The sequence below is a fragment of the Variovorax boronicumulans NBRC 103145 genome, assembly GCF_001591345.1.
Classification (GTDB): domain Bacteria; phylum Pseudomonadota; class Gammaproteobacteria; order Burkholderiales; family Burkholderiaceae_C; genus Variovorax; species Variovorax boronicumulans.
In genome coordinates this window covers 1-57,137 of sequence record NZ_BCUS01000033.1, presented here as the reverse complement: position 1 = coordinate 57,137, position 57,137 = coordinate 1, and the positions used below count along the sequence as shown (strand labels likewise).

Genomic DNA, 57,137 nt, shown 5'->3' with positions numbered 1-57,137 from the left:
GCGGGGCAGGGCGCGCACGCGCCGGTTCGGGCTCGATCGCCGCCAGGGCGTCGGCCCAGGGTTCGGGGCGCGTGCTGCCCTTGTGCTTGCCCTTGCGTTTTTTCTCTTCGGCGCGCCGCGAGGCCGAGCTGCCGCGCGGCGGGTCGCGCTCGATGCCGCGGCCGTGGTAGATGCCCAGGCCCAGGCCCCACAGCACCACACCCAGCAGGCCCCAGCCCTCGGGCGTGACGTGGCCGCCGCGCGTCAGGCTGGTGACTTTCTCTTCGTCGGGTGCGGCGGCGTGGTCCACGGCGATCTGCTGCGACTCGGGCGCGACGACGCCCACCTCGCCGTCGAGCAGCCGCGCGAGCGCGCCCACGGCCGCCTGCACGCCGCCGGCGAAGTCGCCCTCGCGAAAGCGCGGCGCCATCTCGCGGTCGATGATGCGGGCCGCCTGGATGTCGGTCACCGTGCCTTCGAGCCCGGTGCCGACCTCGATGCGCATGCGGCGGTCTTTCTGCGCCACGAGCAGCAGGATGCCGTCGTCGGCGTCGCTGCGGCCCAGCCGCCACTTCGTGAAGACGCGCGTGGCGTAGTTCTCGATGGTGTCCTCGCCCGTGGTCGGCACGATGAGCACGGCGAGCTGGGCCTGGGTGCGGCTCTGGATGTCGGCGATCTGCGCGCGCAGCGCTTCGGCCTCGCCGGCCGGCAGCGCCTGCGCGAGGTCGACCACGCGCGAACTCATCGGCGGCACCGGCACGGGCTTGGCCTGCGCGGCGCGCGGGCCGGCCAGGCACAGCACGAGCAGCAGGCCCAGGCACAGCGACAGCCAGCGGGGCATCGACAGCGGCACGCGCATCGGCGCGTTCATCGGCGCGCGCCCTTGGCCGCCACCACGCCCGCGCCGCGCACCTCCACCCGGCGCTGGTCGACCACCTTGCCGCTGGCGTCCACCAGCTCGATCAGGTGCCGCCCGGGCCACGGCAGCCACTGCGCGCTGTTGCCGCGCGCGTGGAACTTGCCGTCGATGCGCCACTGCACGCCGCGCCCTTCGGATTCGAAGCGCACGCGCTGGCGCTGCGGCGGAATGTCGGGGTCGAGCGCCAGGATCGTGCCGTCGGCCGGCGCCGTGATGCGCGCCGAGGCGGCGTCGCTCGCCATGCCGGTGTCGAGCGCGAACAGCGGCTGCTCAGTGCCCTGCAAGAACCATTCGCTGCGCGCCGCTTCGAGTGGGCTGCCGTCGGCGCCCGGGCCGAAGCTCACGCGCGCCTCGACCAGCCCGGCGGGCGGCGCGGGCGCGCGGCTGGGTTCGCGCGCGTGCAGGAAGCGCATCACCTCGGCCCACACGGGCGCGGCGCCGCTGGTGCCGCTCACGTCCCACATCGAGGCACCGCTGGCGTTGCCGATCCACACGCCGACCGTGTAGCGCTGCGACCAGCCCACGGCCCAGTTGTCGCGCATGTCCTTGCTGGTGCCGGTCTTCACGGCGGTCCAGAAGCGGGTGGACAGGATGCTGTCCAGGCCGAAGGTGCGCGTGCGCGCGTTCGGGTCGGAAAGGATGTCGCTGACGATGAAGGCGGCGCGCGGGTCGAGCAGCGGCGCGGCCTCGGCAGGCTTCGCCTTGCCGGCCGGCGCAGGCGGGCGCGGCGTGAGCGTGGTCGCCCCGAAGCGCCCGCCGTTGGCCATCATGCGGTAGGCATTGGCCAGCGACAGCAGCGACACCTCGGCGCTGCCCAGCGCCAGGCTGTAGCCGTAGTAGTCGCCGCTCTCGCGCAGCGGCAGGCCGGCGGCGCGCAGCTCGCGCGCGAAGGCTTCGGGCGACACCATCACCAGCGTGCGCACGGCCGGCACGTTGAGCGAGGCGGCCAGCGCGGTGCGCGCCGACACCGGGCCCTTGAAGCGGCGGTCGTAGTTCTGCGGAATGTAGAGGCCGCTGGCGGTGCTGATCTGCGCCGACGAGTCCTCGATCAGCGAGGCCGCCGTGATGCGCTTCTCGGCCAGGGCCTGCGCGTACAGCAGCGGCTTGAGCGTGGAGCCGGGCTGGCGCAGCGCGGTCACGCCGTCGACCTCGGCGGCCTGGCTCAGCGGGCCCGAGGAGCCGACCCAGGCCAGCACCTCGCCGCTCGCGTTGTCGAGCACCACGAGCGCGCCGTCTTCCACGTGGCGGTCGCGCAGTTCGCGCAGGTGGCGCTGCAGGCTGTCGAGCGCGTAGCGCTGCAGCGGTGCGCGCAGCGTGGTGCGCACGTTGGTGGGGGCGGTGGCCTTGTCGTTCCCTGCATCGCGCAGTTCACGCAGCACCCGCCGCGCGGCATGCGGCGCGATGCCCTCGTTGGGCTCGAACGCACGCCGCTGCACCACGGCGCTGGTGAACATGTCGAGCGCCTCGCAATCGGTCTTGGCGCCGGGCTCCATCACGCGCAGTACCTCGCAGGCGCGCTGCGCTACCAGCGCGGGGCGGGCGTTGGGCGCGCGCACCAGCGCAGCGGCCACGGCGGCCTCGCGTGCGTCGAGCCCGCTCGGGGCCTTGCTGAAGAGCGTGCGCGAGAGCGCGTCGATGCCGACGATCTCGCCGCGGAAGGGCACCGTGTTCAGGTAGGCCTCGAGGATCTGGTCCTTGCGCCAGCGGCGCTCCAGCTGCGTGGCGGCCACGGTCTGGCCGATCTTCTGCGTGAAGCTGCGCCCGCCCGCCGCGCGGCGCAGGTCGTCGTCGAGCAGGCCTGCCAGCTGCATGGTGATGGTCGAGGCGCCGCGCGTGCGCGTGTTCCACAGGTTGCCCCAGGCGGCGGCCGAGGCGGCGCGCCAGTCGACGCCGCTGTGTTCGTAGAAGCGCTTGTCCTCGCTCAGCAGCATGGCCGCGCGCAGCGCGGGCGACACGTCGGCCAGCGCGGTCCACTGGCCGCGCCGCACCGTGGGGTCGGTGCGCACGCGCTGCAGCAGCTCGCCCTGGCGGTCGAGCACGGCGGTCTCGGAGGAACGGAAGTCGCGCTTCACTTCTTCGAAGCTGGCCAGCGCCCAGGCCGAGGGTGCGGCGGCTGCCGTCAGCAGGACCACGGCCAGGGTGCGCCGGGCGGTGGAAGAAAACGAGAACGCAAGAGGCATCGCAGCAGACGGGGCCGCGGGGCGGCAGGCAAAGCGGAGACGGCCCATTCTCCGCCATGCCTTCCGGGACGCGTCAGGTGCCCACGTACGCCGCGAGATGCTGTCCTGTGAGCGTGGCGCGCTGGGCGACCAGGTCGGCCGGCGTGCCCTCGAAGACCACGCGCCCGCCGTCGTGGCCGGCGCCGGGGCCCAGGTCGATGATCCAGTCGGCGTGCGCCATCACCGCCTGGTGGTGCTCGATGACGATGACCGACTTGCCCGCATCCACCAGCCGGTCGAGCAGGGCCAGCAGCTGCGCCACATCGGCCAGGTGCAGGCCGGTGGTCGGCTCGTCGAGCACGTACACGCCGCCCTTCTCGGCCATGTGCGTGGCCAGCTTGAGCCGCTGGCGCTCGCCGCCCGACAACGTGGTGAGCGGCTGGCCCAGGCTCAGGTAGCCCAGGCCCACGTCGGCCAGCCGTTGCAGGATGGCGTGCGCCGCCGGCGTGCGCGCCGGGCCTTCGCCGAAGAAGGCCGTGGCCTCGGTCACCGGCATCGCCAGCACCTCGCTGATGTCGCGCCCGCCGAAATGGTGTTCGAGCACCGAGGCGTGGAAGCGCTTGCCCTCGCACTCTTCGCAGACGGTGGCCACGCCGGCCATCATCGCCAGGTCGGTGTAGATCACGCCCGCGCCGTTGCAGGTGGGACAGGCGCCCTCGGAGTTGGCGCTGAACAGCGCCGGCTTCACGCCGTTGGCCTTGGCGAAGGCGTTGCGGATCGGGTCGAGCAGGCCGGTGTAGGTGGCCGGGTTGCTGCGCCGCGAGCCGCGGATCGCGCCCTGGTCGACCGCCACCACGCCCGCGCCGGCGGGGATCGAGCCGTGCACCAGCGAGCTCTTGCCCGAGCCCGCCACGCCGGTCACGACCACCAGCACGCCCAGCGGAATGTCGACATCGACATTGCGCAGGTTGTGCGCCTTGGCGCCGCGGATCGGCAGCGCGCCGGTGGGTTGGCGCAGCTTCTTCTTGAGCGCGGCCCGGTCGTCCAGGTGCCGGCCCGTGAGCGTGCCGCTGGTGCGCAGCGCTGCCACGCTGCCCTCGAAGCAGACCGTGCCGCCCGCCGATCCCGCGCCGGGGCCGAGGTCGACGACGTGGTCGGCGATGGCGATGGCCTCGGGCTTGTGCTCCACCACCAGCACCGTGTTGCCCTTGTCGCGCAGCCGCAGCAGCAGCTCGTTCATGCGCTGGATGTCGTGCGGGTGCAGGCCGATGGTCGGTTCGTCGAAGACGTAGGTCACGTCGGTGAGCGAGGAGCCGAGGTGGCGGATCATCTTCACGCGCTGCGCTTCGCCGCCCGAGAGCGTGCCCGAGGGACGGTCCAGGCTGAGGTACCCGAGGCCGATTTCCACGAAGGAATCGAGCGTGTGCGCCAGCTTGGCCAGCAGCGGCGCCACCGAGGGCTCGTTCAGGCCGCCGACCCAGGTGGCGAGGTCGCTGATCTGCATCGCGCAGGCCTCGGCGATGTTGAGCTTCTTGATGCGCGACGAACGCGCCGCCTCGCTCAGCCGCGTGCCCTCGCATTCGGGGCAGGTGGTGAAGGTCACGGCCCGTTCCACGAAGGCGCGGATGTGCGGCTGCATCGCCTCGACGTCCTTGGCCAGGAACGACTTCTGCACCTGCGGGATGAGGCCCTGGTAGGTGAGGTTGATGCCGTCGATCTTGATCTTGGTCGGCTCCTTGTGGAGCAAGGCCTCGAGCTCCTTCTTGGTGAACTTGCGGATCGGCTTGTCGGGGTCGAAGAAGCCGCAGCCGTTGAAGATGCGCCCGTACCAGCCTTCCATGCTGAAGCCCGGGATGGTGAGCGCGCCTTCGTTGAGCGACTTGCTGTCGTCGTAGAACGCGCTCAGGTCGAAGTCGGTGACCGCGCCCCGGCCCTCGCAGCGCGGGCACATGCCGCCGGTGCGGCTGAAGGTCTGCTTCACCGTCTTGCTGGCGCCGCGCTCCACCGTGATGGCGCCGGTGGCCTTCACCGACGGTACGTTGAACGCGAAGGCGCTGGGCGAGCCGATGTGCGGCTTGCCCAGGCGGCTGAACAGAATGCGCAGCATCGCGTTGGCGTCGGTCGCGGTGCCGACGGTGGAGCGCGGGTCGCCGCCCATGCGCTCCTGGTCCACGATGATCGCGGTCGTCAGGCCGTCGAACACGTCGACCTCGGGCCGCGCCAGCGTTGGCATGAAGCCCTGCACGAAGGCGCTGTAGGTCTCGTTGATGAGCCGCTGCGACTCGGCCGCGATGGTGCCGAACACCAGCGAGCTCTTGCCCGAGCCCGAGACGCCCGTGAACACCGTGAGCCGCCGCTTGGGCAGCTCGACGCTGATGTCCTTCAGGTTGTTCACGCGCGCGCCCTGCACGCGGATGAGGTCGTGGTGGTCGGCGGCGTGCCCGCCGTTCGCGTCCTTCGCGCGCGTTGCGCTCTTTGCTTCCTTCTTCGGGGCCTTGCTGCTCATCGGGTCTTTCTCTGGAAGGGACACGGGGCCGCGACGGCGGCGGCGCCCGTGCAGGAGGTCAGGGGGCTGCGGCGCCGGCGGGCCGGCTCAGCGCGTCTGCTGGATGCGGATCAGGTTGCCCGCCGGGTCGCGCACCGCGCAGTCGCGCACCCCGTAGGGCTGGTCGGTGGGCTCCTGCACGATCTCGGTGCTGCGCGCCTGCAGGCGCTCGAAGGTGCCTTCGAGGTCGGGCGTGGCCAGCAGCAGCGAGGCGAAGGTGCCCTTGGCCATCATCTCGGCGATGGTGCGGCGTTCGTCGTCGGTGAGCCCGGGCGTGGCGGCCGGCGGGTACAGCACGATGGAGGTGGCGGGCTGGCCGGCCGGGCCGACCGTGATCCAGTGCATGCCGCCATAGGCGACGTCGTTGCGCACCTCGAAGCCGAGGGTGTCGCGGTAGAAGGCCAGCGAGGCCTGCGGGTCGGTGTGCGGAAGAAAGCTCGAGTGGATGCTGAGGTTCATGGTGACGAGGGGCCGAAGTGTGTACGGGCCGTCATGCTAGGTGCGACTCGGGGTTTCGCGCTTCTCGATTCCTGATCGGGCGCGTCACTTGTTTGGCGACGCACGCCGGCATGCCCGCCGTCGCCTGCGCCGCCTCGCGCCGGTAGACGCCGGGCGACACGCCCACCAGCTCGGTGAAGCGCGTGGTGAAGGTGCCCAGCGAGGCGCAGCCGACCTCGAAGCAGACCTCGGTCACGCTCAGGTCGCCCCGGCGCAGCAGCGCCATCGCGCGCTCGATGCGCCGCGTCATCAGGTAGGCGTAGGGCGACTCGCCATAGGCCAGGCGGAACTGGCGACTGAGGTGGCCGGCCGACATGTTCGCGTCGCGCGCGAGCGCTTCCACGTCCAGCGGCTGCGCGTGCTCGCGGTCGATGCGGTCGCGCACGCGGCGCAGCCGTGCGAGGTCGGACAGGGAGGGCTGGGGCTGCGTGGCGGTCATCGGCGGGATCGTGCCACGTCGCTACGGCGTGCTCAAGCGCAGGCAAAGGTTCCACATCCGGTAACGAACTTCACACAAGCACCTGCATCTGGACACCCGATGCGCACGCGGCGGGGCTTCAATACGGTACGGGCTCGCAGGAGGCGCGCCCGACCGTACAGCCCCACCCAAGGAGAACTCCGCATGACGAAAACACTCGCGCTTCTGCTGGCCGCCTCGGCCATCCTGGCTGGTTGCGTGGTCGCCCCCTACGACCGGGGCCCGCCCCCGCGCGGCCACGGCTACGACCGCGACCGTGACGGCGTGCCCAACCGCTACGACCGCGACCGCGACAACGACGGCGTGCCCAATCGCTACGACCGCCGGCCGAACAACCCCTACCGCTACTGACACCGGGGCCGAAGGCCCCCAAAGAAAAAGACCGCGAGGCGCGCAGCCCCGCGGTCTTTTTTCTTGTGCGCGTGTGGATGTGCTCAGGCAGCGCGACGCGCCATCAGCGCCCACAGGCCGGCCGCGCTCAACAGCGAGCCGCCCGCCAGGTGGAAGCGCCGCTGCGCGCGCGGCGAGGCGAGCAGCCGGCCCGCCGAGCTGGCGAACACCGCATAGAGCGTGGCGTTGAGCGTGGCCAACGCCACGAAGGTCAGGGCCAGCACCCACATCTGATGCGACACGTCGGCGCCCGGGCTGATGAACTGCGGCAGGAAGGCCACGAAGAACACGATGCCCTTGGGGTTCAATGCCGTCACCAGGTAGGTGTTGGCGAACAGGCGCCAGCGCGAGGCCGGTGCCGCCGGCGCGGCGGTCTCGGTGGACGAGATGCCGGCGCGCAGCAGCTTGATGCCCAGGTACAGCAGGTACAGGCCGCCCACCCACTTCACCACCGTGAACCAGAAGGCCGAGGTGGCCAGCAGCGCGCCCAGGCCCAGCAGCGACACCACGAGCGCGGTCGAATCGCCCAGCGCCACGGCGGCCACCAGCGGCACGTTGGCGCGGCGGCCGTGCGACATCGAATAGCTGATCACCGTGAGGATGGTCGGCCCCGGAATGATCAGCAGCAGCGCGGATGCGGCGACGAAGGCGAGCCAGAGTTCGATGGGCATGGGGATGGATGCTCCTGGTGGTGTGGGAAGGGCGGTGCGCCGTTCAGCGCGGGAACGAAGTCTTTTTCATGCGTCCGAGGTCGAAGCAGGTGCGCCGAAACGCAGCGCGGACCGCGCCTTGGCACGCTCGGCCTCGATGACCCGGTCACGCGGCTCGGCTGTGGTCACCAGCGAGTCGATCAGCCGCGTGGCCGTGGCGGCCACCTCGTCCACGGCGCGCTCGAAGGCCTGCTCGTTGGCGCGCGAGGGCACGCTGAAGCCGCTGAGCTTGCGCACGAACTGCAGGGCGGCGGCGCGGATCTCCTGCTCGGTGGCAGGGGGCTCGAAGTTGTAGAGGGTCTTGATGCTGCGGCACATGGCGAATGCTCCGGTCAGGCGCGGCGCAGGGGCCGCGCGGCCAGTCTAGCGAAACAGCGCCTGGTTGCGCAGCACCCGCCGGGCAAAGGCTACTTCAGGCTCAGGACACCCAGCCCCAGCCCGATCACCCCCAGCACGAAGCTCACGAGGCTGATCTGCAGCGGGATGCGGTAGGCGGGATCGGGGTGATCCCAGTGCGCGCGCAGCACCTCGAGCGCGGTGGCCCGGCGGATTTCCATCGCGCAGCCGTGAAAGCCCTGCATGTTGATGCTGCTCTTGGGAATCTGCAGCGCGAGCCGGGTTTCGTAGTCGATCTCGATGCCGTCTTCGGGGAAGCCCGGGTCGCGGCCGATGCCCCGGATCATTCGGCAGCAGCGCTTGCCGGCGTTCGTCTTCAGCACCACCCAGGCGTTGCGCCCGCCCAGCGGCGCGAGCCGCTGGTTGTGCACGCGAATCAGCGAGAAAGCCTCGTAGTCCGCCGGGTTGGTGAACGAGCGTTGTTGCGTGACGTGGAGTCCTGTGACCATGATTTCCTCCCTCTGTGAATGAACGCCGGTGCGCCTGCCGGACAGCCCGTGCAGGCGTCGGTTTCGACGTTAGTTCAGAAGGCGGGAGGTGCCCATTGGCGTTGCCATGGAGAGAACGATTCAATCGTCAACAATGGTGAAGCAGACGGGCGATCCGGTCGCGGCGCGCGCCTGCCCGGGCTCAGTCGCCGTCGTAGAAGAACTCTTCGCGCACGATCTTGCCGTCCTTGACGGTGTACAGCGCCATCTCTTCCATCGTGAAGCGCTGGCCCGTGGGCTTCATGGTCACGTCGAAGCGAAAGCCCACGATGAAGCGGTCGTCGTGCGGCCAGGGGCCGGCCACCTGGAACGAATGCACCTCGTGGTTGGCCACCCACCATTCACCCTTGGCGCGGATGGCCGACAGGCCCACCGACTCGCGCGACATGCCGGGCGGCGCGCTGGCCTCGACGCTGACGGCCTCGGGCGCGTAGAGCGCCTGGGCTTCATCGAATGTCCCTGCTTTGCACAGCGCCACGAGCTTGGCGGCGATTTCCTGGGTGTTCATGCGTTTCTCCAGTGAGTTGGGGGGATGACGGGAGGCGCAGTGTAGGCCCGCGCACCGTGCGTCGTCGACAGATGTTCAACGCGCTGGTTCGTTGAGCGCGCGCAGGCTGTCGACGCCCTCCGGCGAGAGCCACAGCAGTGTGTTCAGGTAGGTCTCGATGCGGTCGACCAGCGCGCTGCGCGGGCCCTCGCGCCATTCGGTGGAGCCATAGAACGCCGCCTGCTCGGCCTCCAACGCCTCGCGACTCGCGTAGGCGCGCACGAGGTGGTAGCTCTCTTCCTCGTGGTCCGACCGGCCGTAGCTCACCACGTCCATGCCCTTGCTGCGCAGCATGGGCACCGCGCGCTCATGCATCGCGCGGTGGAAGTCGTCGAGGGTGCCGGGCTTGAGGCGGTAGGTACGGATTTCGAGCAGGCGCTTCATGGGAATGGACGGCAGCGTTCATGCGGGAATGCGCGGTGCTTCGACGTCGTGCAGCCGCGCGCTGAAGTCGTACTTGTATTCGCAGTCGCCCGCGTAGGCCAGCGCGATTTTTCCGGTCCACGTGATGTCGAAGCGGTCGGTGCCCGCGATGCGGTCGAAGCGGATGCGGTGGTGGGCCGCAGCGTCGTGTCCGAGCAGGTAGATGTGAAAGACGTTGTCTTCCATGTCTTCGGGCGGCGGCAGGTCGATGCTGACCTCGAGCCCGTCGAGTCGCGCCAGGCTGAAGTCCTGCAGTGCGCAGACCGCGAAGCCGCCGCCGTCGCCCCAGGCGGTCGACGACAGCGTGCAGCGGTGGTAGTTGGTCCAGACCCCGGGCGCGTCCCAGTCGGACGGGTAATCGATGTCCTCGTCTTCGGGCTCGTCGATCTCGCGCTCGGCGTCGTAGTCTTCGCTGCGCAGGTGCAGGTCGAACCACACCTCGTTGTTCCTCACGGACGCTGTCCAGCGGAACTCCTTGATGGGATGGCCTTCGGGCCAGGGGTTGCCGGCGAAGTGAATGCGGTTTGGAGGCGTCATGGGGCGGGTGTCGTGCGTGTTCGTTGCGCTGTCGTGTGTGCGGGCATGGGCGCTGTCGTCCGCGACCGCGATGCAGCGCTCCAGCAGGGCGGCCTCGCGCACCTCTTCGGTGGTGTCCACCTGGAACACGTTCTTGCCGCAGTCGCTGCAATACCGGACGCCGGGTGTGGCGGTGGCTTCGAGTGCGTCCCAGGGCTTGGGGCACGAGAGCGATCCGTCGTGCCCGCCTTGCGACGGCGCCTGCGGATCGACCGGTGCGCGGCCGATGCGGATCGACTTCTTCATGGGGGCGGTGGGCGGTGGGTGCCGAGGATGTACTGCGCGACCCATTCCGCCTGCTCCGGTGTGTCGGGCATGTCGACGCCCCGCGAGCGGCTCAGCAGGTGGAAGATGTTCTGGCGCGGAACGCCGAGCCCGTGCAGCAGGCTGCCCGCGATGAGGCCCGTGCGGCCGATGCCTGCGCGGCAGTGGATGGCGATGGCCTTTCCGCTCACCAGCTCGGCGCCCAGTTCGGCAATGAAGGCCGCCGCGTCCCGCTGCGATGCCGGCAGGCCTCGGTCCGGAATCGGGAAATGCCGGAACGCGATGCCATGTTCGGCGCACAGCGCAGGCTCTTCCCGGAGTTCAAGTGCCCTGATTTCCTGCGCCTCGAGCAGGGAGACCACCATGTCCAGCGATGCACGCTGCCAGGACGCCACCTCGGCGCGCAGCAGCTCACCGCCGCGCGGACGTGCCATCAGGCCCAGCCGATGCGGCGGTATGTCGCGGACCCAGTGGATGGTGGTCTCGAACATGGTCTGCGGACCTTACAGCCGATCGATCAGCCGCATCGCCTTCAGGTGAAAACGATCGCCGTCTTGTGCGCGATGCTCAGCCGGGCCGATTCGTACAGCAGCAGCCACGATTCGATTTCCCGGTAGAGGCCTTCGTCCTCGCCTATGCTGTCGCCGAGTCGCGCGGCTTCCTCGTCCGACAGCTCGCCGTCCGAAAGCGTGATGCCGAGCGCGGGCGCCACCAGCACCAGTTCTTCGAGCAGGCGGTACGACGAGCCGAGCATGCCGCCGGGCAGGTCGGTCTCGTCTTCCCCGGCAAAGATCACTTCTTCGAAGTCGACCGGCAGGTAGAAGCCTTCCGCGTCGGAGTGGCACAGCAGGTGGCTTTCGAACATGCCGGCCACGTCTTCGAGCGTCTCGTCTTCCGTAGGATCGGTGTCCTCCGGCAGGGGCGTGGCGATCCAGCCGGGCGTCGTCACGCGGTGCGCGTAGGCGCGGCGCAGGTAGTGGATGAACGAGTAGGGCAGGCCGTCGAGCGGCGCGCGGGATTCGAGTGGCGGCAGCGTGCGAGGCTCCACGTGCGGCGGCAGGCCGGCTTCGGCGAGCTTGCGGTTCGCGGCGGCGAAATCTGCCTCGAAGTGTTCGGCGCTCTCGGGATCGTTTTCGATCAGGTCGGCGAGGATGCCGACGCAAATGGCCAGGCCCATGGGGTTCTCCAGGTTGTGGGTTCGTCGCGATGGTGCCGAGGCGCGGTGAAGGCGGGATGACGGCCCGCCTTCACCATGACCGCGTTACTTCGCCGCCTCCACCTTCACCCGCGCATTCGGCGTCTCGCCGAACATCTCGGGCGCGTACATCGCTTCCACGCGGCTGGGCGGCAGCGCGAAGTCGCCGACGTTGTTCAGGCGCACGGTGTATTCCATCTTCACGACGCCCTTGGGCAGGTACTCGTAGTAGCTGCGGAAGGCCTCGAAGCTGCGCTCCTCGAACGCCGGCCAGCCGGCGCCGCTCTTCTTCTCGCCCTGCGTGGCGATCTGCGAGTCGCGGCCCAGGCCGCTGCCCAGGATGGTGGCGCCGCCCGGGACCGGGTCGGTGATCACGACCCAGGTCATGTCGGTGCTGGCGTTGACCTCGATGCTCACGCGCAGCACGTCGCCGCGCGTGTACTTGCCGGCCACGGCCTGCTCGACCGGCGTGATGGTCTTCTTCAGCGCGTAGCCCGCCGCGAACGGCGCCTTCAGCTGCACGGCGGCCAGCGACTGCAGCGTGAGCCACGGCTTGCCGGTGCCTTGCTGCGTCACCAGCAGCGTGTCGCGCACCGGTGCACCCGTGGGCGATGCGGACCAGGGCAGGAACATCGTGTTGTTGCGCAGGTTGCCCGGCGAGGCGGGCGCGCCGAACATCGTGGTCTGGTTCGGGGCGCCGGTTGCGTCGCTGGCCTTCACGCGCTCCACCTTGCTCCAGTCGACCTGCGCCTTCACCGCGCCCAGCGTGGCGGCGGTGACGCCGGCCACCGGCGTGCTCTCGAACACCTTGCTGAACTTCTCCAGCGCCAGCCCGCCCCACAGGTTGGCGGTGGTGGTGTGCCAGGCGCCGTTCTGCTGGCGGCCGATGAAGCCGTTGGCGAGCTTGCCGATGTCGTCCTTCCAGGCCGGGTCGTCCATCACCGTGAGCAGCAGGCGCGCGGTGTTGACGTCGCCGTTGGTCATGAGCCACCACCAGTAGTCGTCCTGCTCGGTGCTGAAGATGAGCTTGGTGCCCTGGTACGAGAGGCGCGCCTTCAGCACGTTGTTGGCCTCGTCCAGGCGCTGCTGGCGCTGCGGCACGTCGTTCACGCGCTTCAGGATGTTGACCCAGTCGATCACCGCGCTGGTGGGCCACTGGTTCGGCGCGATGGTGATGCTGCCGAGCATGCTGCCCTTGGCCTTGCCGTAGCGTGACAAGGCTTCGAGCGCGGCGAGCTTGCGCACGTCCAGGTCCTTGCGCGGGCTCCAGAACTCGCGCGTGACGCGGCCTTCGACGAACGCGATCAGGCCCGACTCCATCGGTGCGCGCGCGTCGTCGGCGAGCGCGAAGGCCGGGTTGAGCTGCGCCGCTTCGTGCGTGGCCGCGAGCAGGTACGACGTGAGGATGTCGCTGCCGCGGTTGGCTTCGCCGTCGCGCGGCGGGAAGTAGCTGGCCAGGCCGTCGCTGTCGAGGTAGGTGGGCAGCGTGGCCAGCACGCCCTGCCACATCTTCGCGTCGCGCAGGCCGACCGCCTTGCTGGTCTTCTGCTCGAGGCAGCTGAAGGGGTAGTTGGCGAACCAGTCGCGCACGCCCGGCAGGCCTTCGGCCAGCTTGGGCTGCAGCGACATCTTCAGGCCGCCGCGGCCGGGCAGGGCGTCGGCGGGCGGTGCCACGTCGAGCGTGAACGGCCCGTCGACCTGCACCAGCGTGGCCTGCTGCACCGTGAGCGGCACGGCGGGCACGATGCGCTGGCGCACCTTGAGCGCGTCGCGCGCGCCACCGACGGTGTCCTTGGCCTCGATCTCCCACAGGATGGCTTCGGCGCGCGTCTGCGCGAGCTGCGCGGGCGCGGTCACGTTCCAGGCCACCTCGCGCGATTCGCCGGCCGGGATGTCGACGGTCTGCGTCTCGAGCGTGAGCAGCGTGGCGCGCGGCGTGGCTTCCACCTTCATCGGCTTCTGCGTGGTGTTGCGCAAGGTGATCTGCGCGCGGAACTGGTCGTCCTCGCGCACCAGCGGCGGCAGGCCGCTGATGATCTGCAAATCTTGCGTGGCCTGGATGCTGGCCTGGCCGGTGCCGAACAGGCTGGTGCCCGCATCGGCCACGGCCACTATCTTGAAGGTGGTGAGCGCGTCGTTCAGCGGCACGGTCACCACGGCCTGGCCGTTGGCGTCGAGCACGATCTTCGGGTTCCACACGAGCAGGGTGTCGAGCAGTTCGCGCGTCTGGCCCTTGCCGCCGCCGCCGCCCGCGGGCACGGCCTTGCGCCCGTAGTGGCGCCGGCCGACGATTTCCATCTGCGCGGTGGAGGTGCTCACGCCCCAGCTGCGCCGCTGCAGCATCGCGTTGAGCAGGTTCCAGCTGTCGTTGGGCATGAGCTCGAGCAGGGCCTGGTCGACCGCGGCCAGCGCCACTTCGGCGCCGGCGGCCGGCTTGCCGTCGGGCAGCTTGGCGGTGATGGTGACCTGCGCCTTGCTGCGGATCGGGTAGCTGGGCTTGTCGCTGGTCACGGTCACGTCGAGCTGGTGCGCGCGCGTGCCGACGCGGATCTCGGCCATGCCCAGGCGGTAGGCGGGCTTGCTCAGGTCGACCATGGCCGTGGGCGCGACGTATTCCTTGCCCTCGTACCAGAAGGCGGTCCACCACTCGCGCGGCGCCTTGAAACCCCAGGTGAAGAAGCTGTACCACGGCACTTCGCGCAGGCGCCCGCGCAGCGCGAGCACGCTCACGTAGGCGTTCGGGCCCCACTCGGGCTTGACCTGCAGGCTGACCGTCGGGTCCTTGCCGTCCAGCTGCACCACGTGCGTCTCGATGATGCCTTCGCGTTCCACGGCCACCAGCGCGGTCGCAAAGCGGAACGGGCTGCGCACCTGGAACTTGGCGACCTCGCCGGGCTGGTAGCTCTTCTTTTCGGGCAGCACGTCGATGCGGTCGTTGTCCTCGCCGCCGAACCACAGTTCGCCCTGCTTGGTCACGTAGACCGAGCTCACGGCGCTGGCGCTGCGGCCGTCGCTGTCGGTGGCGCTGGCCACCAGCTCGACCTCGCCGGCCTCCTTCAGCTCCGACTCGCACAGCAGCAGGCCGCGCGAATCGCTCTTGCCGGAGCAGACGGTGCCGATGTCCTTGGTCTCGGTCTTGTTGTCGTAGGTGTAGAAGCCGCCCACCATGCGCTTGCGGCTGGTGGTGGTGATGCGGGCCACGGCGCGCACGTTGAGCGTCACGCCGGCCTGGGGCTTGCCCGTGAGGTCGAGCGCGAGCGCCTGGAACTTGAGCTTCTGGCTGGTCGAGACCCAGCCCTCGGTCTTGATGCCGGCGATGACCGACGCGGGCCACAGCGTCTGCGTGCTGCGGATCGTCTGCACCTCGCCGTTCGGGTCGGCGTAGGTGGCTTCGAGCAGCAGCTCGCGCGCCGCCTTCACTTTGGGCACCTTGTCGATCGTGACCTTGCCGGCGCCGTCCTTGTTCAACGTGAGCGGCAGCTTGTCGGCGATCACGCGGGTGTCGTTCACGCTGTTGAGGTCTTCCTCGCCGGCGCTGGTGTCGGCGGCGGTGGCGGCTTCGCTGCCGTCGCCGGCGGCGCGCGGCGGGTTGAAGCTGAAGGCGTCGTAGTCGGAAAAGCTCAGGCCCTTGCTGCGCACCATGGCCGACACGCGCACCGGCAGGTTGGCGGCGCCGCCGCCGGCCACGTAGTTGATCTGCACGTCGGTGGGCACGCTCGTGGCGGCCACCAGCGGCTTCTTCTCGGTGGGCGCGATGCGGCCTTCGAGCACGGGCAGTCGGAATTCCTCGACGCGGAAGATGCCGGTCGAGTAGGTGCGGTTGTTGCCTTCGTCGCTGGTGCCGTCGCCGCTGCGCAGCTCGACCTGGTACACGCCGAGCTTGGCGGCCGGCGGAATGGCAAAGCTGTTCTCGGCGCTCAGGCCGCTGGTGGCGGTCTTGCGCCAGGCCAGCGGCTGGGTGAAGCGCTGGCCGCTGCCCATGTGGGTCACGACCAGCGTGTCGGGCCGGTTCTCGGGCAGGCCGAAGCCCTTGCTGGTCTGGGTGCGCAGCAGGCTCTTCATCGACACCGTCTCGCCGGCGCGCAGCAGCGTGCGGTCGAAGATGGTGTGGGCGATGCCGTCGGGGCGCACGTCCAGGCTGGTGGGCACGTTGAAGCGCCAGGGCTCGATGCCGCGCTGCCAGTCGCTCCAGGTGAAGGCGAGGTCTTCCACGCCCTTGTCGTCCTTGGCGCGCGCGCTCACGAACCAGGCGCTGGTCTCGTACTCGTTCGGGCCGTTGCAGCTGGGTGCATCGGGCGACACGCCGTTGAGCATCACGATGCCGCTGGCGTCGGTGGTGCCGGTGGCCACGGCCTTGCCGTCGCAGCTGGACACGCGCACCTCGGCGCCCGCCACCACCTTGCCCTTGTCGAGCGTGGTGACCCAGGCCATGGAGTTCTCGCGGCCCAGCTTGAAGTGCACGGCCAGGTTGGTGGCCAGCGCGGTGGTGCGCACGTACATCGTGCGCCCGGCGTTGTAGCGCTCGTCGAGCAGGGCTTCGCCGAGTTTCTGCGAAGCGATTTCGAGCACGTGGAAGCCCGGCGTGAGCGGGATGCCGACGACTTCGAAGGGGCGCGGGTCGCCGCTCTCGGCCTTGGGCATGTCCAGGGCCTTCACGCCCGGCTGGCCGCCGAGCAGCGACACCATGCGCGTCTGCACGTGCGAGCGTTCGTTCTTGTCGATCACCGGGGGCAGGGCGCCCTTCACGTCGCGGCGCGCGGTGTCGCGGCTGACCGTGTAGTTGTCGTAGCGGCGCACCTTGCGGTACCACGCGATGATCTCGGCGTCGGTCTTGGGGTTGAGGTCGCTCACCTTGCCGGGCGTGAGCGCCTGCACCATGAGTTGCGGCTCCACGCGGCGCACGGTGACCGGCATCATGGCCGGGGTGCCGGGCTCGGCCAGGCGCTCGATCACGCCGAAGGGCGAGGCCGCGAACTTGGCCAGCGGCGGCATCGCGCCGGTCGCCACCTTCAGCGGAAAGCTGCCGGGCGTGCCCAGCGCGCGGCCCGAGGCGTCCTGGAAGCCGGAAGGCAGCTCGATGCTGAACTGCGTGCTCTCGGCCAGCGGCGGGCCGAAGCTCGCGCTGTTGACCACGTCGTCGTCGTTCTGCGAGCCGCCGCCGCTCTCGAGCGTGGCCTTGATCGTCTTGCCGTCGCCCTTGAGCACGATCTGCGACGCCACCTTGCGCGTCACCGGCGCGTTGAACTGCAGCTGCATCGGGCGCAGCGGCAGGCAGGCGGCCTGCGCGTTCTCGCGCTCGCAGGTGAAGGACACGGCGAAGGGCTCGCGCACCTGGTAGTCGAAACGGCGTTCCACGTTGTTGGCGACGCCCGACGGCGTGGCCACGCCTTTGCCGTAGACGACCTGCACCTTGGCACCCGGCGTGAGCGTGCGGTTGCACTGCATCGTGATGAAGCGCAGCGGGTCTTTCGCGGCTTCCTTCTCACGGTGGAAGGCCTTGAGCAGCTCGGTGCGCGCCTCGCCCTCGAGCAGCTTGGCCGGAATGCGTTCGCCGACGCCGTCGGCCGCGCACCAGACGTTCTGGCGCACGCTGTCGATGGTGGCCGCGCCGTTGAGCTCGAGCACGAACATCTGCTGCTCGTCGATGCGGGCGTAGGTGCCCGGCATGTAGTTGCGCACGAACGGGCCGCCGCTATTGAATTGATAGCGCTCGGGGCCGGTCAGCTCGCCGCCGCCGGCCGGCTTGAAGGTGGGAACGCGGGTGACCGAGCAGCGCACGCCGGGCGGCAGGTCGTTCTCGAAGTCGTAGACCCAGGCCTTGGCGTCGGTCCAGCGGCCGGTGCCCTTGCCGGCCTGCGCGTCGGAGCAGCTCACGGTGAGCGGCGCGGGCGCCTTGGGGTCGCCGAAGTTGACCGCCGCCTGATCGAATTTGGCGACGACCTGGCGCACGCGCGCCACTTCGCCCTGCGGGGTCAGGCTGGTGATCTGAAGTGCATGGCCCGGGCCCGCCGCGAGCGCGCCGGCGGCCAGTAGCAATGTCGGAATGAAACGGTTCACGGAGTTCTCCACCTTGAGGCAGCGCGCAGCGTAGCCGATTTGCATGGCGCTCCGGGAGTGCCAAGCGTCATAGGCCGTCCGTGTTTGAAGCGCGCATTCTGTCGACGTACGCCGGTCTTCTTACAATCGCTGACGTCGTGCGTGCGCTGCGCAGACCGCCACCAAGACCTCGCCGCCGACCGAATGAAACGCTACTGGGAAATAGACGCCTTGCGCGGGCTGATGCTCGTGCTGATGACCGTCACCCACCTGCCCACGCGGCTGACCGATCCACTGGGTCAGCCTTTCGGCTTCGTGTCGGCCGCCGAGGGCTTCGTGCTGCTGTCGGCCTTCGTGGCGGGGCTGGTCTACAGCCGCATCGGCCATGTGCGCGGCGTCGACTCGATGCGCCAGGCTTTCTGGCGGCGCGTGCTCAAGGTCTACCTGTGCCAGGCGGCGATCCTGCTGTTCCTGTTCACCGTGATCGCGGCGCTGGGCGTGCACATCGACCAGCCGGCGGTCAAGAACCTCGTGTCGTACTACCTGGCCGAGCCGCGCGACGGCTTCCTGTTCGGGCTGCTGCTGATCTACGAGCCGCCGCTGCTGGACATTCTGCCGATGTACATCTTCTTCATGCTCATGAGCCCCTGGGTGCTGGCCTTTGCCATGCGCCACGGCTGGACGCTCGTGATGGTGGCCAGCGCCACGGTCTGGGCGATGGCGCAGTTCGGGCTCAGCGAATGGGTCTACGGGCTGGCGGTGCGTTACCTCGGCGTGCCGGTGCCGTTCCACGAGATGGGCGCCTTCAACACCTACGCCTGGCAGTTCCTGTGGTTCGCCGGCCTGTGCCTGGGCGCCAGCCGCAACGCGCCCGAGGCCCGGCCGCTGCGCTTTCCGGCCTGGCTGCTGGTGCTGGCGGCGGGCATCGCGCTCTACGGCTTCTACTGGCGCCACACCGGCATCAACGGCCAGGCGCCGTTCGGCGGCGATGTGGAAATGAACCTGCTGTTCGACAAGTGGCAGCTCGGCCCGCTGCGGATCGTGAACCTGGTGGCGCTGGGCATCCTGGCGGTGCGCTTCGGGCCCTGGCTCATGCGCAAGATCCCGCGCCTGCACTGGCTCGAGGCGATGGGCTCGGCCTCGCTGCCGGTGTTCTGCGCGCACCTCGTGGCGGTGCTGCTGGTGCTGGCCTTCTACGGCGACAACCAGATGGCGCGGCCCTGGTGGGGCGACGGCCTGCTGCTGGCGGCGGTGTTCGCGGGGATGTACTTCGTGGCACGCTTCACGCGCGGCGCCGACGTGCCGCCGCCGGCGGACGATGTGCCTTCGGAGCCTGCGCCGGCGTAGGTGTCTGCAGGGAGCGCCGCTCGTTTTTTTGAGAAGAGGGGGAGGGCGATGATCGATTCCGTGCTTTGGAGACGTGCACTGGCGGCCTGCGTGTTGGCGTGGGGTGCGGCGGCGCAGGCGGTCTTGCCGCAAGCAGCGCTACAGGACGTGCAACGGCGGCTGGATTGCTACGGCGCCGCCAACCCATCGGCCTGCGAAATCACGCTGGCCGACAGCGGCACCCCGTTCGGCCGCGTGTTCCGCGGCTCGGCGCTCATGATGGGCGTGGAGGTCGATACCGCAACCCGCGCCCGCGCGATGGAAGACCTTCGCTCGGCGGCGGAGGAAGGCTATACGCCGGCCTATGAATCTCTCGCGGTCTTTCTCAGGCGCGGTGCCGGTCGAAGCGAAAGCCTGCAATGGCGCTGGCTGGCCGCTGAGCACGGCCACGCCGCTGCGGCGAAACATCTGGGCGGAAGCATCGACTTCGACGGGACAGACCGCCAATCGGCGGCCGACCGGATGTTCCTGTCGTGGGTCCACTGCCACCCGGCCTCCTTCGACAGCGACGGTCCCGTGATGAGCGAATTGAACACGGCGCGCAAGGCCTCACCGGGCACGGACCTGACGCAGGTGATCGCCCAGGTCCACGCGAAACGGCTCAACGAAGCCAAGGCCAAGGCCGAGAACTTCCTGCACGGCTGCGTGCCGGGCGCCTACTACCTGTCCAGCCTCTCGCCCGACGACCAGGCCTGGGTGCGCAAGACCGTGCGCGCGCGCATGGCGCAGACGCTGAAGAACCTCAAGGAGGCGGTGCGCAAGTTCCCCGACCTGGAGCTGCTCACGCTCCCCGAATACCAGGACCTGCTGCCGCCGCCCTGATCAGGGCGCGTTGGAGGGCGAGGCCGGCACCGAAGGCGGCTGTGGCAGGTGCGGCGCCACCACCGACTGCCACAGCCGGTAGCCCTCGTCCGTCAGGTGCAGCCGGTCGCCGCGGAACAGTTCGGGGCGTGGCCGTCCATCCGCGCCGAGCATCGGCGTGTGGATGTCGATGTACTCGCTGTTGGGCAGCAGGTTCAGGTAGGCCGAGATCACGTGGTTGGTCTCGCGGATCTGCGGCATGAGCTGCTCGCGCGACGGGCTGGGCTTGACCGAGATGAAGCTGATGCGCGCGTCGGGCAGCTCGGCGCGCACCGTGTTGGCAAAGCGCGCGAAGCTGTCCAGCACCTGCAGCGGCGTGCGGCCTTCGGCCAGGTCGTTGTCGCCCGCATAGAGCACCACCTGCCGGGGCTTGTAGCGCACCACGAGGTCGCGCGCGAACAGGGCGCAGTCGGCCAGCGTCGAGCCGCCGAAGCCGCGGTTGACGATGCCGCCCGGCACGCGGGAAAAATCCTGCGACAGGCGCGTCCACATGCGCACCGTGGAGCTGCCCACGAACACCACGCCGCCCGGCGCCGGAAAGCGCTCCTGGTCGGCGCGCGCGAAGGCGGCCAGTTCGTTGTGCCAGCGGGCCTTGGCGGCGAGGTAGGCGGAGGCGGTGTCGGCGGCCGTGGCGCCGTCGGCTTCGTAGGGGAAGGCGGCGGCCGCGGTCTGGGCCTGGGCGGTGAAGGTGGCGGTTGCCAGCAGCAGGGCGGCGGTGGCCGCCAGCGCGGATTTCATCGAAGGCATCGGAAAGAGAACGGAAGCGGAGAAATTCAGGACAGGGTCAGAGCGTTTTTTCGATCAGCGGGCCATGGAACAGCACCGGCCCGGTCGGGCCGCCCGCGCTCGGGACGCCGCCCTTGGGCTCCAGGCTGATCGCCAGCGCCGGCACGCGCACATCGGATTCCGAGGCGGCCAGCCGCAGCGCCGGTGCATTGTCCAGCACGCCGAGCGAGCGCGGCGCGCCGCCGGGCGGCAGGGCCCACAGCTGCAGCGACTTGTCGGCGCCTTCGCGGAAGCTGCCCACGCGCTGCAGCACGAGCTGCTTCTTCTTCGGGTCGAAGGTCACGAGCATGGAGGCGGCGGCCTTGTTGTCGGACAGCACGGCCACGTACTGCACGGCGGGCGCGTTGATCAGCTGCTCGCGCAGGTTCAGGCCCACGCCCACGGCCAGCACGGCCACGAGCGCGCCGGCTGCGGCGGCGCCGCGCCACAGCGCAAGGCTGCGCAGCCAGCCGCCGGTCGATGCAGACGCAATGGGCGCGGCGTTGTCGCGCTGCCGCGCGAGGGCCTGTTGCGCCTGCTCGGCGTCGATCAGGTTGCGGATGCGGGTCCAGACGGCCGGGTCGGGCGCGACGGGCTGCTGCAGCTCGGTCATGCCGGCCAGCCGGCCCTGCCAGACCAGCGCGGCGGCGCGCACGGGCGCCTGCTCGCGCGCCAGGGTTTCGAAGCGGCGGCGGGCGCCGCCGCGCAGCGTGCCCAGCGCATGGCTGGCGGCCAGCAGTTCGAGCAGTTCGGGGTGGGCAAGGAGGTTCATGGGGCGGGTCTCGTGGTCAGGCGAAGCGGCCCATGCAGGTGCGCAGCTTCTCGAGCCCGCGCCGGATCCAGGTCTTCACGGTGCCCAGCGGCAGCTTGAGCTGTTCGGCCAGTTCGCCGTGGCTCATCTCGCGCAGGTAGGCCAGGCTGACCACCTCGCGCTGGCGGCCCTCGAGCTGGCTCAGGCACTGGTGCAGCGCCCAGGCCTGCTCGCTCGCATCGGCCATGTCGGCCGGGTTGGGCGTGTCGGATTCGAAGGTGTCTGCCATCAGCTCGTCGAACTCCTGCGTGAGCTGGGCGCGGTCGGCGGTGCGGCGGCGCAGCAGGTCGAGCGAGCGGCTGCGCACGATGAGCCCCAGCCAGGCCAGCGGCGGACTCAGCGAGGCACGGTAGTCGCCGGCCACGCGCCAGATGGTGAGGAAGGACTCCTGCAGCACGTCTTCGGCCCACTCGCGCTGGCGCACCACCCGCATCGCCAGCCCCATGAGGCGGGGCGCGGTGCGGTCGTACAGCTGTCGCAGGGCGGCTTCGTCGCGATGGCCGATCCGGTCGATCAGCGCCATCAGTTCGGCGTCGGGGCTGGGTGCGGTCATCGGCGGATTGTGGGGCATCGGTGCGCATGTCCGAGGTACGGCCCGGCGGTGCGGGCGGATTCAGCGCGACCGGTCTGAATCCAACAGCCCTCGGGCTGCGTACAGGGGGCAGGGGGGCGTCGACATGCAGAACTCCAGACGGCGGCTCTTTCTTTTTCACCACCGATCAGACACCAAGGAAACGACCATGCACATCCGCACCCTGACCGTCCTGGCTTCCACCACCGCAGCGGCGCTTGGCCTGGCCGCCTGTTCCGGCATGGGCGCCAAGCCCATGCCGGTGTTTTCGCAGGCCAGCCTGCCCGACGCCGTGAAGGTGCCCGCCGGCCACCGCGTGGCCATGGAAACCGTGGGCGCGGGCGACATCACCTACGAATGCCGCGCCAAGGCCAACACGCCGGGTGCGCACGAGTGGGTCTTCGTCGGCCCCGACGCCAAGCTGATGGACCGCGCCGGCAAGCAGGTCGGCAAGTACTACGGCCCGCCCGCCACCTGGGAGAACGCAGACGGCTCGAAGGTCACGGCCACGCAGGTGGCGGTGGCGCCGAACGGCACCGGCAACATTCCCCACCAATTGGTGAAGGCCAACCCCGCCACCGGCATGGGCGCCATGCAGGGCGTGAGCTACATCCAGCGCGTCGCCACGCAGGGCGGCGTGGCCCCCGCCGCCGCCTGCGGCGCCACGAACATGGGCCAGAAACAGGTCGTGAAGTACCAGGCCGACTACATCTTCTACCGCGCCAGCTGACGCGTTAAGCGCCCTCATCCCGCCGCCGTTTGGAAACATTCGGCAACGTATACTGCGCCGCAAAACGGAGCGGGACCGCGTGCGCGCGGGGGCGGGAATGAAGCAAATTGCGATCGTGATCGCGCTCTGCGTGGGCGCGTGGTATTTCTTTATCGGCGGCCGCAAGCTCGACGAGGCGATGGCGCGCGACTACTACCGCAAGGAAGCGCACGCCATCTATTCGCGCGATGCGCAAGCGCTGTGCAAGCAGCTCAGCCGCAAGGCTGTGATCGAGAGCAAGGTCACGATGATGGGCCGCACCGTCGAGAGCAGCCACAACCGCGAGGAAGCCTGCGAGGCGGTCGAGAAGACCTTCGAGCTGTTCCGCACCGTGGGCGACCGCATGGGCGGCATCCTCACCATCGAGTACGAGTACCACATCGACGCCGTCGAGGTGGCCACCGACCGCAAGAGCGCCATCGTCACGGGCACCAGCGTGCTCAAGATGGGCGAGGCCGCGCTCCAGTACAAGACCAGTTTCAGCCAGCGCCTGGAGCGCGAGCTCGGCCAGATGCGCCTCGTGCATTCCAGCGACGCCACGGTCGTGCGCATGGGCGGCGCGGGCGCCATGAGCCAGAGCGACTTCTTCCGCAAGTAGCCGCAGCACCCCAGGCCCCGCCATGATCGACCGCGACTCCCTGCCGCCGCCTCCGCCGTTCTGGCACCGCCTCAACAGCTTCTTCGCCTTTCCGCTCCAGCTGCGGCCGCTGGCCTACGGCCTGGTGCTGTCGTTCTGCAGCCTGCTGTTCGAGGCCGTGTTCTTCCTGCCCGATGCGCTGGCCTTCATCGTCATCGAGGTCGGCATCATCCTGGCGGCCAGCCGCTACGGCTTCAAGGTCATTGCGCTGGGCGCGCGCGGCATCCGCGACTCGGCTGATTTCGGACGTGAATCGAGCGACGAGTGGACCTACCTGCCGTGGAAGCTCTTCGCCATCTCGCTGGTGCAGACGATGCTCATCGGCTGGCTCGCCTGGTACGAGCCGGTGCTGGGCACGGTGGGGCTGTTCATCATGTCCTTCACCTTCCCGGCGGCGGTGATCGTGCTGGTGCAGTCGGGCAGCTTCTTCCAGGCCATGAACCCGGGCTACGTGATGGACGCGATGCGCACCATCGGCTGGCCCTATGCGCTGCTGTGCTTCTTCCTGTTCCTGCTGAGCACGGGCGCGCAGGTGGCGATTTCGATGGTGCTGCCGGTGTTCGACGGACGCATCGTGCTGCCGATCGTCAACTTCGCGTTCATCTACTTCGGCTGGGTGATGGCCAGCCTCCTGGGCTACGTGATGTACCAGCACCACGACGCCTTCGGCATCGACCTCGTGCCCGGCGCGGGCGCCGACATCGGCGCGCCGGTCGACCGTCGCACGCCCGCGCAGATCGCCGCGCAGCGCACCGACGCCGAGGTGGCGCAGTGCATCACCGACGGCGACCTGGCCGCCGCACTGGGCATTGCCTACGAGGCGCAGCGCACCGCCGACGCCGACGACCTGGCCGCGCAGCGCCGCTACCACCGCGTGCTGGCGCTCATGCCCGAGAAGAAGGACACGCTGTTCGACCACGCGCGCCGCTTCATTCCGCTGCTGATGCGGCGCGACCTCGCATCGGACGCGCTGAAAGTCTTCAAGGCCTGCCGCGCCATCGACAAGACCTTCGTGCTCGACGACCCGGCGATGGTCATCGCGATGGCGCGCGCCGAATGGCGCGGCGGCGACGCGCACGGCACGCTCGCGCTGCTGTCGGGCTTCGACAAGCGCTTCCGCGGCCACGCGGCGATCCCGCAGGCCTACGAGCTGGCAGCCCGCGCGCTGGTGCAGGGGCTGGGCCGCACGGACATGGCGCAGCCGATCCTCACCACGCTCGAGGCTCGCTACCCCGAGAGCGAGCAGACGCAGGAAGTGCGCTGGCTGCTGCGGCCGGCGGCCTGAGAGAGGGCCGGCCCGCGGATCAGGGCAAAATTCCGCACGCCGCGCCGGCCGGACCTGCGGACCCGCCTCCCATGCCGCCCCTCACGCCCGAACCGTCCCTTCCTGCTCCTTCATCTCCATCGCCGACGCGCTCCCGCCGCCGCGCGCTGGTGGCCTGGGCGGCTGCCGTCGCGCTGGCGCTGCTGCTGATCGCCGTGGCCGGCCAGTGGGCCGCGCGGCGCGAGGCGAACTTCCAGGCCGACTCGATCCGCCGCGCCATGGAAGTGCACGTGCTCGGCCTGCGCGACGCCGCCGGCAAGTACGGCTACCTGCCGTTCACCGCCGGCATGCACCCCGACGTGCTCGCCGTGCTGGCCCATCCGCAGGACCCCGCCGCGCGGCAGCGCGCCAACCACCACATCGAGGAAGTGAACCGCCTCGCGGGCTCCGACGCGCTGTACCTCACCGACCCGCAGGGCCTCACGCTGGCCGCGAGCAACTGGGCCACGCCGCAGAGCTTCGTGGGCGAGTCGTACGCCAACCGGCCGTACTTTCTCGATGCGCGGGCCGGGCGGCGCGGCCTGTTCTACGGCGTGGGCCAGACCACGGGCGAGCCGGGGCTGTTCATGTCGGCGCCGGTGCGCGCCGAGGGCGGCGGCGAGGTGCTGGGCGTGGTCACCGTCAAGGTCAGCCTGCGCCAGCTGCACGACGCCTGGGCCTTCGTGCGCGATCCGATCCTGCTGACCGACGCGCGCGGCATCGTGTTCCTGAGCTCGGTGCCGGGCTGGATGTACCAGGCCACGCGGGCGCTGAGCCCCGCCGACCTGGCGGGCATCGAGCACGACCAGCAGTACGGCGCGCGCACCCGCTTTGCGCCGCTGCCCTGGCGCGTCGAGCACATCGAAGGCGCGCCGGGCTACCTGGTGCGCACCACGGTCGGTGGCAAGGCGCGGCGTTTTCTCGCCGTCGACGAGCCGCTGCCTGACCTGGGCTGGACCCTGACGGTGATGGCCGACCACGCCGAAGTCACCCGCGCGCGCGAGCGCACCTGGATGCTCGGCCTGCTGGGCGCCGGCGTGCTGCTGCTGGGGGCGCTGTACTGGCGGCTGCGCGAGCGCCGCTTCGCCGAGCAGCGCGACGCGCGGCGCGACCTCGAGCTGCGCGTGCGCGAGCGCACCCACGAGCTGGACCAGGCCCACGCCTTCCGCAAGGCGATGGAAGACTCGCTGCTGGTCGGCATGCGCGCGCGCGACCTGCAGGGCCGCATCATCTACGTCAACCCGGCCTTCTGCGAGATGACCGGCTACGGCGCCGACGAGCTGCTGGGGCGGCTGCCGCCGTACCCCTACTGGCACCCCGACGACGTGACGCAGCACTGGTTCCACTACGAGGCCATGATGAGCGGGCAGCCCGCGCGCTCGGGCTTCGAGTCGCGCCTGCGGCACCGCGACGGGCACGAGGTCATCACCATGGTCTACACCGCGCGGCTCATCGACGCCGACGGCCGCCACAGCGGCTGGATGAGCTCGGTGGTCGACATCACCGAGCAGAAGCGCGCCGAGCTGCGCCAGCGCCAGAACGACGAGCAGCTGCAGCACGCGCAGCGCCTGGCCAGCCTGGGCGAGATGGCCTCCACGCTGGCCCACGAACTCAACCAGCCGCTGATGGCGCTGAGCAACTTCGCCAACGCCGCCAAGGCCTTCGCCGCGCAGGGCAACCAGCCGCTCCTGGCCAGCAGCCTCGACGAGACCGTGGCGCAGGCCAAACGCAGCGCCGAGATCGTGCGGCGCATCCGCGGCTTCGTGCGCCAGCGCACCGCCGGCACCGAAGACTGCGCCGTGGCCGCGCTGGTGACCAATGCGCTGGCGCTGCTGCAGGGCGAGATGCGCCAGCGGCAGGTGCGCGCCGAGGTGCGCATTCCGCCCGCGCTGCCGCCGGTGCGCGGCGACCGCGTGCTGCTCGAGCAGGTGCTGCTGAACCTGCTGTCCAACAGCCTGCAGGCGATGCAGCAGGGCACGCCGCCCGAGCGGCGCGTGGTCGAGGTCGAGGCCGAGCTGCGCGAAGGCCGCGTGCACATTCGCATCGCGGACCACGGCCCCGGCATCGACGCCGCGCTGGCCGAGCAGGTCTTTGCGCCCTTCTTCACCACCAAGGCCGGCGGGCTCGGGTTGGGCCTGAACATCTGCCGCACCATCGTGGAGGCCCACCGCGGCCGCTTGTCGTTCGCCGACCGGCCCGGCGGCGGCACGGTCTTCACCCTCGAACTGGAGGCTTCCCCGTGAACGCACCCCTGCTTGCCAACCACCTGTGCGTCGTCGACGACGACGAGGCCGTGCGCCGCTCCCTGGGCCTGCTGCTGCTGTCGCGCGGCCATGCGGTGCAGGCCTTCGCCTCGGGCGAGGCCTTCCTGGCCGGTGCCGACCTGCAGCGCTCGGGCTGCGCCATCCTCGACCTGCGCATGGAGGGCATGAGCGGGCTGCAGGTGTTCGACGCGCTGCGCGCGCAGGACAGCCCGCTGGTCGTGATCTTCCTGTCCGGGCATGGCGACATCCCGATGGCGGTCGAGGCGGTGCAGAACGGCGCCTTCGGCTGGCTGGAGAAGCCCTGCAACGACGAGCGCCTGCTCGACAGCATCGCCAAGGCGTTGCAGAAGGCCGAAGAGGTTGCCGTGCGCCGCCAGGCCCGGCAGGCCGCGCAGGCGCTGTGGGCCAAGCTCACGCCGCGCGAGATGCAGGTCGCCCGGCTCGTGGCCGAAGGCCTGCCCAACAAGCGCATCGCGCAGGAACTCGCGCCGCTGGAGCTGCGCACGGTGGAAACGCACCGGGCGCACATGTTCGCGAAGCTGGGTTTTTCGAGCAGCCTGGAGCTGGATCGCTTCCTGCGCGAGCACGGGTTGTAGTTCTGTTCGGGGCGCGTGCCCAGGCCACCGGGTGCTTCCCTCCGCGAATGTCCCCCGGGGCTTCGCCCCTCCTCCTTGATTTCGCTGCGGGAAGCACCCAGTGTCCTGGGCACAGGGCACGCTGCGGGTGCTCGCCGATCAACGACTGCACTGAACACGCTCACGCCGATGGGGTGCCTTGCGCAGCGAAATCAAGGAGGAGGGCGAAGCCCGGGGGACATTCGCGGAGCAAGGTGCCCCGTCGGCGGGAGCGTCGCCCTGAAGGCGCCCCAACTTCTGGCTAGAACTTAGGGTTTACCCCTGCGTACCGGTACGCAGTCCCGCGGCGGGGGCCCTACGGACGACAGCGTGCCCCCGGCGGACCAGACTCCCCGGCACGGCTTTCCGCGGGCTTCGCGGGGGCTGCAGCCAGAGACAAGGACCCCCCGCATGACCGCCATTGCCAGCAGCAGCACGAGCGCCGGCGCTTCCAGCCCAGACGCGACCCGCGACACCACCCCCTACACCTTCGAGGAAAAGCGCAAGCGCATCTTCGCCATCTTTGCCGCGTCGTCCGGCAACCTGGTGGAGTGGTTCGACTTCTACGTCTACGCCTTCTGCGCGATCTACTTCGCGCCCTCGTTCTTCCCCAAGTCGGACCCGACGGTCCAGCTGCTGAACACCGCCGGCGTGTTCGCCGCCGGCTTCCTGATGCGCCCGATCGGCGGCTGGCTGTTCGGCCGGCTGGCCGACCGCAAGGGCCGCAAGACCTCGATGGTGACTTCGGTCGTCATGATGTGCGTCGGCTCGCTGGTCATTGCCTGCCTGCCCACCTACGCGCAGATCGGCGCCTGGGCGCCCGCGCTGCTGCTGGCCGCGCGCCTGCTGCAGGGCCTGTCGGTCGGCGGCGAATACGGCACCACCGCCACCTACATGAGCGAAGTGGCGATGCGCGGCCAGCGCGGCTTCTTCTCGTCGTTCCAGTACGTCACGCTGATCGGCGGCCAGCTGCTGGCCGTGGTGGCCGTGGTGGTGCTGCAGCAGCTGCTCACCGAGGCCGAGCTCAAGGCCTGGGGCTGGCGCATTCCCTTCGTGCTGGGTGCCCTGGCCGCCGTCGTGGCGCTGATGCTGCGCCGCACGCTCACCGAAACGGCCAGCACCAAGACCCGCGCCGCCAAGGGCGCCGGCAGCGTCGCCGAGCTGTTCAAGCACCACAAGCGCGCCTTCCTCGTCGTGCTGGGCTACACGGCCGGCGGCTCGCTGATCTTCTACACCTTCACCACCTACATGCAGAAGTACCTGGTGAACTCGGCCGGCATGTCGATCAAGACCGCCAGCAACGTGATGACGGCGTGCCTGTTCCTGTACATGTGCATGCAGCCGCTGTTCGGCGCGCTGTCGGACCGCATCGGCCGTCGCAGCAACATGTTGCTGTTCGGCGCCCTGGGCGCGCTGATGACGGTGCCCGTGCTGAGCAACCTGCAAAGCGTGGGCAGCCCGCTGATGGCCGGCGTGCTGATCACGCTGGCGCTGGCGGTGGTGAGCTTCTACACCTCGATCAGCGGCATCGTGAAGGCCGAGATGTTCCCGCCCGAAGTGCGCGCGCTGGGCGTGGGCCTGTCGTACGCGGTGGGCAACGCCATCTTCGGCGGCAGCGCCGAGTACGTGGCGCTGGGCCTGAAGTCGATCGGCCACGAGTCGTATTTCTACTGGTACGTGACGGCGATGATGGGCGTGGCCTTCCTGGTCAGCCTGCTGCTGCCGAAGCAGGCGACGTACCTGCACAACGACAAGTAAGCGCAGCGGCGCTTCGTCAACGAACCCGGCCGCGTGCCGGGTTTTTTACGTGCGCTGCAACGCGCGCGTGACCATGTCGTTGGGCGCCAGCCGCAGCAGGTGCGGCAGCAGGCCCAGGGCGCGATCGCGTTCGCCCGCGTGCAGCAGCCCGTTGGCGCACACCGAGAGCGTGTCGGCCAGCTCGGGATGGTCGGGCGCGGTCTTCAGCAGGATGCGGCAGAGCTTGTCGGCGTCGCCGAACTGGCGGATGCGCGCGAAGCGGCGCGCCAGCCGGGCCATGTCGTCGGGCTTCAGGCGCACGCCCGGTTTGGCCTGGTCGAGGTAGGTCGTGAAGCTGGCGTGCTGCAGCGCGAGCGTGTCGGCATCGGTGGCGGGCAGGCGGAAGATGCGGCGCGCGGCCTGGTGGAAGTCGTCGCTGGCGGGCTGCAGGCGCGCGGTGTGGAACCAGGCGCGCAGCGTGTCGGTGTCGCTGGGGCGCAGGGCGGCGGCGGCGCGCCATTCGGCACACGCGGGCTCGAACTTCATCGCCGCCGACAGCTTGCGCGCGGCGGCCACGTGCTGCTCGAAGCGGTGGTCGTCGGTCACCATTTCCGACTTCACGGTCTCGGGCGTCTTCACGCGGCCCAGCCACATGGCGCCGGCCATCAGCGCCGCGCCCGTCAGCAGGCCGCCCAGGTGGGCCATGTAGGCGATGCCCTGGCCGCCGATCCAGTGCTGCACCAGCTCGTTGACGATCCAGGCCGGCAGCAAGAGCAGGGCGGGCGCCGTGACGTAGTTGAAATAGAAGAACAGCTGGTAGAAAAAGCGGATGCGCCGCAGCCGGTACATCACGGCGTACATGCCCATCAATGCCGAGATCGCGCCCGAGGCACCCAGCCCGTAGCCGCCCTTGCCCGCATAGGCCCAGCCGGCCAGCAGCGCGGAGCCCACGCCGCCCAACAGGTAGAAGCTCAGGTAGGTGCCGCGCCCCAGTGCCAGCTCGACCGAGAAGCCGAACAAAAAGAGGAACAGCATGTTGCCCAGCAGGTGACCCGTGCTGCCGTGCAGGAAGGCGGCGGTGAGCCAGGTCCAGGGCTTGAATTCGGCGTCCTTGCCGTAGTCCTGCGACCAGCGCGCGGTGAACGGCGCGGGCAGCATCGCCTCGTACTGGCGGCGGTCGCGCTGCCATTCGTCGAAGCGCGGGTTCGCGGGCGTCACGACCTGGTCGGCGCGCAGCTTCTTCAGGAAGGGCTGGTCGTTTTGCAGGCCTTCGAGTAGCTGCGGGTAGGCCTCTTCATGGGCCAGCATGCGGCGCGCCAGCTTGCCGCGCTTGGGGTCGGTTTTTTCGAGCCACTCGACGAAGGGCGGCAGCTCCAGCTCGGGCAGCACGCTCTGCACGTAGAACTGCGCCGCGCGCTCGCGGCCGTTCTCTTCGCTGCGCTGCGGCCCCCAGAACACGACCATGTTCAGGAGGATCAGCAGCACCGTCATCCACGGCGGGTTGTGCCAGCTCGGTTTGTTTTCGAGCGGGATGGCGTAGAACATGAAGCGCGGCCCTCGGTGGTGTGGCCGCGAGCTTCAGCCCAGGCGGGCGCGGTGGCGGGCGACCTGTGCCTTCACTTGCACGGGCGCGGTGCCGCCCAGCACGTTGCGGGCGTTGAGCGAGCCGCGCAGGCTCAGCACGTCGTACACGTCCTTCTCGATGTTCGGGTTGAACTGCTGCAGCACGGACAGCGGCAGCTCCGACAGGTCGACCTGGTGCGAGGTGGCGGCCTTCACGGCGTGGGCCACGGTTTCGTGCGCGTCGCGGAAGGGCAGGCCCTTCTTCACGAGGTAGTCGGCCAGGTCGGTGGCGGTGGCGTAGCCGCGCAGCGCGGCGGCCTCCATGGCCTGCGGCTTCACGGTGATGCCGCCGATCATTTCGGCAAAGATGCGCAGGGTGTCCTTGAGCGTGTCGACGGTGTCGAACAGCGGCTCCTTGTCTTCCTGGTTGTCCTTGTTGTAGGCCAGCGGCTGGCCCTTCATGAGCGTGATGAGCGCCATCAGGTGGCCGACCACGCGGCCGGTCTTGCCGCGCGCCAGCTCGGGCACGTCGGGGTTCTTCTTCTGCGGCATGATCGACGAGCCGGTGGTGAAGCGGTCGGCGATGTTGATGAAGCCGAAGTTCTGGCTCATCCAGATGATGAGTTCTTCGCTCAGGCGGCTCACGTGCACCATGCACAGGCTGGCGGCGGCGGTGAACTCGATCGCGAAGTCGCGGTCGCTCACGGCGTCCAGGCTGTTCTGGCAGACGCTGTCCATCTTCAGGGTGCGCGCCACGAGCTCGCGGTCCAGCGGGTAGCTGGTGCCGGCCAGGGCGGCGGCGCCCAGCGGCAGGCGGTTGACGCGCTTGCGCACCTCGCCCATGCGCTCGGCGTCGCGGCTGAACATTTCCACGTAGGCCAGCATGTGGTGGCCGAAGCTCACGGGCTGGGCCACCTGCAGGTGGGTGAAGCCGGGCAGGATCACCTCGACGTTCTTCTCGGCGATGTCGACCAGCGCCTTCTGCAGCTCGACCAGCAGGTCGCCGATGAGGTCGATCTCGCCGCGCAGCCACAGGCGCACGTCGGTGGCGACCTGGTCGTTGCGGCTGCGGCCGGTGTGCAGGCGCTTGCCGGCGTCGCCGACCAGTTGGGTCAGGCGGGCCTCGATGTTCAGGTGCACGTCCTCGAGGTCGAGCTTCCATTCGAAGCTGCCGGCCTCGATTTCGCTGCGGATCTGCGCCATGCCGCGCTCGATGGCGGCGTGGTCCTGCACGCTGATGATGCCCTGGGCCGCGAGCATGCCGGCGTGCGCCAGCGAGCCCTCGATGTCGGCCTGCCACAGGCGCTTGTCGAAGAAGACGCTGGAGGTGTAGCGCTTCACCAGGTCGCTCATCGGTTCGGAGAACAGGGCCGACCAGGCTTCGGATTTCTTGTCGAGTTGGTTTTGGGTCATGGGAGCCGTCCAGGAAGGCAATAATGGGTTGGTCACCCGATGGATCTGATGTCTGCGATGCGCAACCCGGCGATTTTATCGGCCAGCTCCCCCTCCACGTCCGCTTCGTCGCCGGAACGCGCCCGCGCGCCCGTGCGCGGCGGTCCGGCGCTGTTCGACGCCTGCCAGATCGGCGTGGTGCTGCGCACCGTGGTGTTCGTCGAAGCGGTGGTGGCGGTGGCCACGCTGTTCGTGGTCGGCTCCTTCGGCGAATGGCTGGTGCAGGCGGCCACGGTCACCGGCGGCGCGCTGCCCGCCACGCTGCTGTGGCTGGTGGCGGCCTGCGGGCTCAAGAAGCAATTGCGGCGCCTGCCGCCCCCGGGCCAGTACGCCGCCGGCGCCGTACTGGGGGCGGTGGCCTCGCTGTACGGCTGCGGCCTGCTGCGCCTGACCGGCGTGATCGCCAGCGCCCCCTGGCTGGCCAGCGCGCTGGCCGGCGCGCTGTTTGCGGGGCTGGTGATGGCGGCGATGGTGCTGCGCGCGCGCGGCCAGACGCCGGCCGCGACCACGGCCCGGCTCGAGGAGCTGCAGTCGCGCATCCGCCCGCATTTCCTGTTCAACACGCTGAACAGCGCCATCGCGCTGGTGCGCGAGGAGCCGGCCAAGGCCGAGACCATGCTCGAGGACCTGGCCGAGCTGTTCCGCCAGGCGCTCACCGTGCCGGGCGAATCGGGCACGCTCGCCGACGAGATCGCGCTGGCCGAGCGCTACCTGGCCATCGAGCAGGTGCGCTTCGGCGAGCGCCTGCGCATCCGCTGGGACCTCGATGCCGCCGCCAGCGACGCGCGGCTGCCGCCGCTCTTGCTGCAGCCGCTGGTCGAGAACGCCATCAAGCACGGCGTGGAGCCCAGCCCCGAGGGCGGCAAGCTGCGCATCCGCACCGAGCGGCGCGGCGGCATGGTCGTGATCGAGGTGGTCAACAGCCTGCCGCCGCTGCGCTGGGCCGACGAGCCGCTGCCGCGCGGCCACGGCATCGCCCTGGACAACGTGCGCGAGCGGCTGCGGCTGCTGCACGACATGCAGATGCAGTTCAGCGCCGGCATGGACCAGAAGAACTACCGCGTACGCATTGCCATCCCCGCCGAATCATGAGCCTCAAGACCCTGATCGTTGACGACGAAGCCCTGGCCCGCTCGCGCCTGCGCACGCTGCTGCGCGACTGCAGCTCGCCCGCCGCCGAGGTGACGGCCGAGGCCGCGCAGGGCGAAGAGGCGCTGGCCCACCTGGCCGCGATGGACCTCGACCTCGTGCTGCTCGACGTGCACATGCCCGGCGTCGACGGCATCGAGGTGGCGCGCGCGCTGCGCAGCCGGCCCGACGCGCCGGCCGTGGTGTTCGTGACGGCGCACGCCAGCCACGCGGTCACGGCCTTCGAGCTGGAGGCGGTCGACTACCTCACCAAGCCCGTGCGCGCCGAGCGGCTGCAGCAGGCGCTGCAGAAAGTCGAGCGCTTCCTGAAGGAGCGCCGCGCCGCCCAGCCGGCCCCCGAGGCCACGCCCGAGTGCGTGCTGATCCAGGACCGGGGCCGCGCCGAGCGCGTGCCGCTGTCCGAAGTGCTGTACCTCAAGTCCGAATACAAGTACCTCACGGTGCGCACCGCCACGCGCAGCCACATCCTCGACGGCTCGCTGAACGACTTCGAGGAGCGCTACCCGCACCGCTTTTTGCGCGTGCACCGCAACGCGCTGGTGGCGCGCGCGGCGATCCGCGCGCTGGAGCGCTACGACGACGGCGAGGACGCCGAAGGCTGGGCGCTGCGGCTGGACTCGGTGCCCGAGCCCGTGGCGGTGTCGCGCCGCCAGCTGGCCGCGGTGCGCGAGATGCTGAAGGAATCGCGATGACCGACGACACCCCGGCCGGCCCGAAACCGGCGCCTGAACGGCCGGTGGCTGCGGATGAGCCGCCGCCTGCACCCGCACCGGTGCCGGCGCCGCCGGTCGACCCCGTCGAGCCCGCAGCGCCGGTCGAGCCGAGCGCGACCGCCGAAGAGGCGACCTCCGCCCTGCGCAGGCGCTTCGTGCTGCACATGCCGGTCGACGTGCGCAGCGCCTCGCTGGTGGTGCTGGCCGTGCTCGCCAGCGTCTTCGCGTTGCGCTGGGGCCAGGCCGTGTTCGTGCCGCTGATGCTGAGCCTGCTGCTGAACTACGCGCTGTCGCCGCTGGTCGAGCGCCTGCACCGCTGGTACGTGCCGCGCTGGATCGGCGCGGCGGCGATCCTGCTGGGCCTGTTCGGCGGGCTCGGGTGGACGGGCTATTCGCTCTCGGGCAGCGCCTCGCAACTGCTCGACTCGCTGCCGGTCGCCGCGCAGAAGCTCGGCCAGGCCATGCGCCGCGACAAGAACGCCAGCGCCACGCCGCTGGACAGCGTGCAGCAGGCCGCCGCGCAGCTCGAGAAAGCGGCCGAGGAAAACTCCGCGCGCGTCGCTTCGCGCAAGGGCGTGGCGCGCGTCGTGATCGAGCGGCCGGGCTTCAACGTGCGCGACTACCTGCTCAGCGGCACGGTCGGCCTGCTCAACGCCTTGGGGCAGCTCACGCTGGTGGCCTTCCTCACCTACTTCGCGCTGTGTTCGGGCGACACCTTCCGGCGCAAGCTCATCAAGATCACCGGGCCCAGCCTGCAGAAGAAGAAGGTCACGGTGCACGTGCTGGACGACATCACGCGCAACATCGAGCGCTACCTGCTGGTGCAGATCCTGGTGAGCGGGCTGGTGGGGCTGACCACCGGCCTGGCCTTCTGGCTGCTCGGCGTGGAGAACGCGGCCGTGTGGGGAATCATCGCGGCCGTGACCAACCTCATTCCGTACATCGGCTCGGTGATCGTGCTGGTGGCGGCGGGGCTCATGGCCTTCCTTCAGTTCAGCAGCATCGAGATGGCGCTGCTGGTGGGCGGTGTGTCGCTGGCCATCCACACGGTGGTGGGCAACCTGCTGATGCCCTGGCTCACCAGCCGCACCAGCCGCATGAACCCGGTGGCGGTGTTCGTGGGCGTGATCTTCTGGGGCTGGCTGTGGGGCATCTGGGGGCTGCTGCTGGGCATCCCGATCACCATGGTCATCAAGTCGATCTGCGACCGGGTGGAAGACCTGCAGCCGATCGGCGAACTGCTCGGCGAATGAACCGGCCCTTCAGACTCTTCAGGAGGGTGCATCGTCCGATGCTGTAAATTATTGCAAATCAATTCGCAATAATTAAATGCCCGACGTTTCATCCGCTTCCTTGCCACCCGGGGCCGGCGCCCCGGCCCGGCTGCTCTCCATCGACGCGCTGCGCGGCCTCGTGATCCTGTTCATGCTGCTGGACCACGTGCGCGAGACCTTCTACCTGCACCACCAGGTGCCCGACCCCATGCTCGTGGCGCAGACGCCGCCGGCGCTGTTCTTCGGCCGCCTGCTGGCGCACCTGTGCGCGCCGGTGTTCGTGTTCCTGACCGGGCTGTCGGCCTTTCTCTACGGCGCGAAGCAGGCGGACGGCCGCGCGGCGGCGTCCTCGTTCCTGTGGAAGCGGGGCCTGTTCCTCGTGCTGCTGGAGGTCACGGTCGTCAACTTTGCCTGGACCTTCCAGTTCCCGCCGGCCACCGTGTTCCTGCAGGTGATCTGGGTGATCGGGCTGTCGATGCTGGCGTTGTCGGCGCTGGTGTGGCTGCCGCGCCGGGCGCTGGTCGTGTTGGGCGTGGTGCTGGTGGCGGGGCACAACCTGCTCGACGGCGTGCACTTTCCCGTCGGCCATGTGCTGCACGTGCCCTGGGCCGTGCTGCACGACCGGGGCTGGATCGAGGTGTCCGAGGCCCTGAGGCTGCGCACGTCGTACCCGCTGCTGCCGTGGATCGGCGTGATCGCGCTGGGCTATGTCGCCGGGCCGTGGTTCCTGCCCGGCGCCGATGCGCCGCAGCGCCAGCGGCGGCTGCTCGCGTGGGCCGTGGGCCTGCTCGTTGGCTTCGTGGCGCTGCGCGCACTCAATGCCTACGGCGACAAGCCCTGGGCAGCAGGCGACAGCGCGCTGACGACCGTGATGGCCTTCCTCAACGTCACGAAGTACCCGCCGTCGCTGCTGTTCATCGCGCTGACGCTCGGCGTGGGGCTGTGGCTGCTGCGCCTGTTCGAGCGCCGGCAGGGCGCGCCCTGGCTCGCGCCGCTGGCCGTGTTCGGCGCGGCGCCCATGTTCTTCTACGTGCTGCACCTGTACGTGCTCAAGTTCCTCTACCTGGGGGCCGAGGCGGTCTGGGGCCCCAACCAGGGCCGCCTGTTCGGCTTCGACGCCGTCTGGATGGTGTGGCTGGTCACCGGGGTGCTGGCCTTTGCGCTGTATCCGGCGGTGCGCGCCTTCGCCGCCCTGAAGGCGCGGCGCCGCGACATCGCGTGGCTCAAGTACCTGTGAAGGGCCGGCGATGAAGCGGGTCTGCGGCGCGGCCCTCGCCATGCTGGGCACGTCCACCCTCGCGGCCGAAGGTGGGGGCTTCGTCGAGGACACGCGCTGGCACGTGCTCCAGCGCAGCGTGTACGAGCACCGGAGCTACCTGCACGGCGACCGCAGCAACGGCGGGCGCAACGCCACGCTGCCGAAGGCGCGGCGCAGCGACTACGCGCAGGAGTGGGGCTACGGCGTCATGGGCACCGTCGCGTCCGGCTTCACGCCGGGCTGGATCGGCTTCGGCGTGGACGCGCATGCCTCGCTCGCGCGCAGCCTCGACGGCGACGATCTGCGCGTCGGCAAGATCCGCATGCTGCCGGTGGACGGCGCGGGCTACGCGCAGCACGGCATCGCGCGCGGCGGCGTGGCGCTGAAGGCGCGCATCTCCGCCACCGTGCTGACGGTGGGCGAGCAACGCGTGAAGACGCCGGTCTTCAGCGCGTCCGATTCCCGCCTGCTGCCCGAGACCATGCGCGGCTGGCTGCTGACGAGCCGCGAGTTCGACACGCTCACGCTGCAGGCCGGCCGCTTCACCGGGTCGACCGACCGCCATGCGCGCGGCACGAACCACCCGTTGATCGTCAATTACCTCGACCCGAAGTCACCGCGCGGCGACGTGTTCGACTTTGCCGGCGGCACCTGGAAGGGCAGCGCTTCGCTGTCGCTCACGGCCTATGTCGCACGCCTGCAGGACACCTGGCGCACGGGCTACCTGGGCGCCCACTACACGGTGCCGCTGGAAGACAAGCGCGCGTTGTCCTTCGACCTGCACGTGTACCGCAGCAAGGACACGGGCCGTGCGCTGGCCGGCCCGGTGGACAACACCACCGCGAGCCTCATGACCAGCTACGCCCACGGCCCCCACCGCGTGGGCCTGGGCTGGCAGAAGGTCGCGGGCGACACGCCGTTCGACTACGTGACGCGCGGCGCCGTCTGGCTCGGCAATGCAGCGCAGCTGTCCGACTTCAATGCGCCGCATGAGCGGTCGTGGCAGCTGCGCTACGAAGTGGATGCCGCGCGTTGGGGAGCGCCCGGGTTGAGCCTGGGCGCGGCCTACATCCGCGGCAGTGGCATCGACGGCAGCCGGGTGCCGCCGCGCGGAGGCTACGCATGGCTGGGCTACGGGCAGGGCGGCCGGCACTGGGAGCGCGACCTCTGGCTGCGCTACACGGTCCAGCAAGGCAGCGCCAAGGGCCTGGCCTTCCTGCTGCGCTACGGCGAGCACCGCAACAACAAGGCGCAGGCCGAACTCAACACGCGCCAGATTCGCGTCGCGCTGGAGTACCCGATCGGCAACGACTGAGCGGGCGGCGCTGTCAGGGGGCCGTGACGGGCAGCTTCTTCACGAAGGTCACGGCGGGGTCGAGCGGTTGGCCGTCGCGCGTGCGCAGGTCGATTGGCGCTACCGGCTCACCGTTCTCGCGCTCCAGCAGCACCGAATGCGGCTCGCCGGGCGCGAACAGGTTCGCCTCGCCCCAGTGCCGCAGGCCGACCACCACGGGGAACAGGCCGCGGCCCTTGGCCGTCAGCGCGTACTCCTGGTAGAGCGAGCCGTCCGAGGCCGGCACGAGGTCGAACACGCCTTCCTGCACCAGCCACTTCAGCCGGTCGGCCAGGATGTTCTTGGCCACGCCCAGGCTCTGCTGGAACTCGCCGAAGCGCCGCATGCCGTCGAAGGCGTCGCGCACGATCAGCAGCGACCACTGGTCGCCGACGATCTCGAGGGCGCGCGCCATCGGGCAGGCGTCGAACCTCAGACTTTTTCTCCTGGCCATCGTGTGTTTCCTGTGCGTCCCTGGGATGGCGGGATTAGACCGTAGCGTTGGATTGGTTGCAAATTAAAACCGATGCGACTAGCATCCAAGTAGTTTTAATTTGAAACCTGAAATGGCCATGACCCTCCCGACCCCCGCTCCCCACGACATCCCTTCCGGCGGCGACGCCGTGCCCGGCCTGCGCGCCAGCCCCGTGCGCGTGGCCGTCGTGCAGTTCGACCCGCAGGTCGGCGTCGAGAACCTCGCGCGCAACGCCGCCGCGGTGCACGCACAACTCGAAGCGGCGGTGGCCGGCGGCGCGCAGCTCATCGTGTTGCCCGAACTGGCGACCACCGGCTACTGCTTCAACGGCCGCGCCGAGGCCTTCGCCCACGCCGAGCCCGTGCCGCACGGCCCCACGGTGCAGGGCTGGGTCACGTTCGCGGCAAAACACGGCGTGTACCTCGTCGGCTGCCTGGCCGAGCAGGACGGCATGCAGCTGTTCGACACCGCCGTGCTCGTCGGCCCCGAGGGCTACATCGGCCGCTACCGCAAGACGCACCTGTGGAACAACGAGAAGCTGTGGTTCACGCCCGGCAACGAGGGCTACCCGGTGTTCGAGACGAAGATCGGCCGCATCGGCCTGCTCGTGTGCTGGGACATCTGGTTTCCCGAGGTGCCGCGCATCGTGGCGCAGCAGGGCGCCGACATCATTTGCGTGCCCACGGGCTGGGTCTGGACGCCGCCGCCGCTGTACGACGCCAGCGGCGTGTGCATGGCGGCCTACCTGACGATGACGGCCGCGCACGCCAACAACGTCTTCATCGCCACCGCCGACCGCGTGGGCCAGGAGCGCGGCACGGGCTTCATGGGCAACTCGCTGATCGCGGGCACCAACGGCTGGCCGATGGGGCGCATCGCCGGGCCCGAGGAAGAAACCATCCTTTATGCCGATGTCGACCTGGGCGCCGCGCGCTCCGCGCCGATCTGGACGCCGCTCAACGACCTGCACCGCGACCGGCGAACCGATCTGTACGACGCGATGCTGGGCTATCGCGGGGCGGCACCGTTGCCGCGCTGAGGCGCCCGAAGCGCACGATCATCCACGGCCCGAGCAGCGCCCCGAGCCCGACCGAGCTCCACGCCGCGACCCACGCGTAGGTGCTGCCGAAGCCGAACCGCGCCTGCCCCCAGTCGAGCGCCAGCCCGAACACCCACGGGCTGAGCGCGCCCGCGCCGAAGCCCATCACCGAGCGCACCGAGAACGCCACGCCGAGCCGGTGCGGCGCCACCACGTCGGCCAGCGCGGTCGAGTAGACCGAGGAATCGGCGATGGCGAGCAGGTTGTAGAGCGCCGCCATCGCGGCCAGCGCCCACAGCGGCCAGGTCCACATCCAGCCGAAGCTGAACGACAGGCTCAGGCTCGCGAGGGTGGCGATCATCATCACGCGCGCGCGGCCCAGCCGGTCGGAGGCGGCGCCGCCCACCACGCTGCCGAACACGCTCACGAGGTGCGCGAACGCCGCCAGCGCGATCCCCGCGGCCGGCCACGCGGTCGCGCCACCGCGCGACGAGGCCATGAGGTAGGCGGGCAGCCAGGCCCACAGCGCCATGAGTTCCCAGCAGTGGAAGGCGTAGGCCCAGTTGCCGGCCATCGCGGGCCGGTCGCGCACGGTCGCGTTCAGCGCCTGCAGCACGCCTTCGCGCGGCGCATCGGCGACCCGTGGCGCAGGCGGTGCCATGCGCCGCAGCGCGAGCTGGGCCAGCAGCACACCGATCACGGTGCAGCCCGCCGCCACCAGCAGCCCGGTGCGCCAGTGCGCCACCACGCTGAAGCCCGCCACCACCGCGAGCGACAACGCATAGCCCATCGACGCCGCGCCGAGGAAGAGGCCCATCGCGCGCCCGCGCACCGCCGGCCCGGCGTTGAGCGACAGCAGCTGCAGCCCCGGCGTGTACGAGGCGCCCGCGCACAGGCCCGCCAGGCCGTACAGCAGCAGGGCTGAGCGGTGGTCGTGCGCGAAGAGGGCGAAGGCCAGCGAGGCGGCCGCGCCGATCGCGCCGCCCACCGCGAAGATGCGGTGCGGGCCGAAGCGGTCGGCCAGCAGGCCCACGGCGAACAGCGAGCTCATGTAGCCCACATGCCAGGCGCTCTGGATCGAGCCGGCCTGCGCGGCCGTCATCTGCCAGTCGTCCCGCATGAACGGCAGCACGCCCGAGTAGGCCGTGACGATCATCCCCTGCAGCAGGCGGCTCGCGCACAGCAGCGCCAGCCATCCGCGCCGCGGCGCCGCCGGGGTGGGGTCAGCGCAGTGCACGCTGCATCAGCACGGTGTCGACCCACTGGCCGAACTTGAAGCCGACGTGGCGCAGCACGCCGACGCTCTCGAAGCCCAGGCTCGCATGCAGCCGCTGCGAGCCCGCGTTGCCGCTGTGGCCGATGCACGCGACCATCTGCGTGAAGCCGGCCTCGGTGCAGCGGTGGATCACCGCCTGCAGCAGCGCCGTGCCGATGCCGTGGCCGTGCATGTCGGGCGCGACGTAGATCGAGTCTTCCACCGTGTGCCGGTAGGCCGAGCGCGCGCGGTAGGGGCCGGCGTAGGCGTAGCCGGCCACCTCGCCATCCTTCAGCGCCACGAGGTAGGGCAGGCCGCGTTCCTGCACGTCGATGCGGCGCGCCTGCATCTGCGCGACGGGGGGCACTTCTTCTTCGAACGAGCACAGGTCGTGCTGCACGTAGTGGCTGTAGATGGCCTGCACGCGGGCCATGTGGTGGGGCTCGGCATCGGCGATGTCGAGCGTGGCGAGAGCGAGGGTGGGAGAGGACATGACTCGATCTTGACGAGCCAGGATCGATAAGTGAAGCTTGGTCAACCTATGCAACGCATAAGGAATACTTTGGAAAAGAACCTCAACCTCGACCAGCTCGCCACCTTCGCCCTGGTGATCGACACCGGCAGCTTCTCCGCCGCGGCCGACCGGCTCGGCCTGTCGCAGCCGGCCGTGAGCCTGCAGGTGCGCCAGCTCGAACGCCGGCTCGCCGTGCGGCTCATCGAGCGCGTCGGCAAGCGCGCGCGGGCCACGCCGGCCGGTGCGGAATTGCTGCGCCATGTGCCGCAGATCGAGGCGGCGGTCGAGAACGCGATCGACGCGCTGGCCGACCACGCGCGCGGTGTCACGGGCCGCGTGCGGCTGGGCACGGGCGCCACGGCCTGCCTGTACTTCCTGCCCGCGGTGCTGCGCCAGTTGCGCGAGGCGTTCCCGGCGCTGAGCGTGGTGGTGAGCACCGGCAACACCGACGAGCACGTGCGCAAGGTGGAAGACAACAGCATCGACCTCGCACTGGTCACGCTGCCCGCGGCCGGGCGTTCGCTGAGCGTGATGCCGGTGTGCGACGACGAGTTCGTCGCCATCGGCCGCGCCGACCTCGCGCCGCTCAAGGCCCGCGCCACGCCGGCCGACCTGGCGACGCTGCCGCTGGTGCTGTTCGAGCCCGCGGCCAATACGCGCAAGCTGGTCGATCGCTGGTTCGCCGCCGAAGGCCTGCAGCCGCAACCCGTGATGGAGCTGGGCAGCGTCGAGGCGATGAAGGAGATGGTGGCCGCGGGGCTGGGCTACGGCCTGGTGCCCGGCATGTCGATGGCGGGGCGCGGTGCCCATCCGGCGCTGAAGGCCAGCCGCCTGGCCCCGCGCATGCACCGCACGCTGGCGGTGGTGATCCGTCGCGACAAGCCGCTCAACAAGGCGCTGCGCACGGTGCTCGAGGCGATCGTGGCGGCCGGCAGGAAGCCCGGCCGCCGTTGAAGGTACTTACTCCGGAATCGCCGCCAGCGGCGCCGCGCCGCCGCGTGCGCGGCCCAGCGTGCCGACGATGAGCGCGGCGATCAGCACCAGCACGCCGCTGAGCACCATCGTGGGCGAGATGCCGCGGCTGTCGACCATCAGGCCGCCGATCAGCGCGCCGGAGGCGATCGCCACCTGGAAGCCCGTCACCAGCAGGGCCTGGCCGGCTTCCTGCGCGTCGGGCACGGCTTCCATCATCCAGCCGGTGAGCGCCACCGGGATCAGGCCGAAGGCCACGCCCCAGATCACCACCACCACCGCGCCGGCCACCATGCCGGTGCCGATCAGCGTCGACAGCAGCAGCGCCGTGGCGAGCATCAGCGCCGCCAGCAAGGTGGTGCCGCGCACGCTGCGCGCCACCAGGCTGCCGCCCAGGAAGGTGCCGATGAAGCCCACCGCGCCGTAGACCAGCAGCAGCGTCGAGACCGCGTTGGCCTGCAGGCCGAACACCTGCTGCAGCAGCGGCTTCAGGTAGGTGTAGGCCGCGAAGTGGCCGGCGATGAAGAACAGCACGGCGAGCAGGCCGACCTGCGCCATGCGGCGCGTGAGCGGCGTGAGCAGGTCGCGTGCACCGATGGCGCGTTGCGGCGGAATCGCGGGCAGCAGCCACAGCTGCACCAGCAGCACGGCCGCGGCCAGCGCGCCGGTCACGGCGAACGAGGCGCGCCAGCCGAACATCGTGCCCAGCCACGAGCCTGCGGGCACGCCGAGCACCGTGGCGGCCGACACGCCGGCCAGCACCAGCGACATGGCGCGCGCCTTCGAGGCGTCGGGCACCAGCTGCGTGGCGGCGGCGGGCGCGAAGGTCCAGAAGCCGCCCACGGCCAGGCCGAGCATCAGGCGCGCGACCAGCATGGTCGTGAAGTTGGGCGCGAACGCGGCCAGCAGGTTCGAGGCGATCAGCAGCAGCGTGAGCGCGATCAGCACCGTGCGCCGGTCGAGCCGGCCCGACGCGACGATCAGCGCCGGCCCGGCGAAAGCGGCGAGCACACCGGGCATGGTGATCATCAGGCCGGCCGTGCCGTCCGACACGTTCAGGCCGCGCGCGATGTCGGTGAGCAGGCCGATGGGCATGAACTCGGTCGACACCATCGCGAAGGTGCCGACGGCGATGGAGCCGACCGCGAGCCACGCGGAGCGGGTGGGGGCGGCCACGGCGTCGCGCGCGGGCGCCGCCAGGTCGTCGATGCAGGGGTTGCTGCCGGAAGAATTCATCATGGAGATGCAGTCCTTGAACGCATCGGCGATGAAGACGCCAATGCCGGTGAGGGGGCATTGGAGTGTGCGAGCCGGTGGCCTTGCGACCAAGGGGCGGTGGAGCAGTAGACAGTTTCCCTGCGGCGAACAATCGACCCCTTGGGTGACTGCAGCCATCCGGGGATGCGGCGATGGCGTCTTTCGCCATCACCGTCTTTTTGAGTTGCCGGGATTAAGTGTGGGCAGGGCGCAACTGCAGCGCCTGTCCGTCGGCCACGAACGATTCGTCGACCAGCACGCGAAAGGCCGTGCCCTGCACGAACTTCGGCTGCGCGACGGCCGGCGAGAGAAACTCGATGTCGAGCGCGACCGGCGTGCCGCGCGCGAGCAACGTGCCCTGCGGCACGCGCCAGCGCGCCGAGAAGCCTTCGGTGTCGAGCACCAGCGCGCCGCGGTATTCGCCGGGGCCCAGCGGCACGTCCTGCGCCGGCACCGAGGGACGGCGGAAGGTGAGTTCCACGGCCAGGTGCGGCGTGAACTCGGGCAGCGCGTCGAAGCCCGCGGGCGGGGCCTGCTTGGGCGTGCGGCGCGGCAGCTTGCCGATGAGCCACCCGATCACGTTGCCGATGATCGGCACCCACAGCACCATCAGCAGCGTGGCGATGTCGCGCGTGGTGGTGCCGGGCGCCGCGTAGTGCCGCACGACGCCGCCGCCCACGGCCACGCACAGGAGGATCAGGACGATGACGCGTCGACGGAACTGGATTTTGGTCATGAATGCGCGGGGTGAAAGCGGGTCCGGACCATAACCTACGCCGTCATCTGCCCCTTGCCTGCCGCTTGAGCGACCCGCAGCACCGCATCCGCCGGCAGCGCCTGCCAGTCGATCCATTCGCCCACCGCCACATGGTGCGTGGGTGCGGCGGCGCCTTCGACGGTGCCCCACTGCAGCGTGAGCCGGCGCTGGCCGAGCCGCAGCGCGAGCTCGAAGCCCGGCCAGTGCGCGGGCACATGCGGCGTCATCGACAACTGCCTGCCCTTCACGTTCAGGCCCAGCAAGGTCTCGACGGCCGCGCGGTGCAGCCACGCGGCCGATCCGGTGTACCAGCTCCAGCCGCCCCGGCCCACATAGGGCGCGGCGCCGTAGACGTCGCCCGCCATCACATAGGGCTCCAGCTCGTAGACCGGGCCGCGCGCGGGGTGCTGCGAACGGTGGGCCGGACTCAGGCCCTCGAAGCTTTGCCACGCCGCTTCATGGTCGCCCTGCAGCGCCTGCGCCATCAGCGCCCACACGGCACCGTGCGAGTACTGGCCGCCGTTCTCGCGCACGCCCGGCGGGTAGGCCTGGATGTAGCCCGGGTTGGGGGTCGACTGGGCAAACGGCGGCGCCAGCAGCCGCAGCAGGCCGGCCGGTTCGTCGTGCAGGTGCTTGCCGATGGCGGCCATGGCCGGGCCGGTGTGGGCCGCGTCCGAGGCGCCCGACAGCACCGACCAGGCCTGTGCGATCAGGTCGATGCGGCACTCGCTGTTGATCGACGAACCCAGCGGCGCGCCGTTGTCGAAGAAGGCGCGGCGGAACCAGGCGCCGTCCCAGCCGGCGTCGTGCAGCGCGGCGATCCAGCCCGTGCGCGCTTCGGTCCAGCGGGCGGCGCGTTCGTGTTCGCCGCGCGCTTCGGCAAGCGGCGCGAAGCGCTCGACCACGCTGCACAGGAACCACGCGAGCCACACCGATTCGCCGCGGCCCTCGTGGCCGACGCGGTTCATGCCGTCGTTCCAGTCGCCGGTGCCCATCAGCGGCAGGCCGTGCACGCCGGTCTTCAGGCTGCGGTCGATGGCGCGCGCGCCATGGTCGAACACGGTGGCCATGCGGCCGCTGTTCTGCGGCGCGTAGTAGGCGTCTTCGGCGCCCTCGGGAATGCCGGGGCCTTCGATGAAGCCGACCATCTCGTCGAGCAGCGAGGCATCGCCCGTCACCTCGACGTAGTGCGCCGACGCGTACGGCAGCCACAGCAGGTCGTCCGAGAAATGCGTGCGCACGCCGGCGCCGCCGGGCATGTGCCACCAGTGCTGCACGTCGCCTTCGGGGAACTGGCGCGCCGCGTTCACGAGGATCTGCGCGCGCAGGCGCGGCGGATCGGTGAGCGCGAAGGCCATCGCGTCCTGCAGCTGGTCGCGAAAGCCGAAGGCGCCGCCGGCCTGGTAGAAGCCGGCCTTCGACCAGAGCCGGCAGGCCAGCGTCTGGTACACGAGCCAGCGGTTGACCAGCGCATCGAACAGCGGGTCGGGCGTGCGCACCTGCAGGCGGCCCAGCAGCTCGTCCCAGAAGCCGCGCACCTGCGCCAGCGCCTCGGGCACGTCGCGCTGCCGCCAGCGGCGCGCAAGCTCGAGCGCCGTGTCGGCATTGCCCGCGTGGCCCAGCACGAAGCTGAAGCTTGCGGTTTCCCCCGCCGCCACGACGAATTCGCCGCCAATCGCCGCGCAGGCATCGAGCCCGCTGCCCGCGCGCCGTGCCAGCGTGTCGGGCACTTCGACGATGCCGCGGCCGGCGAAGAATTCACTGCGGTCGCAGGTCCATTGCGTGGCCCCGGTGGTCGCGCCCTGCAGGCCGGCGAGCAGCAGGAAAGCCGCGCTGCCGCCGAAGCCCGCGCTCGATTCGCGCTGCTGGCCGAACACGGCCGGCTGGTCTTCGGGCTTCCAGCAATGCACGGTGCGCCGTTCGCCGCGCGCGGCGCCCAGTTGCCACTCGACCATCGCGAGCGCGCGCAGGCGGCGCTGGCCGGCGCCTTCGTTGCGCACGCGCACATGCACCAGCTTGACGGCCTCGTCGCGGTCCGCGAAGAAGGTGGTGTCGAGTGCGAGGCCGCCGTGGCGGCACTCGAAGACCGTGTAGCCCTGGCCATGCCGCACGCGGTGGCGGGTGGTGCCGTCGCCACCGCCGGCGGGCGTGAGCGGCAGCATCTCGCGCGTCGCGATGTCCTGCAGCAGGTAGTGCTCGAAGGCCGGGTCCTGCACCGGGTCGTTCGACCACGGCGTGACCTGGTGCATGCGGCTGTTGCCGGCCCAGGTGTAGCCGGTGCCCCACTCGGACACCTGGAAGCCGAAGGTGGCGTTGGCGATCACGTTGATCCAGGGGCGCGGCGTGCGGCGGTCGGGGCCGACCTCGAAGCGGAACTCGCCGCTCTCGGCGTCGAAGTCGCCGGTGGCTGCGGTGACATTCGACGAGGTGGCCTGCCGCGTCAACAGCGGCGTGCGGTGCTGCACCGGCGCGCTGCTGTCGTCGGCGATCGTCGGGCTGCGTGCCTCGTGCAACGCCGCCACCTGCACTTCGAGCGCACGGCCGTCGGCCGTGAACACCACGCGCGCCAGGCTGGAGAGCGCGGCCTTTTCCGACGGCACCACGTCCTGGTCGCGCAGCAGGTAGAAACCGGCGGTGTCGTTGCGCGGAAAGCTGTTCTGCGTCTGCTGTGCGACGCGCGTGCGCAGCATCTCGATCTCGCGCTGCAGCGGCATGAGGTACGAGTTCGGTTCGCTGTTGAGCACCACGAGGTCGCAGGCCACGCCGCCGAAACCCCACCACGGCTGCGCGCGCAGCAGCGTGTTGATCAGGCCCATGCCGTTCATCGAGTGGATGTAGACCAGCACGATGGGCTTGTCGCCCGAGATGCCGAAGCGCCAGATCTGGCGCAGGTCGATCAGCCCGCGGTCGCTCATCACGCGCGGCGTGGTGTAGGTGAGGATGGTCGTCAGGTCCTGCAGCGCCAGGTTCTGCGCGGGCGCGATGCTCAGGTCGCGCAGCCGCACCTGCGCCAGCGTGGCGGCCATGCGGGTGGCGCGCTCCACGTGCATGGGCTGCAGGTAGCGGTCGATGCAGGGCATCAGCGCCTCGATGCTCTCGTCGGCGGCGGTGGCGAAGCTCAGGCGCGCGGTGGTGCCCGGCGCGATCGACAGGCGCACGCGCAAGCAGGCGATGGGGTCCAGGCCGTTCACCTGCTTGCCCTGGGCCGTGAGCGGTTGCGCATCGAGCGCAGGGTCGGCCAGCGTGCGGTTGCGGCCGATGAAGGCGCGCCGGTCGGTCATGCAGTCGATCGACAGCACGTGGGCATCGACCGAGGCCACGAAGTGCACCGCGGCCACCACCGCATCGCCATGCAGGCGCGGCTTGCGCGACAGCAGCAGCGCGCGCCACGTGGGCTCCCAGCGCGATTCGACGAACAGGTTGGCAAAGGCCGGGTGCGCCTCGTCGGCCTTGGGGTTCGACAGCACCGGCTCGAAGTACGAGATGAGTTCGAGCGTGCGCGTTTCGTCGCCCGAGTTGTGCAGCGTGATGTGGCGCAGCTCGGTGTCGTCCTCGGGGCTGATGAGCACCGTGGTGCGCACCTGCAGCCCGGGGCCGGTCGCATCGAACTGCACCTGGTCGGCCAGGAAGCGGGTGCGGTAGTGCCAGTCGGCGCCGGGCGCGGGCAGGGCGGTGAGCGAGGTGAGCTCGGCTTGCCCTCCGTCTCTTTCGATATCGCGCACGTAGAAGAAAGTGCCGTAGCTGTCGCGCAGCGGATCGTCGCGCCAGCGTGTCACGTTGAACGCGCGCCAGCGGCTCACGCCCGCGCCGTTGGCCCGCAGCGCCACCGTGTAGCGGCCGTTCGACAGCAGGTGCGTGGGCTGGAAGCCCGGCCCCGTCGGATCGACCACGCGCGGCTGGAACAGCGGCGCCAGCTCGGCCTGGCTGGGCTCGGGTGGCGTGCGCGGGTCGGCGCTGCCGATGATCTGGCGCGGCGTGCGCTCGTGCAGCAGCGACTCGTGCGCCTGCACCAGCGCGGCGCTGCCGAACCAGCGGCGCGGCGCGTCGTCGCGCAGCACGTTGCACAGCGCCACCAGCGACATGCCCTGGTGGTGCGCCATGAAGTTGCGCACCACGGTGAAGTCCTGGCCCTCGGCCTGGCGCGAGGTGGTGAAGTCGATCGCGTCGTGAAAACCGAACTCGCCGCGCGCGCCGAGCGATTCGAGCAGCTCGAGGTTGCACACCGCCGCTTCGGGCGCGAACGGTGCGGCCATCAGGCTCGCGTAGGGCGCCACCACGCGGTCGGTCGGCGGCGTGCGCCGCAGCGCCAGGCGCGGTACGCCGAAGGGCGAGTACTGGTACGCCAGCGAATGGTCTTGCGCGAAGTAGGCCGACTCGGACACGCCCCACGGCATGTTCTGCGCACGGCCGAAGGCCTGCTGCTCGGCGATGGCCGCGGCATTGGCCACCTGCAGCAGGCCGTCGGTGGGCTCGGTCATCACGAGGGCCGGCATCAGGTACTCGAACATCGAGCCCGACCACGACTTCAGGCTGGGCTGGAAGCCCACCAGCAGGAACGGCCGGCCCAGCGCCATCCAGTGGCGGCGCGGCACGTCGCCCTTGGCAATCGCCAGGAAGCTCAACAGGCGCGACTCGGAGGCCAGCAGGTCGTAGTAGCTGGCGTCGAGCACGTTCTCTTCGACGCGCAGGCCGATGTGGAACAGGTGGCGCTTGGCGTCGTAGAGGCCGCTGAAATCCATGCCGTCGTGCAGCGCGGCGCAGCGTCGGGCCAGTGCTTCCAGCGCGGGGGCTTCATGACTCTGGCAGCTTTCTTCCGCCGCGAAGGCGCGGCAGGCCTGTGCCACGGCCACGAGGTGGCCCGCGAAGTTGCCGCTGTCCACGCTGGACACATAGTCGGGCGGCAGCGGCTTGAGCGTCTGCGTGTCGTACCAGTTGAACAGGTGGCCGTTGTGCTTGTGCATGCGGTCGACGGTGTCGAGCGTGGCCGTGAGGCGCGCCAGCAGGGCTTCCGTGTCGATCCAGCCGAACTCGCGCGCGCAGCAGGTGGCCAGCAGGTACATGCCGATGTTGGTCGGCGAGGTGCGGTGCGCGAGGGTCGGCTGCGGCTCGAGCTGCAGGTTGTCGGGCGGCAGGTGGTGGTCGTCCAGGCCGACCACGTGCTCGAAGAAGCGCCAGGTGTCGTGCGCCAGCGTCTCGAGGTAGCTGCGTTGCGTGGGCGCGAGCGGGTCTTCGGCGTGTGCGTCGACACGGCTGCCCCACCAGGCCGCGATGGGCGCCAGCGACCACAGCACGAAGAGCAGGGGGCCGAGCACCGGCCAGGCGCTCCAGTTGGCGAGCACGGCCAGCACCAGGCACACCGCGCTGCTGAGGGCCGCGCTGCGCACGAAGGGCTTCAGGCGCTGGCTCGATTGCGCCTGCGCCTGGTCGGCCGTCGTCCACTGCAGCAGGTGCCTGCGGCTCACGACCAGCCGCCAGGTGGCGAGGAAGGCGGCGTCGAGCAGCAGGCGCGTCTGCGCCGCCAGCTGCACGAACTGCCAGGCCGCGCCGGCCAGGGCGCGCAGCAGCTCGACCGCGCCCGCGTCGAAGAAGTGGCGCAGCTCGATGGCGCGGCGTGTCGGCACCAGGCCGGCCAGCGCGCCCAGCAGCGGGCCCAGCGTGAGCGCCGCACCGACGGCGGCCAGCGCCCAGCCCAGCGGCATGGCCTGCGTGAAGATCACCAGCACCAGCAGCGCGAAAGACGCCGGCACCACCAGCGACCGGCGCAGGTTGTCGCTCATCTTCCACAGGCCCAGCGCGTCGATGCCGAAGCGGCGCGCGCGCCACATCAGCGGCAGCAGTTGCCAGTCGCCGCGCACCCAGCGGTGCACGCGCGAGGCGGCCACCCCGGCATGGTGCGGATGGTCTTCGACCAGCACCACATCGCTGACCATCGCGCAGCGCGCGACGCTGCCTTCGAGCAGGTCGTGGCTCAGCACGGCGCTGTCGGGCAGGCGGTCGTTCAGCGTGGCGTGCACCGCGCGCACGTTGAGCAAGCCCTTGCCGGTGAAGGAGCCGCTGCCGAACACGTCCTGGTAGATGTCGGACGCGCCGCTGCCGTACGGGTCGAGGCCGCACTGCCCGGCGAACACCCAGTGGAAGAAGGAGCGCTCGCTGCGCATCGGGAACGGCGTGACGATGCGTGGCTGCAGGATGCCGAAGCCTGCGACCACGCGCCGGCTCGGCATGTCGATCTCGGGCGCGTTCAGCGGATGCGCGGCAATGGACACGAGGTCGCGCAGCGCGCCGGGCGGCAGGCCCGTGTCGCTGTCGAGCGTGAGCACATAGGGCGTGCGGCCGGGCGCGAGCTGCTGGCCCGGTGCGAGCGGCAGAAAGCCGCTGGCGTCGCCGCTGGCCAGCAGGCGCATCAGCATTTCGAGCTTGCCGCGCTTGCGTTCCCAGCCCATCCAGCGCTGCTCGGTCTCGCTCCAGCTGCGCGGACGGTGCAGCAGCAGGAAGCGCGGCGCCGTGCCTTCGGCCGGCGGGTACTTGGCGTTGAGCGCTGCGATGCGTTGCTGGGCGTCATCGAGCAAGGGCGCGTCGTCGGGCATCGCCGCTTGCGAAGCGTCGGCCCAGTCGGTCAGCAGTGCGAACTGCGCGTGCGCCTCGCGGTTGGCGAGCCAGTGCAGTTCGAGCCGGTGCGCGAGTTTGGCGTTGTTCGCGGTCGAACCCAGCATCGTGGGCATGACGACGAGCGCGCGGTGCCGCTCGGGAATGCCGTTCGCGAAATCGAGGCGTGGCAGGGCCTGCACGCGCACCGACTCCGCCATGATGCGTTGCGCCAGCGCAATCAGCGCTTCGGACAGCGGCCACGCGAGCAGCAGCAACGCCGCGACGGTGGTCCAGTCGCCGCGGTGCGGCAGGCCATGCACCACGGCCGCCAGCAGCAGCGCGGTGCCGAGGGCGACGGAGCCCACGTAGACAGGCAGGCGCCAGCCGCGATGGCTGCGCGCGGGGCGCGTGCTTGCGGTGCGTGTGGCCTGGCCCGCCGTTGCGTTCGCCTGCAGCGACGCAATCAGCGCGGGCCGGCCCTGGCCGAAGAGGTAATAGCCCGCAGTGCCGTCGGCGCGGTCGGTCTCGGCACCGGCTTCGTCGGCCGGCGCGCCCGATGCCAGCGTGACCACGGCCTGCGCCACTTCGCGCTCGGGCCGTTCGGTGCTGCGCGCCACCTGCTCCATCGCATGCGTGATCTGCTGGCGCGTGAGTTCGCTCTCGTTCGCAAAGCTCGGCAGTTCGCGCAGCACGCGCAGCGAGCGGCTCACCGGTTCGATGAGGTCGCTCCACTCGACCTGGCCGATCATGCGCAAGGTCGTGATGATGTTGCCGACCGTGAGGTTGGCCGCGGCCTGCGCGTTCTGCGCGTCGCCGATCAGCGCCGGGCCGTTGGGGCAGTGCTGTTCGGTCCAGCGCACCAGCGCGGGCATGTCGTCGCCGTGCTCGACGGGCAGGCGCTGCCACAGCTGCGTGAGGTAGCTGTCCTGCAGGCCGTGGCTCTGCAGTGCGCGGTAGAGCACGTCGAGGTCTTGCACCGAGAGATGCGGCGCCGCGTCCCACGCGGCATGCGCGATCTCGCGCGCGACCTTGTTCTCGGCAATGCGCTCGGCCACGCGGCGCAGGTTTTCGAGCAGCACCACGCGCAGGGTGGTGGGCAGCGCCCACAGCTCGCCGAGCATGAGCTCGTCGATGTCCTGATACGCGTTGAGGAAGGCGGTGAACAACGTCTTGTTGAGCACGCTGTCGGTGTGCGCCACATAGGCCCACGCAATGCCGTACACGCGCGGCAGCCCCGCCAGCGGCGGCGTGACGAGCTTGGGCAGGCGTGCGTAGTAGCTGCGCGGCACGCCGTCATGGATCTGCTGGAGCTGCGCCTCGACGAGGTGGAAGTTGTCGAGCAGCCATTCGGCCGCCGGCGACACATAGCGCCCGCTCGACGAGATCAGAGCGATGTAGTCGAAGGCGGCGCGCAGCGACTCGAGGTTCTCGTCGACACGCGGAAAGAAGGGCGCGCCTTCGCGCGCGCGGTGGTGCTCGTCTTCCACCACCTGGGCACGGGCCAGGCTGTGGCCGTGCTGTTCGAAACGTTGGGCGCCGAAGAGTTCGGCGCGGATCGGGAGGGCTACCGGGTCGTTCGGACCGAGCAGGAGGGTCCGGGCGTAGTGACTGAGCCCTTGGAGGCGGTCGACGACGACAGCGGCGCTCAAGTGACCGCGAACAGGCCGATGCCCAGAACCACGGCCACGCAGGCCATCGTGACAATGCGACCCGCAGCGAGCGCGCGCACACGTTGCATGTGGCTTCGCAGCGAGAACCATCGCCCGTGGGCACGTGCACAGTGGTGCATGTGGGAAGCCAGGGCTTCGAAATCGCTGCCGACGAAATCGATCTGAGAATGGGAAAGGGACTGCGGGACGGACATTGCAACGGGCTCCTGTGAAACGACTTCGAGCTGCCGCGCGATTGCGAGAACTGTGAACGTGTCCCGACCGTACCCTTTTAAATGACCTTACAGGTACCTCATTGCCGACAGCGCACGTAGGAAAGGGCGCACAAGGCGCCCTTTGTTCATGGAGGCTGTGTGCAGGTCAGCCCGTGTTGCGCAGCCCCGCCGCCACCCCGTTGATCGAGATGTGGATGCCGCGCTGCAGCCGCTCGCCGCCGTCGCCCGCGCGGTAGCGCCGCATCAGTTCGACCTGCAGGTGGTGCAGCGGGTCGATGTAGGGGAAGCGGTGGCGCACCGAGCGCTGCATCTCGGCATTGCCCTCGAGCCGCTGCTTGGCGCCCGTGATGAGCGTGAGCGCATCCGAGGTGCGTTGCCACTCGGCCTCGATCATCGAGAACACCTTCTGGCGCAGCTTGCGGTCGGTGACCAGCTCGGCATAGCGCGAGGCCAGCGCGAGGTCGCTCTTGGCCAGCACCATGTCCATGTTCGACAGCAGCGTGCGAAAGAACGGCCACTGCACGTACATGCGCTGCAGCAGCGCCTGGCGCTCCTTCTTGCCCGCGGCGGTGCCGGCGGCGGCCAGGAACTGCTCCACGCCCGAGCCGAAGCCGAACCAGCCCGGCAGCGTGAGGCGGCACTGGCCCCAGCTGAAGCTCCACGGCACGGCGCGCAGGTCGTCGATCTTGTGGCTCGGGTTGCGCGAGGCGGGGCGCGAGCCGATGTTGAGCTCGGCGATCTCGCGGATCGGCGTGGAGCCGAAGAAGTAGTCGCCGAAGCCCGGGGTCTCGTACACTAGCTTGCGGTACGCGGCCATGCTGGCAGTCGAAAGTTCGCCCGCGGCCGAGAGGAAGTTCGCCGGCGCCGACTTGCCCTGCGGCAGCAGCGTGGCTTCGAGCGTGGCGGCCACCAGCGTCTCGAGGTTGCGCCGGCCGATCTCCCGGTTGGCGTACTTCGAGCCGATGACTTCGCCCTGCTCGGTGAGGCGGATCTGGCCGCGCACCGTGCCGGGCGGCTGCGCCAGGATGGCCTGGTAGCTCGGGCCGCCGCCGCGTCCCACCGTGCCGCCGCGGCCGTGGAACATGCGCAGGCGGATCGGGTTCTTTTTCTTCTTGTTCAGCTCGTCGAACAGCGACACCAGCGCGATGCCCGCGCGGTACAGCTCCCAGTTGCTGGTGAAGATGCCGCCGTCCTTGTTGCTGTCGCTGTAGCCGAGCATCACGTCCTGCTCGCCACCCGAGCGCTCGATGAGCGCCTGGATGTTCGGCAGCGCGTAGAAGGCACGCACGATGGGCGCGGCATTGCGCAGGTCTTCGATGGTTTCGAACAGCGGCACCACGATCAGGTCGCAGGTCGCGTTGCTGTCCATCGCGCCGCGCAGCAGGCCCACTTCCTTCTGCAGCAGCAGCGCTTCGAGCAGGTCGCTCACCGTTTCGGTGTGGCTGATGATGTAGTGGCGAATGGCCGCCGCGCCGTAGCGCGCACGCGCGGTGCGCGCGGCCGCGAAGATGGCCAGTTCGCTTCGGGCGAGCGGCGAGTAGTCGGCGTCGGGCACGCGCAGCGGACGCGCGTCGTCGAGCAGCTTGAGCAGCAGCGTCTGCTTGGCCTCTTCGGCCAGCGACGCATACGAGGGCTCGATGCGCGCGGTGGCCAGCAGCTCGGCGATCACGGCCTCGTGCTTGTCGGAGCTTTGGCGCAGGTCGACCGTGGCCAGGTGGAAGCCGAACACCTCCACCGCGCGGATCAGCGGGCGCAGGCGCGGCGCCGCGAGCACGGTGCCGTGCTTCTCGACCAGCGACTCTTCGATGGTGCGCAGCTCGGCCAGGAATTCTTCGGCGTTCGCATACGGGTTCTGCGGCGCGACCGCATGGCGCGCGGCCTCGCCGCCGCTGAGTTCGCGCAGCGTGGCGGCCAGGCGCGCGTACACGCCGGTGAGGGCGCGGCGGTAGGGCTCGTCCTTGCGGTGCTCATTGGTGTCGGGCGAGCGCTCGGCCAGTGCCTGCATCTCGACCGACACGTCGACCAGCGTGGCCGACAGCGACAGCTCGCCGCCCAGGTAGTGCACCTCGGTGAGGTAGTGGCGCAGCGCGAGTTCCGACTGGCGGCTCAGCGCGTACTCGAGCGTTTCGGCCGTGACGTTGGGGTTGCCGTCGCGGTCGCCGCCGATCCACTGGCCCATGCGCAGGAAGGGCGCGACCGAGGGCGTCTGCCCGCCTTGCACCAGCGCCTTCTCGAGGTCGGCGTACACGCGCGGGATTTCGCGCAGGAAGGTGGCCTCGTAGTAGCTCAGCGCGTTCTCGATCTCGTCGGCCACCGTGAGCTTGGAGAAACGCAGGATGCGCGTCTGCCAGATCTGCGTGACGCGGATGCGCACCTGGGTTTCGTTGTCGGCCAGCTCGATGGGCGAGAGCGCGTCTTTTCCGCCCGCATAGGCGTTCTGGCGCAGCTTGATCTCGTCGCGCGTGGTCAGCAGCAGGGCGATGGCGCGCTCGGCGTCGAGGATGCTCTTGCGCTGCACTTCGGTCGGGTGCGCCGTGAGCACGGGCGACACGTAGCTGTGGGCCAGCGAGGCGACGATCTCGTCGGGCTTGATGCCGGCCTTGCGGATGCGGGCCAGGGCGGTCTGCAGGTCGCCGTCGGCCTGCACGCCTTCGCGCTCGGCCTCGGTGCGGCGGCGGATCTGGTGGCGGTCTTCGGCCAGGTTGGCCAGGTGGCTGAAGTAGGTGAAGGCGCGGATCACGCGCACCGTTTCGGCGGCGCTCAGGCCCTTGAGCAGGTTCTTCAGCGCGCGGTCGGCGGCATGGTCGGCGTCGCGTCGGAACGACACCGACAGGGTGCGGATCTTCTCGACCAGCGCGTAGGTTTCGTCGCCCTCCTGCTCCCGGATCACGTCGCCGAGGATTCGGCCCAACAGCCGGATGTCGTCGATCAATGGCTGGTCTTCGGTCTGGCGGCGCTTGGCGGGAGATGCAGGAGTCTTGCTGGCTTTCATTCGATGTTGTTCCTGGGGACTTGAATGGACGCGCCGCCTCCGTTGCTGCGGCGCAACATGCTAGCATTCCAGAGGTCAGAAACCATGTACTTTTTTGGGAGCGATCTTGAGCAACATCGTGATCGCCACGCGCGAAAGCCGGCTGGCCCTGTGGCAGGCCGAACACGTGCAAACGCTTTTGCAAGAACGAGGCCACACGGTCAGCCTGCTGGGCATGACGACCCGTGGTGACCAGATCCTGGACCGCACGCTGAGCAAGGTCGGCGGCAAGGGCCTCTTCGTCAAGGAACTCGAAGCCGCGCTCGAAGACGGGCGCGCCGACATCGCCGTGCATTCGCTCAAGGATGTGCCGATGGAGCTGCCCGAGGGCTTCACGCTGGCCTGCGTGCTGGAGCGCGAAGACCCGCGCGACGCGCTGGTGTCGCCGCGCTACGCCTCGCTCGACGAGCTGCCGCAGGGCGCGGTGGTCGGCACCTCCAGCCTGCGCCGCGTGGTGCTGCTGCGCGCGCAGCGGCCCGACCTGCGCATCGAACCGCTGCGCGGCAACCTCGACACCCGCCTGCGCAAGCTCGACGAAGGCCACTACGACGCCATCGTGCTGGCGGCGGCCGGGCTCAAGCGGCTGGGCCTCGAAGACCGCATCCGCGTCGCCTTCGACCCCGACACCATGCTGCCCGCCGCAGGGCAGGGCGCCCTCGGCATCGAGGTGCGCGCCGACCGCCAGGACCTCATCGACCTGCTGGCGCCGCTCGCCCACAAGGGCGACTGGCTCTCGACCACCGCCGAGCGCGCCGTGAGCCGCGCGATGGGCGGCAGCTGTTCCATGCCGCTCGCGGCCCATGCGCGCCGCCAGCCCGACGGCACGCTGCGCATCGACGCCGCCTGGGGCGACCCGGAAGGCGATGCGCCGCTGGTGCGCGTGCACGCCCAGGCCGAGGCCGGCGACTTCGCGGGGGCCGATGCCCTCGGCCAGCACGCCGCCGGGCTGCTGCGCGACGCCGGTGCCCACTGATCACGGTGGGCGCCGAGCGATGCGCGCGGGGCCTGTCATCGTCACGCGGCCCGCGCACGAAGCGGCCGCGTGGGTTCGCGATTTCCAGTCGGCCGGTCTCGAGGCCGTGGCGCTGCCGCTGATCGCCATTGCGCCTGCGCTCGATGTGGAACCGCTGCGTGCCGCGTGGGCGCGGCTCGCGGACTACGCGGCGCTGATGTTCGTGAGCGCCACCGCCGTCGACCACTTCTTCCAGCACCGGGGCACCTCCACCCTCGCCGGTTGCCGCTTCTGGGCCACCGGCCCCGGCACCGAGCGCGCACTGCTGCGCGCCGGCGTGCCGCCCGCC

The 57,137-nt window shown here is 70.1% G+C and carries 45 protein-coding genes; 18 read left to right on the top strand and 27 right to left on the bottom strand.

Going from position 1 to position 57,137, the window contains the following annotated elements; all coding sequences use genetic code 11:
* The 5 genes from VBO01S_RS12225 to VBO01S_RS12205 all read right to left on the bottom strand — a co-directional run.
* On the bottom strand, positions 1-850 hold an 850-nt coding region (locus tag VBO01S_RS12225), incomplete at its 3' end, for a TPM domain-containing protein (protein WP_218005396.1).
* On the bottom strand, positions 847-3,078 hold the full coding sequence (gene pbpC, locus VBO01S_RS12220) for a penicillin-binding protein 1C (RefSeq protein ID WP_062474358.1): 2,232 nt from the start codon (positions 3,076-3,078) through the stop codon (positions 847-849). The genes pbpC and VBO01S_RS12225, both read right to left, overlap by 4 nt.
* A gap of 73 nt (positions 3,079-3,151) precedes the next feature.
* Entirely contained in the window at positions 3,152-5,563 is a 2,412-nt protein-coding gene (locus VBO01S_RS12215; protein WP_062474356.1) for an ATP-binding cassette domain-containing protein, read from the bottom strand.
* A gap of 87 nt (positions 5,564-5,650) precedes the next feature.
* Entirely contained in the window at positions 5,651-6,061 is a 411-nt protein-coding gene (locus VBO01S_RS12210; protein WP_062474355.1) for a VOC family protein, read from the bottom strand.
* Positions 6,062-6,092: 31 nt separating this feature from the next.
* Complete coding sequence (locus VBO01S_RS12205; RefSeq protein ID WP_062474354.1) at positions 6,093-6,539, bottom strand: helix-turn-helix transcriptional regulator; 447 nt, start codon at positions 6,537-6,539, stop codon at positions 6,093-6,095.
* 183 nt (positions 6,540-6,722) lie between these two features.
* On the opposite strand from VBO01S_RS12205, the gene VBO01S_RS12200 reads away from it, so the two are divergent.
* The gene (locus VBO01S_RS12200; RefSeq protein ID WP_062474353.1) at positions 6,723-6,929 is read left to right on the top strand and encodes a hypothetical protein; all 207 of its coding nucleotides are present in this window, start codon (positions 6,723-6,725) and stop codon (positions 6,927-6,929) included.
* 83 nt (positions 6,930-7,012) lie between these two features.
* Here the strand turns inward: VBO01S_RS12200 and VBO01S_RS12195 are convergent, their stop codons facing one another.
* The 9 genes from VBO01S_RS12195 to VBO01S_RS12155 all read right to left on the bottom strand — a co-directional run bounded on the left by VBO01S_RS12195 (position 7,013) and on the right by VBO01S_RS12155 (position 17,624).
* Positions 7,013-7,639 carry a LysE family translocator gene (locus VBO01S_RS12195; protein WP_062474352.1) on the bottom strand — a complete coding sequence of 209 codons (627 nt, stop codon included), beginning with the start codon at positions 7,637-7,639 and terminating at the stop codon, positions 7,013-7,015.
* A 66-nt stretch (positions 7,640-7,705) separates the two neighbouring features.
* Positions 7,706-7,996 carry a DUF2277 domain-containing protein gene (locus VBO01S_RS12190; protein WP_062474350.1) on the bottom strand — a complete coding sequence of 97 codons (291 nt, stop codon included), beginning with the start codon at positions 7,994-7,996 and terminating at the stop codon, positions 7,706-7,708.
* An 89-nt stretch (positions 7,997-8,085) separates the two neighbouring features.
* The gene (locus tag VBO01S_RS12185; protein WP_062474348.1) at positions 8,086-8,523 is read right to left on the bottom strand and encodes a hypothetical protein; all 438 of its coding nucleotides are present in this window, start codon (positions 8,521-8,523) and stop codon (positions 8,086-8,088) included.
* Positions 8,524-8,704: 181 nt separating this feature from the next.
* Positions 8,705-9,070 carry a nuclear transport factor 2 family protein gene (locus VBO01S_RS12180; RefSeq protein WP_062474347.1) on the bottom strand — a complete coding sequence of 122 codons (366 nt, stop codon included), beginning with the start codon at positions 9,068-9,070 and terminating at the stop codon, positions 8,705-8,707.
* Positions 9,071-9,145: 75 nt separating this feature from the next.
* Positions 9,146-9,493 (bottom strand): NIPSNAP family protein, encoded by a 348-nt coding sequence (locus VBO01S_RS12175; RefSeq protein ID WP_062474345.1) that lies wholly within the window; start codon positions 9,491-9,493, stop codon positions 9,146-9,148.
* Between the two features lie 18 nt (positions 9,494-9,511).
* Positions 9,512-10,354, bottom strand: a complete 843-nt coding sequence (locus tag VBO01S_RS12170; protein WP_062474343.1) for a hypothetical protein — start codon at positions 10,352-10,354, stop codon at positions 9,512-9,514.
* Positions 10,351-10,863 (bottom strand): phosphatase domain-containing putative toxin, encoded by a 513-nt coding sequence (locus VBO01S_RS12165; protein WP_062474341.1) that lies wholly within the window; start codon positions 10,861-10,863, stop codon positions 10,351-10,353. Before VBO01S_RS12165 ends, VBO01S_RS12170 begins: the two co-directional genes overlap by 4 nt.
* Positions 10,864-10,904: 41 nt before the next feature.
* A complete protein-coding gene (locus tag VBO01S_RS12160) occupies positions 10,905-11,549 on the bottom strand; it encodes a putative DNA-mimic protein (RefSeq protein WP_062474339.1) in 645 nt (214 codons plus the stop codon).
* A gap of 84 nt (positions 11,550-11,633) precedes the next feature.
* On the bottom strand, positions 11,634-17,624 hold the full coding sequence (locus tag VBO01S_RS12155) for an alpha-2-macroglobulin family protein (RefSeq protein WP_062474367.1): 5,991 nt from the start codon (positions 17,622-17,624) through the stop codon (positions 11,634-11,636).
* Positions 17,625-17,807: 183 nt separating this feature from the next.
* On the opposite strand from VBO01S_RS12155, the gene opgC reads away from it, so the two are divergent.
* Together opgC and VBO01S_RS12145 are read left to right on the top strand one after the other, a co-directional pair.
* A complete protein-coding gene (gene opgC, locus VBO01S_RS12150; RefSeq protein WP_062474337.1) occupies positions 17,808-18,950 on the top strand; it encodes an OpgC domain-containing protein in 1,143 nt (380 codons plus the stop codon).
* Between the two features lie 48 nt (positions 18,951-18,998).
* Positions 18,999-19,811 (top strand): hypothetical protein, encoded by an 813-nt coding sequence (locus VBO01S_RS12145; protein WP_157627353.1) that lies wholly within the window; start codon positions 18,999-19,001, stop codon positions 19,809-19,811.
* On the opposite strand, the gene VBO01S_RS12140 is transcribed toward VBO01S_RS12145, so the two are convergent.
* Genes VBO01S_RS12140 through VBO01S_RS12130 form a run of 3 tightly spaced genes read right to left on the bottom strand, consistent with a single transcriptional unit; the run spans position 19,812 to position 21,979 of the window.
* On the bottom strand, positions 19,812-20,588 hold the full coding sequence (locus VBO01S_RS12140; RefSeq protein ID WP_062474365.1) for an SGNH/GDSL hydrolase family protein: 777 nt from the start codon (positions 20,586-20,588) through the stop codon (positions 19,812-19,814).
* 46 nt (positions 20,589-20,634) lie between these two features.
* Positions 20,635-21,387, bottom strand: a complete 753-nt coding sequence (locus VBO01S_RS12135) for an anti-sigma factor (RefSeq protein WP_062474334.1) — start codon at positions 21,385-21,387, stop codon at positions 20,635-20,637.
* Between the two features lie 16 nt (positions 21,388-21,403).
* Positions 21,404-21,979: an RNA polymerase sigma factor gene (locus VBO01S_RS12130; RefSeq protein ID WP_235944176.1), complete on the bottom strand. Its 576-nt coding sequence runs from the start codon at positions 21,977-21,979 to the stop codon at positions 21,404-21,406.
* 187 nt (positions 21,980-22,166) lie between these two features.
* Here VBO01S_RS12130 and VBO01S_RS12125 point away from each other — a divergent pair, with 187 nt between their 5' ends.
* The 6 genes from VBO01S_RS12125 to VBO01S_RS12100 all read left to right on the top strand — a co-directional run bounded on the left by VBO01S_RS12125 (position 22,167) and on the right by VBO01S_RS12100 (position 29,342).
* Positions 22,167-22,727: a DUF3455 domain-containing protein gene (locus VBO01S_RS12125; RefSeq protein WP_062474332.1), complete on the top strand. Its 561-nt coding sequence runs from the start codon at positions 22,167-22,169 to the stop codon at positions 22,725-22,727.
* Between the two features lie 97 nt (positions 22,728-22,824).
* Positions 22,825-23,364, top strand: coding sequence for a hypothetical protein (locus VBO01S_RS12120; protein ID WP_062474331.1), 540 nt, complete (start codon positions 22,825-22,827; stop codon positions 23,362-23,364).
* A gap of 22 nt (positions 23,365-23,386) precedes the next feature.
* Positions 23,387-24,688, top strand: coding sequence for a hypothetical protein (locus tag VBO01S_RS12115; protein ID WP_062474330.1), 1,302 nt, complete (start codon positions 23,387-23,389; stop codon positions 24,686-24,688).
* Positions 24,689-24,759: 71 nt separating this feature from the next.
* Positions 24,760-26,949, top strand: a complete 2,190-nt coding sequence (locus VBO01S_RS12110; RefSeq protein ID WP_062474329.1) for an ATP-binding protein — start codon at positions 24,760-24,762, stop codon at positions 26,947-26,949.
* Positions 26,946-27,566, top strand: a complete 621-nt coding sequence (locus VBO01S_RS12105) for a response regulator transcription factor (protein ID WP_062474327.1) — start codon at positions 26,946-26,948, stop codon at positions 27,564-27,566. The genes VBO01S_RS12110 and VBO01S_RS12105 overlap by 4 nt, the downstream gene beginning before the upstream one ends.
* A 429-nt stretch (positions 27,567-27,995) precedes the next feature.
* On the top strand, positions 27,996-29,342 hold the full coding sequence (locus VBO01S_RS12100; RefSeq protein ID WP_062474325.1) for an MFS family transporter: 1,347 nt from the start codon (positions 27,996-27,998) through the stop codon (positions 29,340-29,342).
* Positions 29,343-29,387: 45 nt separating this feature from the next.
* Here the strand turns inward: VBO01S_RS12100 and VBO01S_RS12095 are convergent, their stop codons facing one another.
* Both VBO01S_RS12095 and argH read right to left on the bottom strand, forming a co-directional pair.
* Positions 29,388-30,866: a rhomboid family intramembrane serine protease gene (locus VBO01S_RS12095; RefSeq protein WP_062474323.1), complete on the bottom strand. Its 1,479-nt coding sequence runs from the start codon at positions 30,864-30,866 to the stop codon at positions 29,388-29,390.
* Positions 30,867-30,899: 33 nt separating this feature from the next.
* Positions 30,900-32,297: an argininosuccinate lyase gene (argH, locus tag VBO01S_RS12090; RefSeq protein WP_062474321.1), complete on the bottom strand. Its 1,398-nt coding sequence runs from the start codon at positions 32,295-32,297 to the stop codon at positions 30,900-30,902.
* 57 nt (positions 32,298-32,354) lie between these two features.
* Between argH and VBO01S_RS12085 the strand changes: the two genes are divergently transcribed.
* The 5 genes from VBO01S_RS12085 to VBO01S_RS12065 all read left to right on the top strand — a co-directional run bounded on the left by VBO01S_RS12085 (position 32,355) and on the right by VBO01S_RS12065 (position 38,045).
* Entirely contained in the window at positions 32,355-33,428 is a 1,074-nt protein-coding gene (locus VBO01S_RS12085) for a sensor histidine kinase (RefSeq protein ID WP_062474364.1), read from the top strand.
* Positions 33,425-34,177: a LytR/AlgR family response regulator transcription factor gene (locus VBO01S_RS12080; protein ID WP_062474320.1), complete on the top strand. Its 753-nt coding sequence runs from the start codon at positions 33,425-33,427 to the stop codon at positions 34,175-34,177. Before VBO01S_RS12085 ends, VBO01S_RS12080 begins: the two co-directional genes overlap by 4 nt.
* Positions 34,174-35,451 carry an AI-2E family transporter gene (locus VBO01S_RS12075; RefSeq protein ID WP_062474318.1) on the top strand — a complete coding sequence of 426 codons (1,278 nt, stop codon included), beginning with the start codon at positions 34,174-34,176 and terminating at the stop codon, positions 35,449-35,451. The genes VBO01S_RS12080 and VBO01S_RS12075 overlap by 4 nt, the downstream gene beginning before the upstream one ends.
* Before the next feature lie 76 nt (positions 35,452-35,527).
* Entirely contained in the window at positions 35,528-36,709 is a 1,182-nt protein-coding gene (locus VBO01S_RS12070; RefSeq protein ID WP_062474312.1) for an acetyltransferase domain-containing protein, read from the top strand.
* Positions 36,710-36,719: 10 nt separating this feature from the next.
* Positions 36,720-38,045: an OprD family outer membrane porin gene (locus VBO01S_RS12065; protein WP_082818110.1), complete on the top strand. Its 1,326-nt coding sequence runs from the start codon at positions 36,720-36,722 to the stop codon at positions 38,043-38,045.
* A 13-nt stretch (positions 38,046-38,058) separates the two neighbouring features.
* Here VBO01S_RS12065 and VBO01S_RS12060 read toward each other — a convergent pair whose 3' ends face one another.
* Complete coding sequence (locus VBO01S_RS12060) at positions 38,059-38,517, bottom strand: winged helix-turn-helix transcriptional regulator (protein WP_062474310.1); 459 nt, start codon at positions 38,515-38,517, stop codon at positions 38,059-38,061.
* 118 nt (positions 38,518-38,635) lie between these two features.
* Here VBO01S_RS12060 and VBO01S_RS12055 point away from each other — a divergent pair, with 118 nt between their 5' ends.
* Complete coding sequence (locus tag VBO01S_RS12055) at positions 38,636-39,577, top strand: nitrilase family protein (protein ID WP_082818111.1); 942 nt, start codon at positions 38,636-38,638, stop codon at positions 39,575-39,577.
* Here the strand turns inward: VBO01S_RS12055 and VBO01S_RS12050 are convergent.
* Both VBO01S_RS12050 and VBO01S_RS12045 read right to left on the bottom strand, forming a co-directional pair.
* Positions 39,495-40,814, bottom strand: a complete 1,320-nt coding sequence (locus VBO01S_RS12050; protein ID WP_082818109.1) for an MFS transporter — start codon at positions 40,812-40,814, stop codon at positions 39,495-39,497. The two genes, VBO01S_RS12055 and VBO01S_RS12050, sit on opposite strands and share 83 nt — an antisense overlap.
* Entirely contained in the window at positions 40,801-41,325 is a 525-nt protein-coding gene (locus VBO01S_RS12045; protein WP_062474308.1) for a GNAT family N-acetyltransferase, read from the bottom strand. The genes VBO01S_RS12050 and VBO01S_RS12045 overlap by 14 nt, the downstream gene beginning before the upstream one ends.
* Before the next feature lie 48 nt (positions 41,326-41,373).
* Here VBO01S_RS12045 and VBO01S_RS12040 point away from each other — a divergent pair, with 48 nt between their 5' ends.
* Positions 41,374-42,300, top strand: a complete 927-nt coding sequence (locus VBO01S_RS12040) for a LysR family transcriptional regulator (protein WP_062474306.1) — start codon at positions 41,374-41,376, stop codon at positions 42,298-42,300.
* Between the two features lie 6 nt (positions 42,301-42,306).
* On the opposite strand, the gene VBO01S_RS12035 is transcribed toward VBO01S_RS12040, so the two are convergent.
* The 5 genes from VBO01S_RS12035 to ppc all read right to left on the bottom strand — a co-directional run bounded on the left by VBO01S_RS12035 (position 42,307) and on the right by ppc (position 55,797).
* A complete protein-coding gene (locus tag VBO01S_RS12035) occupies positions 42,307-43,557 on the bottom strand; it encodes an MFS transporter (protein ID WP_062474304.1) in 1,251 nt (416 codons plus the stop codon).
* Positions 43,558-43,768: 211 nt separating this feature from the next.
* Positions 43,769-44,311 carry a hypothetical protein gene (locus VBO01S_RS12030; RefSeq protein WP_062474302.1) on the bottom strand — a complete coding sequence of 181 codons (543 nt, stop codon included), beginning with the start codon at positions 44,309-44,311 and terminating at the stop codon, positions 43,769-43,771.
* Between the two features lie 35 nt (positions 44,312-44,346).
* Positions 44,347-52,569: a glycoside hydrolase family 94 protein gene (locus VBO01S_RS12025; protein WP_062474300.1), complete on the bottom strand. Its 8,223-nt coding sequence runs from the start codon at positions 52,567-52,569 to the stop codon at positions 44,347-44,349.
* The gene (locus VBO01S_RS12020) at positions 52,566-52,784 is read right to left on the bottom strand and encodes a hypothetical protein (RefSeq protein WP_062474298.1); all 219 of its coding nucleotides are present in this window, start codon (positions 52,782-52,784) and stop codon (positions 52,566-52,568) included. Before VBO01S_RS12020 ends, VBO01S_RS12025 begins: the two co-directional genes overlap by 4 nt.
* Positions 52,785-52,950: 166 nt before the next feature.
* On the bottom strand, positions 52,951-55,797 hold the full coding sequence (ppc, locus tag VBO01S_RS12015) for a phosphoenolpyruvate carboxylase (protein WP_062474297.1): 2,847 nt from the start codon (positions 55,795-55,797) through the stop codon (positions 52,951-52,953).
* 106 nt (positions 55,798-55,903) lie between these two features.
* Here ppc and hemC point away from each other — a divergent pair, with 106 nt between their 5' ends.
* Both hemC and VBO01S_RS12005 read left to right on the top strand, forming a co-directional pair.
* A complete protein-coding gene (gene hemC, locus VBO01S_RS12010) occupies positions 55,904-56,809 on the top strand; it encodes a hydroxymethylbilane synthase (protein ID WP_255221109.1) in 906 nt (301 codons plus the stop codon).
* 19 nt (positions 56,810-56,828) lie between these two features.
* Positions 56,829-57,137 (top strand): uroporphyrinogen-III synthase (locus VBO01S_RS12005; RefSeq protein WP_169805050.1); only part of this gene is annotated, 309 nt, incomplete at its 3' end.

Coding starts and splice junctions, on each gene's coding strand:
- VBO01S_RS12115 (WP_062474330.1), top strand. CDS start 23,387: ATGATCGACCGCGACTCCCTGCCGCCGCCTCCGCCGTTCTGGCACCGC.
- pbpC (WP_062474358.1), bottom strand. CDS start 3,078: ATGCCTCTTGCGTTCTCGTTTTCTTCCACCGCCCGGCGCACCCTGGCC.
- VBO01S_RS12195 (WP_062474352.1), bottom strand. CDS start 7,639: ATGCCCATCGAACTCTGGCTCGCCTTCGTCGCCGCATCCGCGCTGCTG.
- VBO01S_RS12100 (WP_062474325.1), top strand. CDS start 27,996: ATGACCGCCATTGCCAGCAGCAGCACGAGCGCCGGCGCTTCCAGCCCA.
- argH (WP_062474321.1), bottom strand. CDS start 32,297: ATGACCCAAAACCAACTCGACAAGAAATCCGAAGCCTGGTCGGCCCTG.
- VBO01S_RS12095 (WP_062474323.1), bottom strand. CDS start 30,866: ATGTTCTACGCCATCCCGCTCGAAAACAAACCGAGCTGGCACAACCCG.
- VBO01S_RS12125 (WP_062474332.1), top strand. CDS start 22,167: ATGCACATCCGCACCCTGACCGTCCTGGCTTCCACCACCGCAGCGGCG.
- VBO01S_RS12140 (WP_062474365.1), bottom strand. CDS start 20,588: ATGAAATCCGCGCTGGCGGCCACCGCCGCCCTGCTGCTGGCAACCGCC.
- VBO01S_RS12145 (WP_157627353.1), top strand. CDS start 18,999: ATGATCGATTCCGTGCTTTGGAGACGTGCACTGGCGGCCTGCGTGTTG.
- VBO01S_RS12210 (WP_062474355.1), bottom strand. CDS start 6,061: ATGAACCTCAGCATCCACTCGAGCTTTCTTCCGCACACCGACCCGCAG.
- VBO01S_RS12200 (WP_062474353.1), top strand. CDS start 6,723: ATGACGAAAACACTCGCGCTTCTGCTGGCCGCCTCGGCCATCCTGGCT.
- VBO01S_RS12110 (WP_062474329.1), top strand. CDS start 24,760: ATGCCGCCCCTCACGCCCGAACCGTCCCTTCCTGCTCCTTCATCTCCA.
- VBO01S_RS12060 (WP_062474310.1), bottom strand. CDS start 38,517: ATGGCCAGGAGAAAAAGTCTGAGGTTCGACGCCTGCCCGATGGCGCGC.
- VBO01S_RS12035 (WP_062474304.1), bottom strand. CDS start 43,557: ATGATGAATTCTTCCGGCAGCAACCCCTGCATCGACGACCTGGCGGCG.
- VBO01S_RS12055 (WP_082818111.1), top strand. CDS start 38,636: ATGACCCTCCCGACCCCCGCTCCCCACGACATCCCTTCCGGCGGCGAC.
- VBO01S_RS12070 (WP_062474312.1), top strand. CDS start 35,528: ATGCCCGACGTTTCATCCGCTTCCTTGCCACCCGGGGCCGGCGCCCCG.
- VBO01S_RS12030 (WP_062474302.1), bottom strand. CDS start 44,311: ATGACCAAAATCCAGTTCCGTCGACGCGTCATCGTCCTGATCCTCCTG.
- VBO01S_RS12130 (WP_235944176.1), bottom strand. CDS start 21,979: ATGACCGCACCCAGCCCCGACGCCGAACTGATGGCGCTGATCGACCGG.
- VBO01S_RS12080 (WP_062474320.1), top strand. CDS start 33,425: ATGAGCCTCAAGACCCTGATCGTTGACGACGAAGCCCTGGCCCGCTCG.
- VBO01S_RS12215 (WP_062474356.1), bottom strand. CDS start 5,563: ATGAGCAGCAAGGCCCCGAAGAAGGAAGCAAAGAGCGCAACGCGCGCG.
- VBO01S_RS12185 (WP_062474348.1), bottom strand. CDS start 8,523: ATGGTCACAGGACTCCACGTCACGCAACAACGCTCGTTCACCAACCCG.
- VBO01S_RS12135 (WP_062474334.1), bottom strand. CDS start 21,387: ATGAACCTCCTTGCCCACCCCGAACTGCTCGAACTGCTGGCCGCCAGC.
- ppc (WP_062474297.1), bottom strand. CDS start 55,797: ATGAAAGCCAGCAAGACTCCTGCATCTCCCGCCAAGCGCCGCCAGACC.
- VBO01S_RS12020 (WP_062474298.1), bottom strand. CDS start 52,784: ATGTCCGTCCCGCAGTCCCTTTCCCATTCTCAGATCGATTTCGTCGGC.
- VBO01S_RS12205 (WP_062474354.1), bottom strand. CDS start 6,539: ATGACCGCCACGCAGCCCCAGCCCTCCCTGTCCGACCTCGCACGGCTG.
- VBO01S_RS12170 (WP_062474343.1), bottom strand. CDS start 10,354: ATGAAGAAGTCGATCCGCATCGGCCGCGCACCGGTCGATCCGCAGGCG.
- VBO01S_RS12180 (WP_062474347.1), bottom strand. CDS start 9,070: ATGAACACCCAGGAAATCGCCGCCAAGCTCGTGGCGCTGTGCAAAGCA.
- VBO01S_RS12075 (WP_062474318.1), top strand. CDS start 34,174: ATGACCGACGACACCCCGGCCGGCCCGAAACCGGCGCCTGAACGGCCG.
- VBO01S_RS12160 (WP_062474339.1), bottom strand. CDS start 11,549: ATGGGCCTGGCCATTTGCGTCGGCATCCTCGCCGACCTGATCGAAAAC.
- VBO01S_RS12190 (WP_062474350.1), bottom strand. CDS start 7,996: ATGTGCCGCAGCATCAAGACCCTCTACAACTTCGAGCCCCCTGCCACC.
- VBO01S_RS12085 (WP_062474364.1), top strand. CDS start 32,355: ATGCGCAACCCGGCGATTTTATCGGCCAGCTCCCCCTCCACGTCCGCT.
- VBO01S_RS12040 (WP_062474306.1), top strand. CDS start 41,374: ATGCAACGCATAAGGAATACTTTGGAAAAGAACCTCAACCTCGACCAG.
- VBO01S_RS12045 (WP_062474308.1), bottom strand. CDS start 41,325: ATGTCCTCTCCCACCCTCGCTCTCGCCACGCTCGACATCGCCGATGCC.
- VBO01S_RS12120 (WP_062474331.1), top strand. CDS start 22,825: ATGAAGCAAATTGCGATCGTGATCGCGCTCTGCGTGGGCGCGTGGTAT.
- VBO01S_RS12165 (WP_062474341.1), bottom strand. CDS start 10,863: ATGTTCGAGACCACCATCCACTGGGTCCGCGACATACCGCCGCATCGG.
- VBO01S_RS12065 (WP_082818110.1), top strand. CDS start 36,720: ATGAAGCGGGTCTGCGGCGCGGCCCTCGCCATGCTGGGCACGTCCACC.
- opgC (WP_062474337.1), top strand. CDS start 17,808: ATGAAACGCTACTGGGAAATAGACGCCTTGCGCGGGCTGATGCTCGTG.
- VBO01S_RS12175 (WP_062474345.1), bottom strand. CDS start 9,493: ATGAAGCGCCTGCTCGAAATCCGTACCTACCGCCTCAAGCCCGGCACC.